Annotated in this window: 37 protein-coding genes, 2 pseudogenes and 1 riboswitch (1 of these 40 running past the window's edge); of the genes and pseudogenes, 18 read left to right on the top strand and 21 right to left on the bottom strand. The window is 52.4% G+C overall.

The features are described from left to right. The first annotated feature begins 11 nt into the window (after positions 1-11). Positions 12-395, top strand: coding sequence for a bifunctional dihydroneopterin aldolase/7,8-dihydroneopterin epimerase (gene folB / locus QVF11_RS09035; RefSeq protein ID WP_112213690.1), 384 nt, complete (start codon positions 12-14; stop codon positions 393-395). Between the two features lie 203 nt (positions 396-598). Next, the gene (gene bacA, locus QVF11_RS09030; RefSeq protein ID WP_142514363.1) at positions 599-1,420 is read left to right on the top strand and encodes an undecaprenyl-diphosphate phosphatase; all 822 of its coding nucleotides are present in this window, start codon (positions 599-601) and stop codon (positions 1,418-1,420) included. Between the two features lie 13 nt (positions 1,421-1,433). Here the strand turns inward: bacA and QVF11_RS09025 are convergent, their stop codons facing one another. Beyond that, positions 1,434-2,675: a multifunctional CCA addition/repair protein gene (locus QVF11_RS09025; RefSeq protein WP_142514364.1), complete on the bottom strand. Its 1,242-nt coding sequence runs from the start codon at positions 2,673-2,675 to the stop codon at positions 1,434-1,436. Positions 2,676-2,735: 60 nt separating this feature from the next. Further along, positions 2,736-3,356, bottom strand: a complete 621-nt coding sequence (locus QVF11_RS09020) for a TIGR04211 family SH3 domain-containing protein (RefSeq protein ID WP_112213692.1) — start codon at positions 3,354-3,356, stop codon at positions 2,736-2,738. A 214-nt stretch (positions 3,357-3,570) separates the two neighbouring features. On the opposite strand from QVF11_RS09020, the gene QVF11_RS09015 reads away from it, so the two are divergent. From QVF11_RS09015 to hldE, 3 genes are read left to right on the top strand one after another with little or no spacing between them, the layout of a single operon-like run. After that, complete coding sequence (locus tag QVF11_RS09015; protein WP_287856425.1) at positions 3,571-4,869, top strand: CYTH domain-containing protein; 1,299 nt, start codon at positions 3,571-3,573, stop codon at positions 4,867-4,869. A gap of 23 nt (positions 4,870-4,892) precedes the next feature. Further along, entirely contained in the window at positions 4,893-7,727 is a 2,835-nt protein-coding gene (gene glnE / locus QVF11_RS09010) for a bifunctional [glutamate--ammonia ligase]-adenylyl-L-tyrosine phosphorylase/[glutamate--ammonia-ligase] adenylyltransferase (RefSeq protein WP_287856423.1), read from the top strand. A 58-nt stretch (positions 7,728-7,785) separates the two neighbouring features. Continuing rightward, entirely contained in the window at positions 7,786-9,219 is a 1,434-nt protein-coding gene (gene hldE, locus QVF11_RS09005; RefSeq protein WP_110273016.1) for a bifunctional D-glycero-beta-D-manno-heptose-7-phosphate kinase/D-glycero-beta-D-manno-heptose 1-phosphate adenylyltransferase HldE, read from the top strand. Between the two features lie 85 nt (positions 9,220-9,304). On the opposite strand, the gene QVF11_RS09000 is transcribed toward hldE, so the two are convergent. Together QVF11_RS09000 and QVF11_RS08995 are read right to left on the bottom strand one after the other, a co-directional pair. Beyond that, a complete protein-coding gene (locus tag QVF11_RS09000; protein WP_112213696.1) occupies positions 9,305-11,005 on the bottom strand; it encodes a flotillin family protein in 1,701 nt (566 codons plus the stop codon). 30 nt (positions 11,006-11,035) lie between these two features. After that, positions 11,036-11,665: an OB-fold-containig protein gene (locus QVF11_RS08995; RefSeq protein ID WP_142514368.1), complete on the bottom strand. Its 630-nt coding sequence runs from the start codon at positions 11,663-11,665 to the stop codon at positions 11,036-11,038. 352 nt (positions 11,666-12,017) lie between these two features. Between QVF11_RS08995 and glgS the strand changes: the two genes are divergently transcribed. Continuing rightward, positions 12,018-12,227, top strand: a complete 210-nt coding sequence (gene glgS / locus QVF11_RS08990; protein ID WP_142514369.1) for a cell surface composition regulator GlgS — start codon at positions 12,018-12,020, stop codon at positions 12,225-12,227. Positions 12,228-12,261: 34 nt separating this feature from the next. On the opposite strand, the gene ubiK is transcribed toward glgS, so the two are convergent. Then, on the bottom strand, positions 12,262-12,543 hold the full coding sequence (ubiK, locus tag QVF11_RS08985) for a ubiquinone biosynthesis accessory factor UbiK (protein ID WP_112213699.1): 282 nt from the start codon (positions 12,541-12,543) through the stop codon (positions 12,262-12,264). 120 nt (positions 12,544-12,663) lie between these two features. Further along, positions 12,664-12,815: riboswitch (FMN riboswitch) on the top strand. A gap of 105 nt (positions 12,816-12,920) precedes the next feature. Here ubiK and ribB point away from each other — a divergent pair. Beyond that, positions 12,921-13,574 (top strand): 3,4-dihydroxy-2-butanone-4-phosphate synthase, encoded by a 654-nt coding sequence (ribB, locus tag QVF11_RS08980; RefSeq protein ID WP_112213700.1) that lies wholly within the window; start codon positions 12,921-12,923, stop codon positions 13,572-13,574. A gap of 51 nt (positions 13,575-13,625) precedes the next feature. Here the strand turns inward: ribB and QVF11_RS08975 are convergent, their stop codons facing one another. The 8 genes and pseudogenes from QVF11_RS08975 to zupT form a co-directional block, all read right to left on the bottom strand. Further along, positions 13,626-14,249 carry a hypothetical protein gene (locus tag QVF11_RS08975; RefSeq protein WP_462660434.1) on the bottom strand — a complete coding sequence of 208 codons (624 nt, stop codon included), beginning with the start codon at positions 14,247-14,249 and terminating at the stop codon, positions 13,626-13,628. An 18-nt stretch (positions 14,250-14,267) separates the two neighbouring features. Continuing rightward, positions 14,268-14,465 (bottom strand): annotated as a pseudogene (locus QVF11_RS28685) (fimbrial biogenesis chaperone); the annotation flags it as partial. Positions 14,466-14,611: 146 nt separating this feature from the next. Then, positions 14,612-14,788, bottom strand: a pseudogene (locus tag QVF11_RS08965) (fimbria/pilus outer membrane usher protein); the annotation flags it as partial. Between the two features lie 211 nt (positions 14,789-14,999). Further along, the gene (locus QVF11_RS08960) at positions 15,000-16,052 is read right to left on the bottom strand and encodes a pilus assembly protein (protein WP_287856433.1); all 1,053 of its coding nucleotides are present in this window, start codon (positions 16,050-16,052) and stop codon (positions 15,000-15,002) included. A 2-nt stretch (positions 16,053-16,054) separates the two neighbouring features. Then, positions 16,055-16,789, bottom strand: coding sequence for a fimbrial biogenesis chaperone (locus tag QVF11_RS08955; RefSeq protein ID WP_287856416.1), 735 nt, complete (start codon positions 16,787-16,789; stop codon positions 16,055-16,057). 15 nt (positions 16,790-16,804) lie between these two features. Continuing rightward, positions 16,805-19,333: a fimbria/pilus outer membrane usher protein gene (locus tag QVF11_RS08950; RefSeq protein ID WP_287856414.1), complete on the bottom strand. Its 2,529-nt coding sequence runs from the start codon at positions 19,331-19,333 to the stop codon at positions 16,805-16,807. 85 nt (positions 19,334-19,418) lie between these two features. Continuing rightward, positions 19,419-19,994, bottom strand: coding sequence for a fimbrial-like protein (locus QVF11_RS08945; RefSeq protein WP_287856412.1), 576 nt, complete (start codon positions 19,992-19,994; stop codon positions 19,419-19,421). 461 nt (positions 19,995-20,455) lie between these two features. After that, complete coding sequence (gene zupT, locus QVF11_RS08940) at positions 20,456-21,226, bottom strand: zinc transporter ZupT (protein WP_112213705.1); 771 nt, start codon at positions 21,224-21,226, stop codon at positions 20,456-20,458. Between the two features lie 195 nt (positions 21,227-21,421). Between zupT and ygiD the strand changes: the two genes are divergently transcribed. Then, positions 21,422-22,213, top strand: coding sequence for a 4,5-DOPA-extradiol-dioxygenase (gene ygiD, locus QVF11_RS08935; RefSeq protein WP_110273027.1), 792 nt, complete (start codon positions 21,422-21,424; stop codon positions 22,211-22,213). A 43-nt stretch (positions 22,214-22,256) separates the two neighbouring features. On the opposite strand, the gene QVF11_RS08930 is transcribed toward ygiD, so the two are convergent. The 3 genes from QVF11_RS08930 to tolC all read right to left on the bottom strand — a co-directional run bounded on the left by QVF11_RS08930 (position 22,257) and on the right by tolC (position 25,716). After that, a complete protein-coding gene (locus tag QVF11_RS08930; RefSeq protein ID WP_287856409.1) occupies positions 22,257-23,417 on the bottom strand; it encodes a glutathionylspermidine synthase family protein in 1,161 nt (386 codons plus the stop codon). A 5-nt stretch (positions 23,418-23,422) separates the two neighbouring features. After that, a complete protein-coding gene (locus QVF11_RS08925) occupies positions 23,423-24,091 on the bottom strand; it encodes a DUF1190 family protein (RefSeq protein ID WP_112213707.1) in 669 nt (222 codons plus the stop codon). A 170-nt stretch (positions 24,092-24,261) separates the two neighbouring features. Continuing rightward, on the bottom strand, positions 24,262-25,716 hold the full coding sequence (tolC, locus tag QVF11_RS08920) for an outer membrane channel protein TolC (protein WP_112213708.1): 1,455 nt from the start codon (positions 25,714-25,716) through the stop codon (positions 24,262-24,264). Between the two features lie 195 nt (positions 25,717-25,911). Here tolC and nudF point away from each other — a divergent pair, with 195 nt between their 5' ends. The 5 genes from nudF to parE are packed head-to-tail and all read left to right on the top strand — an operon-like array spanning position 25,912 to position 30,316. Continuing rightward, positions 25,912-26,544, top strand: coding sequence for an ADP-ribose diphosphatase (gene nudF / locus QVF11_RS08915; protein ID WP_287856405.1), 633 nt, complete (start codon positions 25,912-25,914; stop codon positions 26,542-26,544). After that, positions 26,541-26,963: a DUF1249 family protein gene (locus QVF11_RS08910; protein WP_110273032.1), complete on the top strand. Its 423-nt coding sequence runs from the start codon at positions 26,541-26,543 to the stop codon at positions 26,961-26,963. Before nudF ends, QVF11_RS08910 begins: the two co-directional genes overlap by 4 nt. Positions 26,964-26,987: 24 nt before the next feature. Then, on the top strand, positions 26,988-27,815 hold the full coding sequence (gene cpdA, locus QVF11_RS08905) for a 3',5'-cyclic-AMP phosphodiesterase (RefSeq protein ID WP_181484838.1): 828 nt from the start codon (positions 26,988-26,990) through the stop codon (positions 27,813-27,815). Next, positions 27,815-28,390 (top strand): esterase YqiA, encoded by a 576-nt coding sequence (gene yqiA, locus QVF11_RS08900; protein WP_287856400.1) that lies wholly within the window; start codon positions 27,815-27,817, stop codon positions 28,388-28,390. The genes cpdA and yqiA overlap by 1 nt, the downstream gene beginning before the upstream one ends. Before the next feature lie 30 nt (positions 28,391-28,420). Further along, positions 28,421-30,316: a DNA topoisomerase IV subunit B gene (parE, locus tag QVF11_RS08895; protein WP_112213711.1), complete on the top strand. Its 1,896-nt coding sequence runs from the start codon at positions 28,421-28,423 to the stop codon at positions 30,314-30,316. 44 nt (positions 30,317-30,360) lie between these two features. On the opposite strand, the gene QVF11_RS08890 is transcribed toward parE, so the two are convergent. The 4 genes from QVF11_RS08890 to qseB form a co-directional block, all read right to left on the bottom strand. Then, positions 30,361-30,675, bottom strand: coding sequence for a putative quinol monooxygenase (locus tag QVF11_RS08890; RefSeq protein WP_110273036.1), 315 nt, complete (start codon positions 30,673-30,675; stop codon positions 30,361-30,363). A 99-nt stretch (positions 30,676-30,774) separates the two neighbouring features. After that, a complete protein-coding gene (locus tag QVF11_RS08885; protein ID WP_110273037.1) occupies positions 30,775-31,356 on the bottom strand; it encodes an NAD(P)H-dependent oxidoreductase in 582 nt (193 codons plus the stop codon). Between the two features lie 106 nt (positions 31,357-31,462). Further along, on the bottom strand, positions 31,463-32,812 hold the full coding sequence (qseC, locus tag QVF11_RS08880; protein WP_287856397.1) for a quorum sensing histidine kinase QseC: 1,350 nt from the start codon (positions 32,810-32,812) through the stop codon (positions 31,463-31,465). Then, positions 32,809-33,468, bottom strand: coding sequence for a quorum sensing response regulator transcription factor QseB (qseB, locus tag QVF11_RS08875; RefSeq protein WP_112213714.1), 660 nt, complete (start codon positions 33,466-33,468; stop codon positions 32,809-32,811). Before qseB ends, qseC begins: the two co-directional genes overlap by 4 nt. Positions 33,469-33,619: 151 nt before the next feature. Between qseB and QVF11_RS08870 the strand changes: the two genes are divergently transcribed. From QVF11_RS08870 to ftsP, 5 genes are all read left to right on the top strand, one after another. After that, complete coding sequence (locus QVF11_RS08870) at positions 33,620-34,027, top strand: YgiW/YdeI family stress tolerance OB fold protein (protein ID WP_287856431.1); 408 nt, start codon at positions 33,620-33,622, stop codon at positions 34,025-34,027. A gap of 77 nt (positions 34,028-34,104) precedes the next feature. Then, a complete protein-coding gene (locus QVF11_RS08865; protein ID WP_142514374.1) occupies positions 34,105-34,974 on the top strand; it encodes an AraC family transcriptional regulator in 870 nt (289 codons plus the stop codon). A gap of 122 nt (positions 34,975-35,096) precedes the next feature. Next, positions 35,097-37,355, top strand: a complete 2,259-nt coding sequence (gene parC / locus QVF11_RS08860) for a DNA topoisomerase IV subunit A (RefSeq protein WP_287856395.1) — start codon at positions 35,097-35,099, stop codon at positions 37,353-37,355. 196 nt (positions 37,356-37,551) lie between these two features. Next, complete coding sequence (plsC, locus tag QVF11_RS08855; protein ID WP_112213717.1) at positions 37,552-38,289, top strand: 1-acylglycerol-3-phosphate O-acyltransferase; 738 nt, start codon at positions 37,552-37,554, stop codon at positions 38,287-38,289. Positions 38,290-38,373: 84 nt separating this feature from the next. Beyond that, a complete protein-coding gene (gene ftsP, locus QVF11_RS08850; RefSeq protein WP_287856393.1) occupies positions 38,374-39,786 on the top strand; it encodes a cell division protein FtsP in 1,413 nt (470 codons plus the stop codon). 48 nt (positions 39,787-39,834) lie between these two features. Here the strand turns inward: ftsP and QVF11_RS08845 are convergent, their stop codons facing one another. After that, a protein-coding gene (locus tag QVF11_RS08845; RefSeq protein ID WP_142514377.1) for a TRAP transporter large permease crosses the window boundary here: on the bottom strand, positions 39,835-40,491 show its 3' portion. Its footprint extends 651 nt past the window's final position; 657 of the gene's 1,308 nt are visible here — the last part of the coding sequence; the start codon falls outside the window, past its right edge; it ends in the stop codon at positions 39,835-39,837.

Raw genomic sequence — 40,491 nt, 5'->3', positions numbered from 1 at the left:
GGCAGGTCGTGATGGATATTGTATTTATAGAGCAACTTTCGGTAATCACCACTATCGGTGTTTACGACTGGGAACAAACCATCGAGCAGAAGCTGGTGTTCGATATCGAAATGGCGTGGGACAACCGCAAAGCCGCGGCCAGTGATGATGTCAGCGATTGTCTCAGCTATGCTGATATCAGCGAGCTGGTGATTAACCACGTTGAGGGCGCGCGTTTTGCGCTGGTGGAGCGCGTGGCGGAAGAAATTGCCGACCTGTTGCTGGAAAATTTCCAATCTCCATGGGTACGTATTAAAGTCAGCAAGCCTGGCGCAGTAGCCCGGGCGGCCAACGTTGGCGTCATTATTGAACGTGGCCTTAATCTGAAACAAAACTTTTCAGGTCATACTCGTTAAACAAATTGCGTTTATACCGGTCATAGAATCCGGTCATCAGGCTATTTTATTTACCGTTTTGTCCCTGGGCAGTGCTCGAAATCGTCGCGTACAACCTGTACGCTCCGGTTTCTGCGCGCGGTCTTTGGATGAATAATGATGCCTGGTAGCTCGGTTCTTCGTTCCTGGTTTTTTTCATTTTACTTTTTAAAGGGTTTAATTGGATGAGCGATATACACTCGCTGCTGGTGGCGGCAATATTGGGTGTGGTTGAAGGTTTAACAGAATTTTTACCTGTTTCCAGTACGGGTCATATGATTATTGTCGGTCATCTTCTGGGTTTTGAAGGCGATACCGCGAATACTTTTGAAGTAGTGATTCAGCTAGGTTCGATTCTTGCGGTTGTTGTGATGTTCTGGCGTCGTCTGTTCGGTCTTATCGGTATCCATTTCGGTAAACCACCGGAGCATGAAGGCCAGGGAAGTGGTCGTTTATCGCTTATTCATATTCTTCTTGGGATGATCCCGGCGGTGGTACTGGGGCTGATTTTCCATGATTCCATTAAGTCTCTTTTCAATCCGATTAACGTGATGTACGCGCTGATTGTCGGCGGCGTGCTGCTGATCGCGGCGGAAGTGCTGAAGCCAAAACAGCCGCGCGCAGTAGGCATTGACGATATGACCTATCGTCAGGCGTTCGTGATCGGTTGCTTCCAGTGTCTGGCTCTTTGGCCGGGCTTCTCGCGTTCCGGGGCGACCATTTCTGGCGGGATGCTGATGGGCGTAAGCCGCTATGCGGCTTCTGAGTTCTCGTTCCTGCTGGCGGTGCCGATGATGATGGGCGCAACCGTGCTGGATATGTACAAGAGCATCGGTTTCCTGAGCGTTAGCGATATTCCGATGTTTGCCGTCGGTTTTGTCACCGCGTTTATCGTCGCGCTGATTGCGATTAAAACCTTCCTGCAGCTGATTAAACGTATCTCGTTTATTCCGTTCGCTATCTACCGTTTTGTCGTGGCGGCAGCGGTCTACGTGGTCTTCTTCTGATAAGACCAGGCCCTCAGTCTTGCTGCTGAGGGCAACGTTTTTCTTTCCACTGTGCTACGGCTTTAATCCGCCGACGCGTCAGCTCTTCGCGAATCTCAATCCCCTGAAAACCTTCCGCGACCACTTCTTTGGTTGAGACCGATCGGGCGACTTCCCAGGCCTCCAGCAGCAGGCGTCCCTGAGGGTAATCGCAGGCTTCAAAACCGGCGCGCCCGCGCACGTCGGCTTCGCTGGTTAAGGCGATTTGCTTGACCCGCTGTGGCTTGCGCCAGGCGTCGATATTATCGAACAGTTTGACCAGCGTTTTCGGCTGTAGCATCGGCAGGGTATGAATCAGATCGTGAAATTCGGCGACCAGTTTTGCCAGATCGCGGATTTCATTGGGTACCCGCAGACGAACACAAAGCTGCTCGACCAGCTTAACGCCTGCTGGGCCGTGACCATGATGGCGTGGCCAGAGCTCTTTCGGCGTCAGCCCTTTCCCGAGATCGTGACACAGGGTAGCGAAACGCACGTCCACTTCAGGAGAGAGCATTGCCGCCATCGTGACGGTCATCAAGGTATGCAGACCCGTGTCGATTTCCGGATGCCATTTAGCAGGTGCCGGTACTCCGTAGAGGGCGTCGACTTCCGGGAACAACACCTTGAGCGCACGACAGTCGCGTAAGGTCTGAAAGAAAACCTGGGGATTACGGGTGGTGAGGGCGCTCTCCGTTTCTTTCCACACCCGCTCGGGCGTGAGGTGTGCAAGTTCACCGGCATCGGCCATCGTGCGCATCAGCGCCATAGTTTCCTCAGCGATGCGAAAGCCCAGATGCGCATAGCGGGCGGCAAAACGCGCCACGCGCAGAACGCGCAGCGGATCTTCGCTAAATGCAGGCGAGACGTGGCGCAGCAGGCGCAGGCGCAAATCATCCTGGCCGCCATAAGGGTCGATAATCTGGCCGTCAGCATCCTGGGCCAGCGCATTAATCGTTAGATCGCGGCGCTGCAGGTCTTGCTCAAGGGTAACGTCAGCGGCAGCATAGCAGGTAAAGCCGGTATAACCGGAACCGGATTTCCGCTCGGTACGCGCCAGAGCATATTCTTCACGGCTTTGCGGATGAAGGAACACGGGAAAATCGCGGCCTACCTGCTGGTAGCCCGCGTCGAGTAATTGCTGAGGCGTAGTGCCAACTACGACCCAATCTCTGTCTTTAACCGGTAGCTTTAATAACGCATCCCGCACTGCACCACCGACCAGATAAACCTTCACGCCTTACTCTCCCGTATTCGTTTTCTCACGATGATACGTAAGTCTGGCAGAGAAGACGAATTAGTTCATCCAGCGGTCTTTGCGTTTGCGGCTCGGCACCAGGTGCGGCAATACCAGACCGAGGAGCAGGCCGACGCCGAGCACGCCGCCGCCATACATAAACCACTGCATGATAATGGTGCGCTGTTTGTCATCTAATTGCAGATTGGCGGCGCTCACCTTCTTCTGCGCGACAACCAGCTCGTTTTTCAGCTTTTGGTTCTCTTCTTTCAGGCCGTTGATAACGGCATCGCTACCGGCGACTTTCTTTTGCATGTCCGCCGTACGCTGGTTCCAGGTGGTATCGATGTTGTTCAGCTTATCGGTCAGGGTTTTGACCTGGTTTTCCAGGTCCGGCACGCGGATGCGGATGCTGGGCTCATTGCTCAGCTCTTTTAGTGGGATCCAGGCGGTACGACCGCTGCTGTCGCGCACTTGTGCATAACTGGTGCTGTCATTAGTTTGCAGCACCGCGACTTCTTCCCCGGCGTTGATGGTGCCCACGAGACGATAATTATCGCCCGGACCGCTGCGAACCCAGGTATTCAGTTCATCAGAAACGTAACGCTTTTCTTCCGCGTGAACCGCCGTGGCGGCGCTAAGCGCCAGCAAGGTAAATGTAATAAGGCGTAATTTTGGCATCAGGTCATCGTTTGATCATAAAAAGTTGAACGATAGTAGTGGCATCACCGTAGCGACGCAAAGTTTTCCGCCACAATCGGAATCATCCAACAGGTGGCCCGGCAAAATGCGCATTGCATGGCGATTCGCCGCAAAATACTATTTACTGACAAGAAATATCGTCGTTAGTTCGCCGCATTTTCCCGGCACAGCACATAAGCGGAAGAATTCAGCCATGGCTCAAGAAATCGAATTAAAGTTTATCGTCGCCCACAATGGTGTAGACGTACTGCGTCAGCACCTTAGCGCGTTAGAAGCTAAACACACGCCCGCAGCTCAACTGCTGAATATTTACTACGAAACGGCGGACAATTGGCTGCGTCGCCACGATATGGGGCTGCGCATTCGCGGTGACCAGGGGCGTTATGAAATGACGCTGAAAATCGCCGGTCGCGTGGTGGGTGGGCTACATCAGCGCCCGGAATACAATATTGCGCTGGAAAAGCCAGAACTGGCGCTGGAGAGGCTTCCTGCCGAAGTCTGGCCACAGGGCGAGCTGCCGGCCGAACTTGCGCAGAACGTACAGCCGCTTTTTAGTACCGATTTCGAACGTGAAAGATGGGTAGTGAAAGAAGGCAGTAGCGAGATTGAAATTGCCCTCGATCGAGGGGAAGTCAAAGCTGGTGAGCATCAGGAGCCTATCTGCGAGCTGGAACTGGAGCTGTTGTCTGGCGATCCGCAGGATATTCTGACCCTTGCCCATCGCCTGCTGGATATCGGCGTGCTGCGACAGGGCAGCCTGAGCAAAGCGGCGCGCGGCTATCATCTGGCGCAGGGCAATGAAGAGCGTCCGCTAACCGCATTATCTGTTTTGCGTGTGATGCCGAAGGCCAGCGTGGAGCAGGCGCTGGAGGCGGCGCTGGAAAATGCGCTGGCGCACTGGCTCTATCATGATGAACTCCTCAATCGTGGCAATTCAAAAGCGAAAGCCGAGATTTTGCATGCGATTGCCCGCGTTCGGCATACGCTGGTGTTGTTTGGCGGCATTGTCCCTCGTAAGGCAACGACCCAACTTCGTGAGCGCTTGAACGAAGCTGAAGCTGCGTTGTTGGAGGAAAAGAACGCCCAGGCGGCGCTGTTTAATGTTGCCTGTGTTGGCGCTAAGTTGGCGCTTACCGAGTGGCTGGTGAATCGCGGCTGGCGTCCCTTTATGAACGCTGCCGGTGAACAGAAAATCACCGGCTCTTTCAAACGTTTTGCTGATATTCAGCTCTCCCGTGCGGCAGCTGAGCTGAAAAACTCGATTGCGCAGCCGTCAGCCGATGAGTATGTCGGTCAGCTTCCGCGCCTGGCGCGCGAAATCGACAGCGTTCAGCTTCTGGCTGGTGCGTATGCAGATGTTGCCGCGCCGTGGTTGGAAAGCTGGCAAGAAATCCACCGGGCGATTGAGCATAATGACAGCAGCGTCCTCGAATATTTCCGTCGCCAGGCGCTGGCAGCAGAGCCGTTCTGGCTGCATAGTGGAAAACGATAATTTCAGGCCAGGGAGCCCCTAAGATGCCGCTTTCTTCGCAATTACAGCAGCACTGGCAGACGGTCACAGACCGGCTACCGGCGGATTTTCCAGTATCCACATTAAGTGAGCAGGCGCAGTCGGTGATGGCATTCAGCGATTTCGTCGAGCACAGTCTGGTCGCCCAACCGCAATGGCTGGCGGAGCTTGAAAGCTCGCCGCCTGAGGCGCAGGAGTGGCGTCATTATGCCGACTGGCTACAGATGCGTCTTGCAGAGGTGAATGATGAAGCCACGTTGATGCGCGAGCTGCGCCAGTTTCGCCGCTGGATAATGGTGCGTATCGCCTGGGCCCAGTCGTTATCGCTGGTCAGCGAAGAGAGCAGTTTGCAGCAACTGAGCGTGCTGGCGGAGACGCTGATTGTCGCCGCTCGCGACTGGCTTTACGTTGCCTGTTGCCGCGAATGGGGGACTCCGTGCAATGCTGAAGGTTCGCCGCAGCCGCTGTTGATTTTGGGGATGGGTAAACTTGGCGGCGGCGAGCTTAACTTCTCCTCCGACATCGACCTGATTTTTGCCTGGCCAGAGCACGGCTCCACGCAAGGTGGGCGTCGGGAGTTGGATAACGCGCAGTTTTTTACCCGTCTTGGACAACGTTTAATCAAGGTCTTGGATCAACCCACTCAGGATGGTTTCGTTTATCGCGTCGACATGCGCCTGCGCCCGTTTGGCGATAGCGGCCCACTGGTGTTGAGCTTCGCCGCGCTGGAGGATTATTACCAGGAGCAGGGGCGCGACTGGGAGCGATACGCGATGGTGAAAGCTCGGATTATGGGCGATAACGATGGCATTTATGCCAGCGAGTTGCGCGCCATGCTGCGACCGTTCGTCTTCCGTCGCTACATCGATTTCAGCGTTATTCAATCCCTGCGCAACATGAAGGGGATGATTGCCCGTGAAGTTCGTCGCCGAGGGTTAAAGGACAATATCAAGCTCGGCGCGGGCGGTATCCGCGAGATTGAATTTATCGTCCAGGTCTTTCAGCTGATTCGCGGCGGGCGCGAGCCGATGCTGCAACAGCGTGCTTTGTTGCCGACGCTGGCCGCTATCGAAGAGCTTCATCTGTTACCTGAAGGCGATGCGCCAAGGCTGCGAGATGCCTATCTGTTTTTACGTCGCCTGGAAAACTTACTGCAAAGCATCAACGACGAGCAGACGCAAACCCTGCCGCAGGATGAGCTTAATCGCGCCCGGCTGGCGTGGGGGATGGGCGCTGCCGACTGGGATGCCCTTAGCGCGCGGCTGGCCGAGCAGATGGCCAATGTGCGACAGGTTTTTAATGAATTGATTGGCGACGATGAAGCGCAGTCGCCGGATGAACAGCTCGCAGAGTACTGGCGAGAACTGTGGCAGGACGCGCTTGAAGAGGACGATACCAGCCCGGCGCTGGCGCATCTTGCGGATAACGATCGCCGCAGCGTGCTGGCGCTGATCGCCGATTTCCGTAAAGAACTGGACCGACGCACGATTGGTCCGCGCGGTCGTCAGGTGCTTGATCAGCTCATGCCGCATCTGCTTAGCGAAATTTGTTCACGTGCGGATGCTCCGGTACCGTTGGCGCGCATTACGCCGCTACTGACCGGGATCGTTACCCGTACCACTTATCTTGAACTACTGAGCGAATTCCCCGGCGCGTTAAAGCATCTGATTAGCCTGTGCGCCGCTTCGCCGATGGTCGCCAGCCAGCTGGCGCGACACCCGCTGCTGCTGGACGAACTGCTGGATCCGAATACCCTCTATCAGCCAACGGCCACTGACGCATATCGTGATGAGTTGCGCCAGTATCTGCTGCGCGTGCCGGAAGAGGATGAAGAGCAGCAACTGGAAGCATTGCGCCAGTTCAAACAGGCTCAGTTGTTACACATTGCTGCCGCCGATATAGCCGGGACGCTGCCGGTGATGAAAGTGAGCGATCACTTAACCTGGCTGGCTGAGGCGATGATTGACGCGGTGGTCCAGCAGGCATGGCTGCAAATGGTCGCCCGCTATGGTCAGCCAACGCATCTGCATGACCGCCAGGGGCGCGGCTTTGCGGTGGTTGGCTACGGCAAACTGGGGGGCTGGGAACTGGGCTACAGTTCTGACCTCGATCTGGTGTTCCTGCATGACTGCCCGATGGAAGTGATGACCGACGGCGATCGCGAAATTGATGGCCGCCAGTTTTATCTGCGCCTGGCGCAGCGCATCATGCATCTTTTCAGCACCCGAACGCCTTCGGGCATTCTGTACGAAGTGGATGCTCGCTTACGTCCTTCTGGCGCGGCGGGTATGCTGGTCACCACCACCGATTCCTTTGCTGATTATCAGCAAAACGAAGCCTGGACCTGGGAACATCAGGCGCTGGTTCGCGCTCGCGTTGTTTATGGCGACCCTGAGCTACAGGCGCGTTTTGACGTGATTCGTCGGGATATTCTTACCACTGCGCGCGAAGGCGAAAAACTGCAAACTGAAGTGCGGGAAATGCGTGAAAAAATGCGCGCTCACCTCGGCAATAAGCACCATGATCGCTTTGATATTAAAGCTGATGCTGGCGGGATCACGGATATTGAATTTATTACCCAGTATCTGGTCCTACGCTATGCCAGTGATAAGCCTAAGCTCACGCGTTGGTCTGATAACGTGCGCATTCTGGAACTGTTGGCGCAGAACGATATTATGGACGATGCAGAGGCGAGGGCATTGACCCATGCCTACACCACGTTACGCGATGCGTTGCATCACCTGGCCCTGCAGGAGCTGCCGGGGAACGTGGCGCCTGACGCGTTTAGTCAGGAACGTGAACAGGTCAGCGCCAGCTGGCAGAAGTGGTTGATGGCTTAACTAAAAAAACGGGTGTGCTATTATCGCGCGCAAAGTTTGCGTCTCGCAGGAGAAAGTAATGAAAGTAACGCTGCCAGAGTTTGAACGTGCAGAAGTGTTGGTGGTTGGCGATGTGATGCTGGACCGCTACTGGTATGGCCCTACTAGCCGAATTTCGCCGGAAGCGCCGGTGCCGGTGGTGAAAGTAGAAAATATCGAAGAACGTCCTGGTGGTGCGGCAAACGTAGCGATGAACATTGCGTCGCTCGGTGCGACTTCTCGCCTGGTTGGCCTGACCGGGATTGACGATGCTGCCCGTGCGTTAAGCAAGGCGCTGGCCGATGTTAATGTGAAGTGCGACTTTGTTTCCCTGCCGACGCATCCAACAATCACCAAGCTACGCGTGCTTTCGCGCAACCAGCAGCTGATTCGTCTTGATTTCGAAGAAGGTTTCTCTGGTGTCGATCCGCAGCCGATGCACGAGCGTATTCAGCAGGCGCTGAGCTCTATTGGTGCGCTGGTGCTGTCTGACTACGCCAAAGGCGCGCTGACCAGCGTGCAGACCATGATTAAGCTCGCTCGTGACGCGGGCGTTCCGGTGTTGATCGACCCGAAAGGCACTGATTTTGAACGCTATCGTGGTGCTACGCTGCTGACGCCGAACCTATCCGAGTTTGAAGCGGTAGCGGGGAAATGTCAGAACGAAGCGGAAATCGTTGAGCGTGGGATGAAAATCATCACTGATTTTGAGCTGTCTGCGCTGCTGGTCACTCGCTCCGAGCAGGGTATGACGCTGCTGCAACCGGGCCGACCGGCTCTGCATATGCCGACTCAGGCGCAGGAGGTTTATGACGTTACCGGCGCGGGCGATACGGTGATTGGCGTGCTGGCCGCGACGCTGGCTTCCGGTAATTCGCTGGAAGAAGCCTGCTACTTCGCCAACGCGGCGGCAGGCGTGGTGGTGGGCAAACTCGGTACCTCTACCGTTTCGCCTATCGAGCTGGAAAATGCGGTTCGCGGGCGTTCAGAAACGGGCTTTGGCGTGATGAACGAAGAAGAGCTGAAGCTGGCAGTGGCCGCGGCGCGTAAACGCGGCGAGAAAGTCGTGATGACCAACGGCGTGTTCGACATTCTGCACGCGGGCCACGTCTCCTATCTGGCGAATGCGCGCAAGCTGGGTGACCGCCTGATTGTTGCCGTTAACAGCGACGCATCGACCAAACGTCTGAAAGGCGAGTCTCGCCCGGTGAACCCGCTGGATCAGCGAATGATCGTGCTGGGCGCGCTGGAAGCTGTCGACTGGGTGGTCTCTTTTGAAGAAGATACGCCACAGCGGCTGATTGCAGGCATTCTGCCGGACCTGTTGGTGAAAGGCGGCGACTACAAGCCGGAGCAGATTGCCGGTAGTGAAGAAGTGTGGGCAAACGGCGGCGAGGTGCTGGTGCTCAACTTTGAAGATGGTTGTTCGACAACCAATATCATTAAGAAGATCCAGAAAGATAGCGAAAAATAAGCGTTTTTCTGATGATAGACAAAACCCGGCGCGATTAAATTGCCGGGTTTTTTATTGAATGCCCCCCTTGTCAGGAGGGCGTTTTTTATTCGGCGGTGGTTGTTTTTACGTGAATGTCTTCACTCGCCGTGGTGGTGCCAGGAATTGACGTTGTTAGCGGCGCAGCCAGAGAAGCCAGAGATCCACCGGAGAGGCCAATTTCATTTAACAGTGAATCAATCAGCGGTGCTTGGGTACGATAGGAAAGGGCTGCGGACAACGCCTGCTCCGCCAGATTGCTGCCGCCTGCGCTGACGGTTGTATTTTCCGTGCCGCCAGCGCCGCCGCCCCGGTTAAGGCCGTCAACCTGAATAATCTTGATGCCTTCAATGGACTTCATCGGCTCAACGGATTTCTCGATAACCGCCGGTAGTGATTGCAGCAGTGCCAGTTTGAATTTCAGACTGGTCTGCTGATCGGAAAGCACGTTGATAGCATCGTTGAGTGCGCGCTGGGCTTCCGCTTCCGCGAGGCCCTTTTTCTTTGTGGCTTCTGCCAGTTCCACGATTGCCGCTGCTTGAAGCTCAGCGGCTTCTTTTTCTGCTTTTGCTCGAACCGTCAACTCGACCGCCTGGGTTTCCGCATCCTGAGAAGCGGCGATTAACGCAACCTGTTTCGCACGATCGGCTTCCGCCGTTTGGCGCGTGGTTTCAACGTTTTGCTGTGCGCGGACGGATTCGGCCAGCGCGTCGTTTGCACGAGCTTCTGCCTGAGACTGCTGCTCGGATTTTGCGGCGATAGCGATAGATTTTGTCTGATTCGCAATTTCTGTCGCCTGCTGTTGCTCGATCTCTTTGATGCGAATTTCCCGCTCCGCTTCGACCTTTTTAGTCCGCACAATCTGCTCGCGTTCGATTTCACTTTCCTGAATCTGTCGTTCAGCCTGGATACGTGTTTGTTCCGCTTCGCGATGGCGTTCCGCTTCAAAAGCGGCGATTTTCGCGTTTTGCTCGGCGGTGCGGGTTTTCACCTGCTGCTCCTGCTCAAGCGTCATAAAGGCTTCTTGCTGCGCGATTTCGAGCTTGCGCGACAGAGCATCGCGGTTTTTTTCCCGCACGGCGACTTCAACGTCCTGTTCGACTTCATTACGTTCGCGACGACGGCGCTCCGTCTCCTGGGTGAGCTTAGTCAAACCTTCGGCGTCAAAGGCGTTGTTGGGGTTGAAGTGTTCTTTCGAAGTCTGGTTGAAGTTTGTCAACGAGACGCTTTCCAGCTCCAGGCCGTTTTTGGATAAATCTTCAGCAACGGTATTTTGTACGCCCTGCACGAAATTCTCGCGTGTATCCTGCAGCTCATGCATGGTCATCTGTGCCGCGGTGGCGCGCAGGGCATCCACGAACTTATCTTCGACCAGCATGCGCAGATCTTCCGGCGATAATGTGCGTTGGCCGAGGGTTTGCGCTGCGGTAGCAATACCTTCGACAGACGGTTTGACCCTGACGAAAAAGGCCACAACGACGTCAACGCGCATACGATCTTTGGTGATCAGGCTGTCGGCCGTGGAGCGGCTAACTTCAAGCTTCAGGGTATTCATGTTGATCGGGATGATTTCGTGGAAAATGGGCATGGAGATAGCCCCACCGCTCATGACCACCTTTTGTCCGCCAAGACCTGTACGGACAAAAGCCTGTTCCGCTGAAGCCCGGCGATAGAGTCTGGCGAAAATAATGCCAATAACCAATAGAACAATGACGGCGACGCCCGCCGTAAACATCCATGAGGGGAATAAGCCAGTAATGCCATCCATTATGTAACCTCCTTATTTATGAGAAACAAACTATAAAACGTGTGGCCAGGGGTTAAGCTCAGCTAAATAACGTGTTGAGGTAAGTCTGAGGATAATTAGAACCCGATCCCCTCTTTTAAACTCTTTACCCTCTTCCGGCTCAATTAATAAATAATGTGTTTGACCAAATTTATCCGTGAACTTTCCTTCGCACGGACGGCCTGACTCGGCAAAATGGCCGGTAATAAGAGCCATACTGCCAATAAAATCGTCTTCGGTAATCGCCGTGGTTTCATCCAGCGGCAGCCATGGTGCAATGGCTTTTCCCGTGTAGTGTACCGCGATGCCAGAGATCACCAGACAGACCGGTGCTAACAGGAAATTGTTCAATGGCGATGACATAAGGCTTACCCAGGCATGCTGAATGATGATACCGAGAAACCCAAAATAGCCTCCCAGCAGACAGAGTACGATAAGTGCAGGGATTCGCCCGATATTCAGATAATGAAGAACCTGACCGATGTTACCGGAAGTTAAAGAGTCAAAATGATTTAAATGTGCGTCAATAATGCCGGAAAGCAGATGTCCGAAAATAAGCGCAATAACTTCCAGAAGACCAATAAGGAGTACGAATGATAGTGCAAAAAGATAAGGGTTGTTGTATTCGGAAAATAGATGCATGAATCTCCTTATTCGTGAAAGATCTTATAAAGATTTTACCCGGATACTGGTGGTTAGTTTAACAATAATACGAGCAATAGAATAGGTAATATCGCTATTCCTTTTGTTTTTTAATGCGCTCAGATGGAGCTTAAACCGTGCAGTATCCAGGGGGGCCTGCAGACAAAGAGGAGATAGGTTCAGCGTTGTGAGATCACACTTTAAAACCTAATGATGAGAATTATGATTCAGCGCAATAAATAGCCACTTTGAGCGCATTTTTCGCCCAAAAAAAGTTAAGGTAAGGGTAAATACTGAAGTGAGTAAAAAGCATATGACCAATCAGAATACCAACGGCTGAAGGAGTATGCGGATGAATAATAAAGACATGTATTTGATGAAGAATTTTGATTTTCTGGCTCAGAGTTTCGCCAGAATGTACGCACAAGGTCAGCCCGTCGATCTTCAGGCCATTGTCGGTAACATGGATGAAGCGCATCGCGAATGGTTTTGTCAACGATATGAGTTTTACCGCCAGCAGGTGAGTAAGGCCATGATCCCAGAGGCGGAGCTGGAACACTGAGACTACAACGGGCCCGAAAGGCCCGTTGCTTGTTTTACAGCTTCTCTTCTGCGTCCGGAGTCACCGACACGCTCGCCGAGCGGCTTTCTAGTTCGCTCAGGCGTTGTTCCAGCAAAGCCAGTTTTTCACGTGTACGCAGTAGCACCTGCGTCTGCACATCAAACTCTTCGCGGCTTACCAGATCCAGACGAGTTAATTGCGACTGGAGCACCTGACGAATTTTTTTCTCCACATCTTCTCCAAGGTCACGAAGGCCTTTTGGCATTGACTCATGGACCTGACGGGCGATCTGTTCAATTTTTTTCGGGTCAATCATGGTGGTTTCCTGATCTGGTCGGTTTGCCGCTCATTGTAGTGCGATCGTCGGTACCGATAAACCATAAATGTTTGAAGCTTATGCATTGCCGACGATAGTCAATAGCGTTATAGTTGCTGTGCTTATTCTCAGGGCGGGGCGAAATTCCCCACCGGCGGTAAATCAACCATAGCGTTGAAAGCCCGCGAGCGCTTTCTGCGAAAGCAGAAAGGTCAGCAGATCCGGTGTGATTCCGGGGCCGACGGTTAGAGTCCGGATGGGAGAGAGTAACGGCTCAGTCGGGTTTCGATCCGCTTGCGTTGACTTTTGCCGCTAAACCGGCGCTCCTAAGACTGCCCTGATTCTGGTAACCATAATTTTAATGAGGTTTTTTTACCATGAATCAGACGCTCCTTTCTTCTTTTGGTACCGCTTTTGAACGTGTGGAACACGCTTTAAATGCACTGCGCGAAGGCCGTGGTGTGATGGTGCTTGACGATGAAGACCGTGAAAACGAAGGCGATATGATTTTCGCCGCTGAAACCATGACCGTTGAGCAGATGGCGCTGACCATTCGTCACGGCAGTGGTATTGTCTGCCTGTGCCTGACTGAAGATCGTCGCAAACAGCTCGACCTGCCAATGATGGTTGAAAACAACACCAGCGCTTACGGCACCGGTTTTACCGTGACCATTGAAGCTGCTGAAGGTGTCACCACCGGCGTTTCTGCCGCTGACCGTGTGACTACCGTGCGTGCGGCGATTGCCGATGGCGCAAAACCTTCAGACCTGAACCGTCCTGGCCACGTCTTCCCGCTGCGTGCGCAGCCGGGCGGCGTCCTGACCCGTGGTGGTCATACTGAAGCAACTATCGATCTGGTGACTCTGGCGGGTTTCAAACCGGCAGGCGTACTGTGCGAACTGACTAATGACGATGGCTCCATGGCCCGTGCGCCGCAGTGCATCGAGTTTGCTCAGCAACATAATATGGCCGTAGTGACTATCGAAGATTTATCAGCTTATCGTCGTGAGCACGAACGTAAAGCTGGCTGATCGCTGACGTCAACGCCAAAAAAAAGCCGGGTTATCCCGGCTTTGTCGTTTCTAGTTGTAGTTAATTTTAAACAACACGACGGATTCGAAATGCCCGGTTTTAACATTTTGACCGGAGAATTTAGATAGCTCGGCTTGATAATCCTGTTTAACGGTGAGTAACGAGCCGGTGAAGTCAGCGTATTCGGCATACTGCTTAAAGGTGTAGAGGCTGTTTTCTGTCGGGTTGCGAATCTTCAGCTGTAGTCCATTACCTGGCAGCAGCGCGGTATCATCATCGGCCAACGTGCTTTGATAATCATGCGGCGGCATGGATTTGATTTTTACATACAGCCGCATACGGGCAATGAACGTCCGTGAGTAGTGCGTATCTTCAGCATTTTTAGAACAGAGGCGATCCTCCCAGTTGGAGGCAATAATTTGTGCTGGCGTAAATTTCTGATAGTCGATGTTATCAATACAAGTGTTGGTATCAATGCCAACAGCGCCCTGGGTTGAATCATAATCCACTCCTGAGTAGGTCACGCCTGGCGGGTAATAAGGATCATCAGCAGATGAATAAGGGTTAACCCATACGTAGACATTCTCGCTGGTTTTACCATTGGCATCGCTTTTATCACCTGGTTTTTTCTTCAGCGCGGCCGGACGCCAGAACATTTTGATTCGGGATTGCATGGCGACCTGCACGATTGCGTGATTATCCGCTGCATCAGGAGTCGGAGGAATTTCGCGCACGTTGTAGTAAAACAGATATTCACGATCTTTCGGTAGCGTACTGCCGCTGCCCTATTTGACGATGCGAACCTGAGTGATGGCTCCTGGTTCGAGGCGCTGCATTGTGGGGAGTACGGCAAAAAACGTATCGCTCTTGTTCCCTTTTTCATCCTCAATACACGAGTAGGCGAGGTAGGGAAGGTCTTTGCTGGCGTTCTCGCCGCTTTGCTGCTGTCATTAAAAATGACCCGTGTGCGGTCGGGGGCAATTGCTGCCTGAGTAGTGAGAGGGTTCACAACGATGGTGGTCGGCTGATAGCTGGAGAGCATCGGTACGACGGTATAACCAAATATGTTCGTTTTGTTTGCATCCTCTTGCAGCGGAATATCGGCAATACCATCGGTGCTGACCATCAGACGCGGCTCCTTACTGACGCTATGGTGATGGAATGCGGCACCGTGACAAGTTGCAGTGAAAGAGCCATCCCAGCTGGCAGAGGTGTAATCGCTGGCGACGTAGCTACCAGAAAGCTGGAGATCGCCAACGGGGGCTGGTGCTGATAGTCGGTGTGGAACTGCGCGCCGTTATTCAGCCTTTCGCTGGCGGCTCCAGCGGATACACCCCAGGTATTACGAGGGTCGGATTTACATATTGTTTTGTAATACACATGCGCCTGTAAATTGTACAGGCGTGTTTAAGTCTACATAGACATTACTGATAGTTTATTTTGATAATAACGTCTTTACTAAATGGACCTTCCACCAGTTTCTTAGTGGGATGAGTGGTTAGCTCAGCCGTATAGTTATGTGTGACTGTTGATGGGGCACTTGGGATGTAGGTTGTAAAAGTCATATACTGGTTAAATAAAACCGCTGTGTTGAGCGTGTTGTCGAAAACGTTCAAGAGCAAACCGTTCCCTAGATCCAGATGCGTATCGTTATAAGGTGCATCGCTGGTATAGAAGCTGGTCGTAATATCAAACTGCTCCGTACACCCTGCAGTTTGATCCCTGACGGTAGAGATGCTAAAAGTCTTTTGAGTATCCGTATGGTTAGCAAGGTTGATGTTAGTGATGGTTTTAAAATCAACAACCTGACTTTCAGGTAAGATTTTAATTGATGCGCTGCAACTTAAATAGTGAATGTTATCTAGTCCATCAATGTAAAAACGCAAGTTTTTAGCATTTTTAGCCAGGTTTGCACCTCCTTCGCCATCAAACTGTAGAACGTTAATTTTGCCAAAATTATAAACCGTTGTACTGTCTGGTGGGATTGCTTTGACCTTAACGTATAAACGAAAACGAGCATTAAAGGTTATGTTTTTTTGTAGCGTTGAACCGTTACACACTGGGTCGTGGTATATACCATCGTAATACTGCTCGAATTTATCCAGGCAAGCTCCGGTATCGATTCCCTGGTCGTTCCCTTCATAATCGGCACCATTGTAGGTAACGCCAAAAGTAAAGTAGGGGTTATTCAGGACCTCGGTGCTGTTAAATGCCGAGAGTTTTATCCATGCATAGAGATCTTCCGTTTGATTTGATTTACTCCAGCCTGTTGCATTATCGCAGTAGACGGTCATAGTAATATCCGGGCTTTCCCATACCTTCTGGTTAAGTGTGATATCGCTTGGGATGGTAAATGAGGGGAGCTCGATCTTAGCTTCAGTCAGGCCCCCTTTGCTATTCTGATAGCAGTCAACTGCCCAGGAGGGTAACGAAAACAGGCAGGTTAATAATGCTAAAAAGCTAAATAATCTTTTCATCATTATCCCTTTTTCACTGGTTCAGACTGACATATGGTCTGCACCGAGTTGCAGCTAATTTTAAACATATGCAGGCCGCCGTAATCGCCAATAAAGCCAATCTGGAAATTTGCTGGCAGGTTTTTAATTTCTTGTGACGCCTGGCCAAAGGGGTCGGCCATCATGCTTGACGTTTTTGGCAACAGCGTTTTGCCATTGGTGCCAATATAGCCAACGGTCACAAAATAGGGGGATTTATTCTTTAGCACTAATCCGCTGCCGGTGCGGCTAACATCGAATTTTCCGATCAGGCTCGACTGCCCATTTTTAACTTCTATGGCCTTTGGCCGCCAGAAAATTTTAATACGGCTCTGCATAGCGATTTGCATGACGTTTTTCTGTTCTGAGCGCGGCGGGATTTCACGAATATTGTAGTAAAACAGCGATTCTCTATCGGCGGGAAGCTGTGCCAGCGTTGGCTGAGGCATTAGACGGACCTGGACCTGTTCACCAGCTTCCAGACGCACCATCGGTGGAACGGCGGTTATATAGTTGCGGGATTTTTTATTATCCTTGTCCTCAATCCATGATTGGGCAAGGAAGGGGGCAGTTGTGCTTTGGTTGGTCAAGCGCACGGAAACGCTTTTATCCGACTGGTTAAAAATGATGCGGGTTCTGTCGGGCGACACCGCGGCATTGACCGCAAAGCTGGTGCCCAGCAGGCATAATAATCCTTTCGCAAGCGTGTTAATTTTCATTATCTTCATCCTGAATTAATGTGCGGGTTTACACGGTAAAATAACGGCCTGACCATCGGTATTGCTGTGGTTAGGCGGTGTAATATCACAAACTTTGTCGTTCCATTTTAGCGTCAGCATGCTATTTTCCTGGACGCCGCTCAGATACACAAAGCCGTCATCGGCGACTAAACCCATATCGCGACCGGTTGCTTTATCCGTGACGGTCACGCCCAGCGGTGGGAATTGTCCATTTTCCAGCCGGATGACGCCGATAATCTGATAGCCTTTGGTGGCGCTAAGCGGCATATAACCAATGGCCCCTTCGGTCAGCGTGGTGCGGATAACCGAGTTGGTCACATCCACGCCATCAGGCAGGTTATTGTTGTTCACCATCACCGTGGCAGTTGTGTAGTTACCCACTGAAGGAACCACGGAAATGCCGAACATATTGGTCATGCTACGGTTATTATTTACTTCCACGCCGGATATGCCATCCGCATCAACCATCACGCGAGAGCTGTTGCCCGCGTTATAGTCATGAAGCGCCGCGCCGTGACGAGTCGCAGTAAATGAGCCGTTCCAGCCCGCGCTGAACGAGCGGTAATTGCTGGGTTGCACGGTGCCGTTCACGTTCAGGCGGCCATAAGGTGAATAGTGCTGGTAGTAGCCACGCATGGCCGCTTCGCCATCACCAAACTCTTTATCAGTGCCGGAAACGGACAGATTCCACGGGTTGTTGCGGTCAGAACCATCGTACCAGGTCGCCGTTTGCGTCGCTGAGTCATCGCCATAGCGCTGCAGGCTATACATAATATTACGGTTATTTTCCAGCGGCAGGCTAATCGAGAAGTAGTATTGATTCTCTTCTTCGTCATCCCAACTCACGCGGCTCATCGCCAGAGAGGCGGAAATATTTTTAAAGTCACCAATATCAAAATTACGGCTGATGGAGAATGAATAGTTGGTGTTTGTTTCACTGTTCCAGTAGGTATTACGTGTGACGCTTAAATACGTATTGACTGCCAGTGGTGCGACGTACTGGTTAAAGGAGAGGACATAGCTCTCTTTTTCATTGCTGCTGGAGTCGTCACCGTTGCGTGAATTGATATATTCATTCATCGTGACGTACTCTTTATCCGAGAAACGGTATCCAGCGAAGGTTATCTGGCTACCGGTTTCCTCAAAGCGCTTGGCGTAGTTAGCACGATAGCTGAAGCCGCGCTGCTTGCCCTCATTATCATCACGTAAATTGGCTTCTGCACGGGTGACGTCGAAGGAGAGCGAGCCAAAGCTGTTGAGGTTAAAGCCGACCCCACCGGTTGCCGCCTGATAATCATCGGCGGTGACGATAGCGCCGCCGTACAGGGACACATCGTTCAACCAGCCCCATGAGGCTTCACCAGTCCAGAAAAGCGGGTTATTCACATCGTTATGGGTCGTTGATGTCGGTTTACCTACTGAGCTTTTATACCGAACCTGTCCCTTGCGTGTCAGAAACGGGATTGATGCTGAACTCACTTGAAACGTACTCTTACGCCCATCTTCCTCTTCGATAGTAACGTCCAACTGCCCCTGCAGGGTGGTGCCCAGATCGCTGATAGTGAATGGTCCTGGGGAGACGGTTGTCTGATAGAGCATACGACCATTCTGCATCACGGTTACTTTGGCGTTAGTCTGAGCGATGCCGGTTATCTGCGGAGCATAGCCGCGCAAATCTGGCGGCAGCATTTGTTCATCACTTTCCAGCGAAGCTCCGGTAAAATGAAACGTATCGTAGAGATCTGAACTAAGATCGTATTGGCCCATGGTAAATTTCGATGCCAGAGACGGAATCGGCCGAAACAGATAAGTGCGCGGCAGGCTGCTGTTGGTGCCAGTGGATTTACGCTCAACAAATGACTGATCGTATTGGTAATCGCTGCGCAAGCGCCAGGCACCAAGGTTGAACCCCAAGGTACCATATGAGTTAAAGCTCTGGTTGCTGTCGCCCTGGTTCGGCGTGTACTGGCTGGAGTAAAGGTTATAGTCCAGCATAAGACCAGCAATACCATCGTCCCAATATTCCGGCGGAGTCCAGTTTTTAGCCTGATATTTCATCCATGCCTGGGGTACGGTTAACGTCAGCTCCATATTCGCTTTATCCAGACGAATAATCAGCTCTGGTTTATGGCTGAAATCAAGGCAACTTTGCTGATCTAATGTTTGCAGAGGTTCAATAAACGAATTGGCAAAGCCAAATTCTGTCAGACGATCTTTAGTCAAACAGAGCTGAGAACCGCTTTCGTTTTCGGCTTTAATCCACTCCAGGCTATAGACATTGGGTAGCCTATTTTTGTTGATTTTTACGTGGACCAAATAGGTGCCAACTGGAATGTATCCTTTTTTTTCAAACTGTGAGAGGTCTATATTCTGCCGGTCCTCGGCATCGATCATATCGGTATTGAATTCAATAGCATAAAGCGGTGCGGATAGGGATGCGGTAACACATGCTGAATAGAGGGTGTGCTTTATTAAAAGGGATATTTTTTTTGGCGTTAGACCGGAGTGAATAATAGTACGCATAAAATCCGTTTCTTTTAATAAAATAGACCTGGAAAGCCGGTGAATCCCCACCGGCTTGAATCGATAAAATTAATCGATTATGTGATTATTTATAAGCCAGGACGTAGTTCGCCTGAGCGTAAACATCGCCCTCGGTAGCATTTTTAGCCAAAGATTCCATGCGAGCGTGGAAGTCCAGGTTCTGAGTTGGGTTGTTGACGTCGGTAAATGTTACCGGCAGTGCTACGCCCAGGTCGAAGGTGTTATAGCCAGCGTCCAGAATACGTACGCCAACGCCAGTCGCACCGCCGTAGTTGTTTTCTTTAGTGTTAGCCATCAGGCTGGTGTCAGTAGTATCTACGTTAGCAGAAGTGAAGGTCACATTGACTTTATCAATAGTGGTTTTTACCCCCTCAGTATCAGTGCTGGTCAGAACGCAGTCCTGCAGTTTAATAGTGAAGTCTGCAGACTGTGAATACTGGCCACCGTTCAGTACGGTATCAGCAACCTGACCCAGATCTACGTCAATCTGAGAGCTTTCCGGTGCAACAGAGCAAGGTGCAGTAATTACAGTACCAGAGAAAGTGACAATACCGTGGCCCTGATCGTCAGCGCTTGCATTAAAAGCAGTAGCAGAAAAAAGAGCGGTAGTGACAACAGCAAGCAGCGTTTTTTTAAACATGGAATATAATCCTTTATAAAGAACTCATTTAGAACGGATATAAATAACTTTCTGGAGTTAAATATTAAAGTTTCATGAAAGCAATATTAACTCACGACGCGGAAATTATCACGTAACCATCTGTTACACTTGTTACTTATAGTTAATTAAATTGTAAGGCGTGCTTAAAAAATTCTCTAAAATGTATGTATTTTAAGACTTTCCTTGTTTTTATAATGATTTTTTGTGTAAGTTATCGAAAAATAATCCATTTTGTGAATTTTATGATCTTTTTTTGACCGTGGGAGCTATCCTGTTTTAATATTAAAAAACAAGTGGAAATATTATTAAATAATATATATAAATAAGTTCAATTTCCTTGGGGTTAAACAGGATATTGTTTTTTTATTTATCATTTACCATGAATTCACATGGTGAATTGACAAGCGAAATATAATACCCCAGATATTTGGAGCATTAATTTAGCCAATCCCCATTGTTTGCAGTATAACCAGACTTAATCCCATCACTGACATTCCGCACAATACCCCATAACTGGGATTGCTCTGAGGATCTATCTCTTTTGCCAGCGGCATGAGTTCATCAACCGAGAGCGCGATCATTATCCCGGCGACAGCGGCCATAATTGCCCCCATTACTACCGGAGATACCAGACTGCCGAGGATAAGCCAGGCCAGCAGGCCACCGAGGATTTCCGCCATACCGGAAATGCCAGCCCAGAACACGGCTTTACTTCTGGAACCGGTGGCGGCGTATACCGGACCGGCGACCGCCAGTCCTTCAGGAATATTGTGTAGCGCGACTGCTAATGCGACCCCCATACCTAACTCAAGGTTATTGCTGGCCGTCACGAAGGTGGCGATTCCCTCCGGAAAGTTATGCAGGCTGATGCCTAACGTCAGGAGCATTGCCGTACGCCGCAAATTACGCGGGCGCGAGATGCCTGGGATCATCAGATCCTGCGGGTGGGCGTGCGGTAGCAGGCGGTCAAGAGCAAAGTAGCCCAGCAGGCCGATAATAAACATACCGTAGCCAAGCAATGGTGACATGCCTTCGGTTCTCAGCGCGGCGGGCAACATCTCCATCAGTGAGATCAGCAGCATAATCCCGGCAGCGAAACCCAGGGAAAATCCCAATAAGCGATTGGACGGCTTCTGCCCGATAACGCCGAAAATGGCACCGATAAAGGTGGCACTACCTGCTAACAGGGTCAATATAACTGGTGATGACATTATTCACCTCCTTATGATAATGATTATCATTAATAATATCTGTATTAATTGCCGACCGCGAGAGGAAGAATGAACTCTTTACCACCTCTTACATTCAAATTTTCTGACGATCATCATCATGCTTATCAGAGTTTATCCTGCAGCAAAAGCGCGTAATGTGAATACATCAAATTCATCTGAATTAAGGATATCATCATGTCCCGTACCCGTATGCCCGCGCTATTTTTAGGTCATGGCAGCCCAATGAACGTGCTGGAAGATAACATCTATACTCGCGCCTGGCACCATCTGGGTGAAGCGCTACCGCGACCAAAAGCGATTGTAGTGATTTCTGCGCACTGGTTCACGCGCGGTACGGGAGTGACCGCGATGGAAGCGCCGAAAACCATTCATGATTTTGGTGGCTTCCCGCAGGCGCTATACGATACGCATTACCCGGCACCGGGTTCTCCTCAACTGGCACAGCGCTTGGTTGAGTTACTGGCGCCAGTGCCTGTGACGCTGGATAAAGAAGCTTGGGGTTTTGACCATGGTTCGTGGGGGGTGTTGATTAAGATGTACCCCGATGCGGATATTCCTATGGTGCAACTGAGCATTGATAGCACTAAACCTGCTGCCTGGCATCTGGAAATGGGGCGCAAGCTGGCGCAACTTCGTGATGAGGGCATTATGCTGGTGGCAAGCGGCAACGTGGTACATAACCTGCGTACCGCGCGTTGGCATGGTGAAAGCACGCCATATCCCTGGGCTGAGTCGTTTAATGATTACGTGAAAGCGAACCTGGCCTGGAAAGGTGCGGTTGCTGAACATCCGTTAGTGAACTATCTGGCGCATGAAGGCGGATCGCTATCCAACCCGACCGCAGACCACTTCCTGCCTCTGCTTTATGTCCTGGGGGCGTGGGATGGTGAAGAACCCATTACTATTCCTGTCGAAGGGATCGAAATGGGGTCGCTCAGCATGCTGTCAGTGGTGATTGGTGCTTAAAGAAGTGATAACCCCGGCAGAGTAATGCTGTCGGGGTTAGGTATTACTCAGTGAAAACGTGCGGATAGAAACGCGACAGATCCTGGGTAATCAATGCCCGGTCTTCGCGAATACCGATCCCCGCAGGTTGATCGTTAATCAGCCAGCTACCGATGAGCGTGTAGCTATCGCCAAACTTTGGCAGCGTGTAAAACTCCTGCACGATGGTGCCTTCTTCACCGTACGGACCTTCTACTGCTTCTACTACTTTGCCGTTTTCCACGATAGATACGTTAGCCCCTTCGCGGGAGAAGATCGGCTTAATGACGTACTTCTCCATCTCCGGGTGAGCATCTTCGCTGAAGTAAGCCGCCAGCAGATTGGGATGATTCGGGAACATCTCCCACAGCAACGGCAGCAATGCTTTGTTGGAAATGATGCCCTTCCATGCCGGTTCCAGCCAGCGAACGCCAGCATCTTCCAGTTTGGTAGAGAACACTTCGCGCAGCATATACTCCCACGGGTAGAGTTTGAACAGGTTGCCTATTACTTGGTCCTGTTGGTCGGTAAACTGACCTTTTTCGCCCAAACCAATTTCTTCGATATAGAGGAATTCGGTCGCTACACCCGCTTCTGCGGCACAGTCCTGCAGATACTGCACGGTGCCGCGATCTTCAACGGTATCGCGACAACAGGCCATATGCAGATACTGGAAACCGAACTGTTCGCGCAGCTCGCTGAATCGCTCAATGAGCTTCTCCTGCAGACTGTTGAACTGGTCGCTGCCTGGCGGCAGCAAGCCGGCATTCTGCTGGTCTTCCATCCAGATCCACTGGAAGAAAGCGGCTTCGTATAGAGACGTTGGCGTATCGGCGTTATTCTCCAGCAGCTTCGGTTCACCTACGCCATCCCAGGCTAGATCGAGACGTGAATACAGAGAAGGCTGATTGGTTTTCCACGACTGGCGCACGAATCCCCAGGTATGTTTGGGGATGCGAAACTTGGTCATGAGGTCATCGCTGGCGATAACCTTCTCCACCGCCTGCAAGCACATCTGATGTAGCTCAGCGGTAACGTCTTCGAGCTTGTCAACCTGCGCCAGCGTCAGTTTGTAATAGGCCTCTTCGCTCCAGTACGGCTCACCGTACATAGTGTGAAAGTTAAAGCCATATTCTGTCGCCTTTTCACGCCAGTCCGGGCGCTCGGTAATGCTGATTCTTTCCATGTTGCTTAGCCGCCCATTGAGCGCGAAGAAGAAGAGCTTGCTGAGCTGCGCTGCATCGTTGATTGCTTAGCGACTGAGTCGCCGAAGCCGCCACGCGTCACGGTATTGGTGGTGGCCGGTTTCGGTGCCATCGCGGTTTTCGGGACGTTCATGGTACGGCCTGGCTGCGCTGCGCCGTAGCTCTTACCGCCTGCGTCGGTATATTTACCGTAGGCTGGGCTGGCCGGGTTTTTCGAGCTGAACAGCGGCTGCTGAGCGCCCATTCCGCCGCCCATCATTCGGCCCATCATGTAACCTGCCATCAGCGGCATCCAGAAGCTGCCACTGCTTTGCGCCTGCGCCTGGTTTTCCGGAGCCATACCCGCCTGAGCGGGGGTCTGCTGACACTGACCTTCACCGAATTCGGCTACGCAGTCTTCACGAGTGGCATATTTCGGCGCGGTACGTTCAGCTTCTTTAATCGCGTTGTTGTAAGCGGTGGTGCACTCTGCTGATTTGCTCGGGTTGGCAGCAGAGCAATCATCGGCGTTTTGATACAGAGAAACCGTTTCATCACTTTGTTCACAGCCGGCGAGCATAAATACGGCGGTGACGGCGAGTGCGACGGGAGTTAAATGGCGCGCGCTCCAGCTTTTGCGGAAGGAGGCGTGATTAATATTTTTTGTCCGTTTCATGTTTGTCTTCCTGGACCCAGTGGTATGCGTTTTGTTAACGCTCAGGATAGAGGATGAGTGGTGGAAAATGAAGCGAAGAGGGGCGGAAAGCAGGGGATCTTTACGTTGCCTTACGTTTAACGCTTCGCTTACCCGGCTGGATAAGCGAAGCGCGTACTACGCAAGACCGATTACTGGCGGAACGGATTGCTGCCGCTGGTACTGGTGGTGCGTGCTGATGCAGGTTTTGCTGCGGCAGTATTGCTATAGCCGTCAGCGCTGGCATCCTGCTGCGGGTTTTCCGGCGCGACGCTATCTGGCGAAGTCGGAATAGGTTTGCCCAACGTATTGTTCAGCGCAACCAGATCCTGCTCGTTAAGCGTACCGAGTGCAGATTTGATATTCAGTTGGTTGATCAGGTAGTTATAGCGTGCGTTGGAAAGCTGCTGTTTAGCGTTATACAGCGTAGTCGTCGCATCCAGCACATCAACGATGGTACGGGTACCAACCGAATAACCGGCTTCCATCGCATCTAATGAGCTCTGCGCGGAAACCACGGCCTGTTTGTAGGCGTTAATGCTGCTGATAGAGGCGTTAACGTTGTTAAATGAAGAACGAACGGTCTGCACGACGCTACGGTGGGCGCTTTCCAATTGCTCGCTGGCGCCAACAAAGTTGTACTGCGCTTGTTTAACCTGGGAGTTAACCATTCCGCCCTGATACAGCGGCAGATTGAAGCTCAGGCCGATTTGGTTCTGCCCGATGTCCCTGTCCGGCGTTGTGCTCTTAGAACCGCTGTAGCTGCTATTCGATACGCTACTGGATGCGTTTAAATTCAGGGTCGGCATATGGCCGTCCTGCGCCTGGCGAATCTGCTCGCGTGCCAGATCCTGGCTCAGGCGAGCCTGCAGCAGCGACAGGTTACGGTTCTCCGCTTCTTTCAGCAGCGCATTTACTGCCGACGGTTTGTTGGTTTTAAAACCATCAACGTTCAGCGAGGCCAGCTCCGGGTAGTAGTTGCCGGTGACCTGACGCAGTTCTTCTACGGCATTATCAAGTTCGTTGCGCGCGGTAACTTCATTCGCTAATACAGCATCGTACTGTGAACGGGCGTTTTGTACGTCAGTAATAGCCACCAGGCCAACGTTAAAGCGTTGGGTGGTCTGATCCAACTGGCGGTAAATTGCCTGTTTCTGCGCTTCGGTATAGGAGAGCGTATCAATAGCGGCCAGGACTTTAAAATAGGCCGTCGCGGTGTTCAGGATTAGCGTTTGCTGATCCGTCTGATAAGTAACGTCCTGAATACCGGCGGTTTTTTCCTGCAGCGTCAGCGCATGCCATTTCGACATATCGAACAGAACCTGCGTTAGCTGCAGAGCGCCGCTGGTGACGTTGGAATTCTGGTCTTTAGAATCACGGAAGCCGCTGGTATAGGTATAATCCGCACCCAGACCGAGCTGTGGTAGTAATGGGCTACGCGCTTCGTTGATCTTCTCGAATGCGGCATCACGATCGGCTGCTGATTTACGCAGATCAGGGTTACTGATACGCGCCTGCTGATAAACCTGCATCAGGTTTTCTGCCTGGCTCATGGCGCTGAAGCCAGTCAGGCCCAGGCCGATAAGGATGGGAAAGAGTTTCTTCATTTGCATTCCTTGTTGTGAAGCATTTAGCGCTACTCAAATTCTAAAAATAATCACTGATTGTATCGAGTCTGTTACCGTAAAAAGTTGGCGTTATGTGCCATGGGGCGGTAATTTGCACCAATCTAACATACGAGCAATAAAACGGTAGCCACACCGCCAATAAATTCATAACTTCATATTCTACAGGATATCTAAATGCGTGACGTCAATCAGCAGGGGATTACCTTCTCTAAAAACGATGTAGAAATTATTGCACGCGAAACGCTTTATCGCGGTTTTTTTTCGCTCGATTTATACCGTTTTCGCCATCGCTTGTTTAATGGTGGCATGAGCGGTGAAGTGACCCGCGAAATTTTTGAGCGCGGGCACGCCGCAGTCTTGCTACCCTTTGACCCGGTGCGTGATGAAGTCGTGCTTGTCGAGCAGATCCGCATTGCCGCGTATGATACTAGCGAGAGCCCATGGTTGCTTGAGATGGTCGCCGGTATGATAGAAGAAGGAGAGTCTGCTGAAGATGTCGCCCGCCGTGAAGCGGTTGAAGAGGCGGGACTTGATGTTGGGCGAGTAAAACCGGTCCTGAGCTATCTGGCGAGTCCCGGCGGCACCAGCGAAAGGCTATCCATCCTGGTCGGTGAAGTGGATGCGACGACGGCAAAAGGAATTCATGGACTGGCCGACGAAAATGAGGATATTCGGGTACATGTGGTGAGCCGGGAGCAGGCTTACCGGTGGGTGGAAGAGGGGAAGATTGACAACGCGGCCTCTGTCATCGCGCTGCAATGGCTGCAATTGCATTATCACAATTTACGAAATGAGTGGACAAAATGAAGCGTTATACACCTGACTTCCCTGAAATGATGCGACTGTGTGAAACCAATTTTGCCCAGTTGCGCCGCTTGCTGCCTCGAACGGATGCGGTGGGTGAGATGGCGAGTTATCAGGTGGGCAATGCGCAATACCGATTAACGATCGTCGAGTCGACCCGCTACACTACATTAGTGGCGATTGAGCAGACGGCGCCGTCGGTGAGTTACTGGAGCCTGCCATCAATGACGGTACGACTCTATCACGACGCGATGGTCGCTGAAGTGTGTTCAAGTCAGCAGATCTTTCGCTTTAAAGCGCGGTATGATTATCCTAATAAAAAGTTGCATCAACGCGACGAAAAGCATCAAATTAATCAGTTTCTGGCCGACTGGCTGCGTTACTGTTTAGCACATGGAGCGATGGCGATTCCGGTTTGTTAGCGTCGTGAAACCTAAGGACACCATTTGGAAAGCCTGTTAAACCTACCTTTGGCTGGTGAGGCCAGAGTCAGGATCTTACAAATTACTGATACTCACCTGTTTGCTGAAAAACACGAAACGCTGTTAGGCATCAACACCTGGGAAAGCTACCAGGCCGTGCTGGATGCCATCCACGCCTCACAGCGTGAGTGCGACTTGATTGTTGCAACGGGCGATCTGGCGCAAGATCACTCTTCCGCGGCTTATCAGCATTTTGCTGAAGGCATCGCGAGTTTTGCTGCACCCTGCGTCTGGCTGCCGGGTAATCATGACTTCCAGCCAGCGATGTATAGCACGTTACAGGAATCCGGAATCTCCCCAGCTAAACGCGTATTACTGGGCGACCATTGGCAAATATTGCTGATGGACAGCCAGGTTTTCGGTGTCCCGCATGGCGAGCTGAGTGATTTTCAACTGGAGTGGCTTGAGCACAAGTTAGCCGAGGTGCCTGAGCGGTACACTTTACTACTGTTACACCACCATCCTGTGCCGTCGGGCTGTGGCTGGCTGGATCAACATAGTCTACGTAACGCCGGGGCGCTTGATTGCGCGTTGGCCGCTTTTCCTCGCGTTAAGCATCTGCTGTGCGGTCATATTCATCAGGAACTGGATCTAGACTGGAACGGGCGGCGAATGATGGCAACGCCATCGACCTGTGTGCAGTTTAAGCCGCATAGCGCTAACTTCATGCTGGATATCGTCTCCCCAGGCTGGCGCTGGCTGGAATTACATCCTGACGGCACGTTGACCACTGAAGTTTGTCGCCTTGAGGGCGTGAAATTTCACCCGGATATCGCTTCAGAAGGATACTGATGTCTACGCTTCTCTATCTGCACGGTTTTAATAGCTCACCGCGGTCGGCAAAAGCGACGGCGTTGAAGAATTGGCTGATGCAGACTTATCCTGATATCTCCATGGTGATACCGGAACTGCCCGTTTACCCCGCACAGGCTGCGGAGCATCTGGAAGCTCTGGTGCTGGAAAACGGGGGAGAGCCGCTGGGCGTTGTCGGATCATCTTTGGGTGGGTATTACGCAACCTGGCTATCGCAGTGTTTTATGCTGCCAGCGGTGGTGGTGAACCCTGCGATACGACCGTTTGAGCTACTGAACAATTTCCTCGGTCCCAATGAGAATCCGTACACAGGGCAGCAATATGTGCTAGAGTCTCGCCATATTTACGATCTTAAAGTCATGCAAATTGACCCGCTGGAAGCACCGGATTTAATCTGGTTATTACAGCAAACGGGTGATGAAGTGCTTGATTACCGCCAGGCCGTTGATTATTTCGCCTCCTGCCGTCAAACGGTAGAGGAGGGCGGTAATCACGCATTTGTTGGCTTTGAAGATCATTTCACTCAGATTATCGATTTTCTGGGCCTGCGTTAAGCGGTTCAGAGCGACCTACGAATACACACCATGACGCAATCTTCTTATAACGCTGATGCCATTGAGGTACTCACCGGGCTAGAGCCGGTTCGCCGCCGCCCTGGGATGTACACCGACACGACACGCCCTAACCATATGGGTCAGGAAGTTATTGATAACAGTGTGGATGAAGCACTGGCTGGTTACGCGAAACGCGTGGAGGTCATTCTTCATGCCGATCAATCGCTGGAGGTTATCGATGACGGACGCGGAATGCCGGTGGATATCCACCCTGAAGAAGGAGTTCCGGCTGTTGAGCTGATTCTTTGCCGTCTGCACGCGGGCGGTAAATTTTCTAATAAGAATTACCAGTTCTCTGGTGGTTTACACGGGGTCGGTATTTCGGTCGTCAACGCCTTGTCGAAACGCGTTGAGGTTAACGTGCGCCGTGACGGTCAAATCTACAGCATCGCTTTTGAAAACGGCGATAAAGTGGAAGACTTGCACGTTTCCGGTACCGTCGGCAAACGCAACACCGGGACCAGCGTGCACTTCTGGCCGGACGAAAGCTTTTTTGATAGCCCACGTTTTTCCGTCTCGCGTCTATCACATTTGTTAAAGGCCAAAGCAGTTCTGTGTCCTGGGGTCGAAATTGTCTTTCGTGACAAGGTCAATGATAGCGAGCAGCGTTGGTGCTATGCCGATGGCCTGACTGACTATCTTTGTGAAGCCGTGAACGGTCTGCCGTTGCTGCCGGAAAAACCGTTCGTCGGCAATTTTTCTGGCGATACTGAAGCGGTAGACTGGGCGCTGTTGTGGCTGCCGGAAGGCGGTGAGCTGCTAACCGAAAGCTACGTCAACCTGATCCCGACCATGCAGGGCGGTACCCACGTTAACGGCCTGCGTCAGGGGTTGTTGGACGCGATGCGCGAGTTTTGTGAATACCGCAATATTCTGCCGCGTGGCGTGAAGTTATCGGCAGAAGATATCTGGGAGCGCTGCGCTTACGTCCTCTCAGTGAAGATGCAGGACCCGCAGTTTGCCGGGCAGACCAAAGAGCGTCTTTCTTCGCGTCAGTGTGCGGCGTTTGTTTCTGGGGTGGTTAAAGATGCTTTCAGCCTGTGGCTAAACCAGAACGTACAGTCGGCGGAGCTACTGGCGGAGATGGCTATCTCCAGTGCCCAGCGTCGTCTGCGTGCGGCGAAAAAAGTCGTACGTAAAAAGCTGACCAGCGGCCCGGCGCTACCCGGCAAGCTGGCGGATTGCACCGCGCAGGATCTGAATCGAACTGAACTGTTCCTTGTGGAAGGTGACTCCGCAGGCGGTTCCGCCAAGCAAGCACGCGATCGCGAATATCAGGCGATCATGCCGCTGAAAGGTAAAATTCTGAATACCTGGGAAGTCTCTTCTGATGAAGTTCTGGCGTCTCAGGAAGTGCATGATATTTCGGTCGCCATCGGTATCGATCCGGACAGCGACGACTTAAGCCAACTGCGCTACGGCAAGATTTGTATTCTGGCGGATGCGGACTCCGATGGTTTACACATCGCGACGTTGCTTTGCGCGCTGTTTGTCAGACACTTCCGCACGCTGGTGAAACACGGTCACGTTTACGTGGCGCTGCCGCCTCTGTATCGTATCGATCTGGGTAAAGAGGTTTACTACGCGCTGACGGAAGAAGAGAAAGCGGGCGTGCTGGAGCAACTTAAGCGCAAGAAAGGTAAACCGAACGTGCAGCGCTTTAAAGGGCTGGGCGAGATGAACCCGTTACAGCTGCGTGAGACCACGTTGGATCCGAATACCCGTCGCCTGGTGCAGTTGATTATCAGCGATGAGGACGAGCAGCAGACTACCGCTATGATGGATATGCTGTTGGCCAAGAAGCGCTCCGAAGATCGGCGTAACTGGCTACAAGAAAAAGGCGATCTAGCCGAGTTGGATGGGTAATAAACAGTAAAATGGCCGGTATAACCGGCCGATTTTTTGATGACTTAAATGCCCGATTCCAGAATACGAATATTCATTTCCAGAACGTCGCCTTTAACGGCTTCACCGTAAGCCTTCATGTGCGGAGTTTGCAGATGCGCTTCAAGATGTGCGACGCTTTCCCACTGCTCAACCATCACGATTGAATCCGGTGATGTTGTTTGAAAACTGACGCCTGCGGCATGATCCACCAGCGGCGCATAGCCGTGGCAGCCTTCTTCCTGCAGAACAACCGGGGTAATCTTCGCAAACTGATCCAGTACCGCCTGACGATGGTGTTGGCCCGGACGAGTGCGAATTTCAGCGATTACTGTCAACATGGTTAACTCAACTCCTTCTGTGTGTATTCTCATCGTACTTCGGGTCGCCGATTTTTTGACTGCTCAGCAAGCCGAATGACTTAGAAAGTAAGCGTCTAGTTAACCAAAAATTTCTGCCAGATGCTTGCGATATTCTGCGGTATAACGCGGAACATCAGGCATTTTGATCACATCGTTAGCGATGAAGGTCGGCAGGGCGCTCATCCCAAGGAACTGGTTGGCTTTGTGGAACGGCAGGTAAACGCCGTCGACGCCAACGCCGTGGAAGAACTGATCTTCATCGGTGAAAGCGTCCATTGGCGCGTTCCAGGTCAGGGATAACATGTACTTTTTGCCCTGAATCAGGCCGCCGGAACCATATTTCTTGCTGGCATCGGAGCGGGTACGACCATCGCTGGCGTACAGGGCACCATGGCCTTCGGTAAACACGTCGTCGATGTACTTTTTCACCGTCCACGGCGCGCCCATCCACCAGCCAGGCATCTGCCAGATAACCACATCGGCCCAGAGAAAATTCTGCACTTCTTCTTTAATATCGTATTCGCTCTCGGCGCGGACGACCTTAACATCATGCCCGGCGTCGCGCAGAAAACCATCCGCGACCTCGGTCAGGGTGTCATTCAACTGGCCATTAGAGTGGGCGAATTTTTTCGCGCCGTTGATAATCAGAATGTTGCTCATTTTTTATCCTCAAGTTTGCAATTTTGTCGCTGATTTTACCCCGCGGGGCGGAGCGGTAAAATGAGCAAAATGTGCAAAGTCTTTTGCTTTTTTAGCAATAATTCCGCTACCAGCGAATGCGTGCCTCGAAGCCACCGCCTCGGGCATTAGCAAAACTGGCCGTCATGCTGTGCAGCGCGGCGATGCGTTGGACAATGGACAATCCCAGACCGCTACCCGGTTGGTCCTGACCGGGAGGGCGATAAAAGCGCTCGCCAATACGCGCCAGCGCTTCGGCGCTGATGCCGGGGCCGTTGTCGCGCACGCAAAATTCACGTGCATTCAGCGTGATATCGACCTGGCTGCCTGCGGGGCTATAGCGCACGGCGTTATCCAGAAGGTTACGCACCAGCAGGCTCAGTAACAGCGGCTGGCCGGTTCGCATGATGTTGGTGGCGCTCAAATGCAGACGCAGCTCGATGCCGGCCTGCTGCGCGCTGTGGTACATCTCCATAACCGCCGATTGAAGCAGTTCATCGATAGCGATCGTCTGGACATCATCAAGCTGCGCCAGCGAATCCAGGCGTGATAAGGTCAGGAGCTGATCGACCAGCCGGGTTGCGCGGTCAATACCCTGGTGAAGCTGCGTCAGCGCTTTATCCATGCCCTGAGCATCGTCTATGGAGAGCTGGGCGACTTCGGTCTGGACCTTCAGCGCCGCCAGCGGGCTGCGCAGTTCGTGGGCGGCATCGGAAGTGAAGCGTCGCTCACGAGTCATGGTGTCATGCGTGCGCATAAAGAGTTGATTCAGCGCGTCGACCAGCGGGCGAACTTCACTGGGAACATGATCGGTATTGAGCGTTTCGGCGGAGTCCGGCGCGCGGGCACGTAGCGTGTTGGCCAATTTTTTTAGCGGGGCCAGCTCGCGACTCAGCAGCACAATCAGCAGCAGGAACATCAGCGGTAGCGCAACCAGCCAGGGCGTGAGCTGAGAGGTAACGATATCCAGCGCCATCTCACGGCGATAATCCCACTCCTGGCCGACGACGATGCGATGGCGACCGTCGCGGGTAGTGAGCCACAGGAAGCGCCACTCATCGTCATCGTTACGTAAATAGCCGTCGCTGAATCCCTCACGATTCACGCCCCAGAGGATATCCTGACCGTTTTCACCATCGTTGAGCACCATCTTGCCGTCAGTGGTAAAGATAGCGAAAGCCAGCGCATCGTCGTCGAGATGCCCATGCTTAACCTTCTTTTTTGCCCGCACCTGAGGAGTGAAAGTATGTAGCTCATCGAAATTCATTGCGCTAAGACGACGAGCGAACAGGAGTTGCTGGGTATCGAACAGCTTATCCAGTTTATCGGTGGTTTGTTGCCAGGCGATAAAACTGGCAATTCCCCAGGCGGCGCTGGTCAGCAGCAGAAAAAGGAACGTCAGACGGACGCGCAAACTCAATCGGCCCAGTCGCTTCATACATCACCCAGGGTATAGCCGATACCGTGGACGGTGCGGATAAATTCGCTGCCGAGCTTGCGGCGTAGATGATGAACGTGCACTTCTATCGCGTTGCTGGAGACATCGTCATCCCAGTTATAGAGTTTTTCCTCGATAAGTTTGCGTGGAAGCACGCGCCCGGCATTGCGCATTAACAGTTCCAGTAAAGCGAACTCTTTCGGCTTGAGCGGTAGATTTTCGCCATTCAGCGTGGTGGTGAGTCGGGTTGGGTCGAGGACAACATTACCGTGTCGCAGTTCGCTGCTGCTTTGGCCGTGGGCGCGGCGTATCAGCGCTTCGAGACGTGCAGCGACTTCAATTAACGCAAAAGGTTTGCAAAGATAGTCATCGGCGCCGAGCCGTAAGCCTTCGACCCGCTGGCTGAGCGCGTCGCGGGCGGTGAGGATCAGTACCGGTTCATGGCGGCCTTTGTCGCGCCATTCGCGCAGGATATCCAGGCCGTCGATGCCGGGAAGCGTCAGGTCCAGAATAATGGCGTCATAAGGGGCGTTGTACAACGCGGCTTTCCCCTCTTCACCGCGGGTAAACCAGTCAATGCTGAAGCCCATTTTTGTCAGCCCGACTTTAATGCCGTCACCAATCAGTTTGTCGTCTTCCACCACTAAAATGCGCATTAGCCTGCTCCTGTGGCCCACTGAGATGAAAGCAGTAAAGCGCGTTGTCACGCGCGCTGTACAGCAATAAAATTTCTTTTTTCCACTTAAGAAGTTGTTAAGTTTTGCCTTGTGTAATAGTGACGGTATAAACACAAAGGGAGAAAACATGATGAAAAAGTTCGCCGCAATGACCGCTATTATCGCCTTAGTTTCTATGCCAGTCCTGGCTGCTGAACAGGGGGGCTTTTCCGGCCCAGGCTCCACGCAAACCAGCCAGACGACCATGCAAAACGGCGGGTTTATCGGCCCAAACGGTAGCGTCACGACGGTGGCTAATGCCAAATCTCTGCGTGATGACACCTGGGTGACCCTGCGCGGTAAAATCGTCGAGCGTATTTCCGACGACCTGTATAAATTTCAGGACAGCTCCGGCACAGTCAACGTGGATATCGACCATAAACGCTGGAATGGCGTGACCGTGACTCCGCAGGATACGGTAGAGATTCAGGGCGAAGTCGATAAAGACTGGAACTCGGTAGAAATCGACGTGAAGCAGATTCGTAAAGTCACGCCATAATTTCCAGAATACATTCAGCAAGATCGGTCAGGAACCGCACACCTCGCTCTGTCAGAGTATGTTTCCGGGAGGATGCGATGAACGATACTCATGTAAGCCCGGCCTATGCCGGGCGTTTTCAGCAAGTGTGCTTGTATATTGAACGTCATCTGGACAAGCCTCTATCGCTGGAGACGCTCAGTGCGATAGCCCACAGCTCGCCTTATCATTTTCACCGGCAATTCAGTGCATATAGCGGGGTACCGCTATATCGCTATATCCAGTGGCTACGACTGCGTCGCGCCTGTTGGCGGCTGGCGTTTAATCCACAGGAAAAAATCATCGATATTGCCCTTGATGCGGGGTTTCAAAACCCGGAGTCGTTCAGCCGCGCCTTCCGCAGCGCGTTCGCGCAAAGCCCCAGCCAGTTTCGCCAACAGCCGGACTGGCGGGAATGGCATCGACGTGTGCCGAAACATACGCTACAGGAGCAATACCCGATGGATGTTAACATAATCCAGCTACCCACCACTCAGGTCGCGATGCTGCGGCACCGCGGCAGCCCTGATTTAGTCAATGAGACTGCCGGGAAGTTTATCGCCTGGCGTAAGGTGAGCGGCTTGTCCCCGGTCGCCAGCTGCGAGACCTGGGGAGTTTCATGGGATGACCCCGCCGCGACACCGGCTGAAGATTTTCGTTTCGATATTTGCGGTACGGTCAATCAGCCGGTACCGGAAAACGCTTTTGGCGTGGTGAACGGAGAAATTCCCGGCGGACGCTGCGCGGTTGTGCGTCATCACGGCTCGCTGGATACGCTCGCGCAGAGTATTTGGTTTCTTTATCGCGATTGGTTGCCCGCTTCGGGTGAGTCGCTACGTGATTTTCCGGTTTTCTTTCGCTACCTCAATTTTGTGCATGAGGTGGGGGAGCATGAGCTGCAGACGGACGTTTATCTGCCGCTGAACTGAAGGATGATCGCTGAATTCCTCAACTGGCCTAACGCCCTGTGACTCAGGGCGTTAGATAAGGTATTATCGCCGGTAGTTTTGCCGTCCGAACGGCCGGTATGCAGATTGAGGATCCACGATTAATGAGCGATATGGCAGAGCGCCTTGCGCTGCATGAATTTACGGAAAACGCTTACCTGAACTATTCCATGTACGTCATCATGGACAGGGCGTTACCGTTTATTGGCGATGGCCTGAAACCGGTCCAGCGTCGCATCGTCTATGCGATGTCTGAACTGGGGCTGAACGCCAGCGCAAAGTTTAAAAAGTCCGCCCGTACCGTCGGCGACGTGCTGGGTAAATATCATCCGCACGGCGATAGCGCATGCTATGAAGCGATGGTGCTGATGGCTCAGCCGTTCTCTTACCGCTACCCGCTAGTAGACGGCCAAGGGAACTGGGGCGCGCCGGACGATCCGAAATCCTTCGCCGCGATGCGTTATACCGAATCCCGTTTGTCGAAGTATGCTGAATTGCTACTGAGCGAACTGGGGCAGGGCACCGTTGACTGGGTACCAAACTTCGACGGCACCATGCAGGAGCCGAAAATGCTGCCTGCGCGTTTGCCGAACATTCTGCTGAACGGCACGACCGGCATTGCCGTCGGGATGGCGACGGATATTCCGCCGCATAACCTGCGCGAAGTGGCCAGGGCGGCGATCACCCTGATTGAAAAACCGCAGACCTCGCTGGATGAGCTGCTGGATATTGTGCAGGGCCCGGATTACCCGACCGAAGCGGAAATCATTACTCCGCGTGCCGAGATCCGTAAAATCTACCAGAACGGCCGTGGTTCTGTGCGCATGCGTGCGGTGTGGACCAAAGAGGACGGCGCTGTGGTGATTAGCGCCCTGCCGCACCAGGTCTCTGGCGCAAAAGTGCTGGAGCAAATCGCCGCCCAGATGCGCAATAAGAAGCTGCCGATGGTCGATGACCTGCGCGACGAATCGGATCATGAAAACCCGACCCGTCTGGTGATCGTCCCGCGCTCCAACCGCGTAGATATGGAGCAGGTAATGAATCACCTGTTCGCGACGACCGATCTGGAAAAGAGCTATCGTATCAACCTGAATATGATAGGCCTGGATAACCGTCCGGCGGTGAAAAACCTGCTGGAAATCCTTTCTGAATGGCTGACCTTCCGTCGCGATACTGTGCGGCGTCGTCTGAGCTACCGTCTGGAGAAAGTCCTCAAGCGCCTGCATATCCTTGAAGGTTTGCTGGTAGCGTTCCTGAATATCGATGAAGTTATCGAAATTATCCGCCATGAAGATGAACCAAAGCCGGCCCTGATGTCGCGCTTCGGCATTAGCGAAACTCAGGCGGAAGCGATTCTGGAGTTAAAACTGCGTCATCTCGCCAAGCTGGAAGAGATGAAGATTCGCGGTGAGCAGAACGAGCTGGAAAAAGAACGCGACCACCTGCAGTCTATTCTGGCCTCTGAACGTAAGATGAATAACCTGCTGAAGAAAGAGCTGCAGGCCGATGCCGACGCCTTTGGCGACGAGCGTCGCTCGCCGCTACGCGAGCGTGAAGAAGCGAAGGCGATGAGCGAGCATGACATGCTGCCATCAGAGCCAGTGACTATCGTACTGTCGCAGAGCGGTTGGGTGCGTAGCGCCAAAGGTCATGATATCGACGCGCCGGGGCTGAACTATAAAGCCGGTGATAGCTTTAAATCGGCAGTGAAAGGCAAAAGTAATCAACCAGTGGTGTTTATTGATACCACCGGGCGCAGCTATGCAGTTGACCCTATCACCTTGCCATCCGCACGTGGTCAGGGTGAGCCGCTCACCGGCAAGCTGACGCTGCCGCCGGGCGCGACGGTTGAACATATGCTGATGGAGTCCGATGAGCAGAAGCTGCTGATGGCTTCCGATGCAGGCTACGGTTTCATTTGTACCTTTAACGACCTGGTCGCCCGCAACCGCGTCGGTAAGACGTTGATTAGCCTTCCGGATAACGCACGCGTGATGCCGCCGCTGGTTATTGAGGATGAATCCGATATGCTGCTGGCCATCACTGCTGCCGGGCGTATGCTGATGTTCCCGGTCAGCGATTTGCCGCAGTTGTCGAAAGGTAAAGGTAACAAGATTATCAATATTCCGTCGGCAGAAGCGGCTTCCGGTCAGGATAGCCTGGCGCATCTGTTTGTTCTGCCGCCGCAAAGTACGCTGACTATTCATGTCGGTAAGCGGAAAATTAAACTGCGTCCGGAAGAACTGCAGAAAGTTACCGGCGAGCGCGGTCGTCGCGGTTCTCTGATGCGCGGACTGCAGAAAATTGACCGGGTGGACATTGATTCACCGCGTCGCCCTTCAACAGGCGACAGCGAAGAGTAGAGTAAAGTGAGCCTTCCTCGCGGTTAAGTGAGGAAGGCGAATATTTGCCGCAAAATCGTTGTTTATTCAGGCATTGCGATTAACAATATCCACAAAATCATTCAAGATGCTCAATGCGCTTTGCCATGATTTCCGGTGCCTGCAATCTGCGAAACAGCGAGTATAATTCTAAGCGGTTTGGGTTTTAGAGGTAGCTATGCTATTTATTTTTCGACTAATTATCGTTGTCATCTATTGTCTTCTGGTCTCCATATTCGGCTGTATTTACTGTCTGTTCAGTCCGCGTAATCCTAAACATGTTGCGACCTTCGGCCATCTGTTTGGCAAGCTATCGCCGGTGTTCGGCCTGAAGGTAGAGCTGCGTAAGCCTGCGGATGCGGAAAGCTACGGCAAGGCCATCTATATCGCTAACCACCAGAACAATTATGATATGGTGACGGCATCGAAAATCGTGCAGCCGCCGACGGTAACCGTGGGTAAAAAGAGCCTGGCTTGGATCCCGTTTTTCGGTCAGCTCTACTGGCTGACGGGGAATCTGCTGATTGACCGTAACAACCGCGCGAAAGCGCACGGCACCATCGCGGAAGTCGTGAACGCGTTTAAAGAACGTAACGTCTCTTTCTGGATGTTCCCGGAAGGGACCCGCAGCCGTGGTCGTGGCCTGCTGCCTTTTAAAACCGGTGCCTTTCATGCGGCGATTGCTGCTGGTGTGCCGATTATTCCAGTGTGCGTGTCCAATACATCGAATAAGATTAACCTCAATCGCCTGAACAATGGTCTGGTGATTGTAGAAATGCTGCCGCCGGTTGATACCAGCCAGTACGGGAAAGATGGCGTTCGCGCGCTGGCGACGCACTGTCGCGAGCTGATGGCCGCCAAAATTGCCGAGCTGGACAAAGAAGTTGCTGAGCGCGAAGCAGCAGGAAAGAAATAACACAGGAAACGCCGCGAATAGCAGGCGTATTGCTGGCGGGAAACGAATTCCCTTATTGATTAGTCAGTATCTCACGGAGTTAATATGTCACTCAGTCGGCGTCAGTTTATTAAGGCTTCAGGCGTTGCGCTGTGCGCAGGCGCTGCGCCACTGAAGGCACAGGCCGCTGGCCAACAGCCTGCGTTGCCGATCCCTCCGCTGCTGGAGTCCCGGCGCGGTCAGCCGCTGTTTTTGACTCTCCAACGTGCGCACTGGTCGTTCACACCCGGCACCCGTGCGTCGGTATGGGGAATCAACGGTCGCTATATGGGGCCGACCATTCGCGTCTGGAATGGCGACGACGTGAAACTGATTTACAGCAACCGGTTAACGGAAAACGTCGCGATGACGATCCGTGGCCTGCAGGTTCCAGGACCGCTAATTGGTGGCGCGGCGCGCATGATGTCTGCCAACGCCGACTGGGCTCCGGTACTGCCGATCCGCCAAAGCGCGGCGACGCTGTGGTATCAAGCCAACACGCCAAATCATATGGCGAAACAGGTCTACAACGGCCTCGCCGGGATGTGGCTGGTGGAAGATGACGTCAGTAAAAACCTGCCGATCCCTAATCACTATGGCGTTGATGATTTCCCGGTGATTATCCAGGACAAGCGTCTGGATAACTTTGGTACGCCGGAATACAGTGAACCCGGCAGCGGCGGCTTTGTCGGCGATACGCTGTTGGTAAACGGCGTGCAAGGTCCGTTTGTTGAGGTATCGCGCGGCTGGGTACGGTTGCGCTTGCTGAATGCTTCCAACTCTCGCCGTTATCAGCTACAGATGAGCGACGGCCGTTTGCTGCACGTTATCTCTGGCGATCAGGGGCTGCTCCCCGCACCGGTTTCGCTCAAGCAGCTGTCGCTGGCTCCCGGCGAGCGGCGAGAAATTCTGGTCGATATGACCAACGGCGATGAAGTGTCGATTACCTGTGGTGAAGCGGCAAGCATCGTTGATCGTATTCGCGGCTTCTTCGAGCCGTCGAGTATCCTGATTTCTACACTTATCCTGACCCTGCGCCCGACAGGCCTGCTGCCGCTGGTGACCGATAGTTTGCCGGTGCGTTTGCTACCAACGGAAATTCTGGCCGGTGCGCCGAGTCGCAGCCGAGACATTAGCCTGGGCGACGATCCGGGCATTAACGGCCAGCTGTGGGATCCGCAGCGTATCGATATTACCGCGCAGCAGGGAACCTGGGAGCGCTGGACGGTCCGTGCCGACCGCCCGCAGTCGTTCCATATTGAAGGCGTGATGTTCCAGGTGCGTAACGTCAACGGCTCTGCGCCGTTCCCGGAAGATCGCGGCTGGAAAGATACCGTTTGGGTCGATGGGCAGGTTGAGTTGTTGGTCTATTACAATCAGCCTTCCTGGCCACACTTCCCGTTCCAGTACTTAAGCCAGACGCTGGAGTTAGCCGACCGCGGCTCAATTGGCCAGATTCTGGTGAATCCGGCGCCTTAAAATATCACATCGAAACGGGCCTGATACGATCGGGCCCGGATACGGTTATTAAGACGGTGCAAACAGAGTGGGCAGCATTAAGCTCACCTGCGGGAAGTAACAGATAATAGCCATAACAACAAATAGCGCCAGAAACATGGGCAGCAGTGGCTTTATCACCCGATCAATGCTCACTTTTCCGATACTGCACCCGACAAACAGAATGGTGCCTACCGGTGGAGTACAAAGCCCAATCGTTAAGTTAAATACCATGATGATGCCAAAGTGAATTGGATCTATCCCCAGGTGTTGTGCTATGGGTAAGAATATTGGAGTAAATATCAATATCGCTGGCGTTATATCCATAAAAGTACCGACGAAGAGTAAAATTATATTAATAATAAATAATATTACCCATTTATTCTCTGACATACTGGTAATCATTTCATTAATGAACTCAGGAATGTCAGCATTCGTCATTGCCCACGACATTCCCATCGAACAACCAACCAGCAACAACACAATGGAACTGGTAACAACAGAATCCAGAAGTATGCTGTGAATTTTTTTGAAATTAATTTCTTTATATATTATTGCTAATGCCAAACTATAGATAACCGCTACTGCTGAAGCTTCAGTTGGCGTAAATACGCCAAAAATGATACCGCCAATAATAATGAAAATGAGAAGTAAGCTGGGTATTGAATCGCGGAACACGGTCAAGAA

The organism is Klebsiella sp. (assembly GCF_027492335.1).
Classification (GTDB): domain Bacteria; phylum Pseudomonadota; class Gammaproteobacteria; order Enterobacterales; family Enterobacteriaceae; genus Klebsiella; species Klebsiella huaxiensis.
This window is presented reverse-complemented; position numbering and strand designations above follow the sequence as displayed.

Excerpts from the sequence above, each read along its gene's own strand:
- QVF11_RS08995 (WP_142514368.1), bottom strand. The coding sequence starts at position 11,665 with ATGCATCTATTTTCCGAATACAACAACCCTTATCTTTTTGCACTATCA.
- QVF11_RS08960 (WP_287856433.1), bottom strand. The coding sequence starts at position 16,052 with ATGAAAAGATTATTTAGCTTTTTAGCATTATTAACCTGCCTGTTTTCG.
- QVF11_RS08950 (WP_287856414.1), bottom strand. The coding sequence starts at position 19,333 with ATGCGTACTATTATTCACTCCGGTCTAACGCCAAAAAAAATATCCCTT.
- ubiK (WP_112213699.1), bottom strand. The coding sequence starts at position 12,543 with ATGATTGACCCGAAAAAAATTGAACAGATCGCCCGTCAGGTCCATGAG.
- QVF11_RS08910 (WP_110273032.1), top strand. The coding sequence starts at position 26,541 with ATGAAGCGTTATACACCTGACTTCCCTGAAATGATGCGACTGTGTGAA.
- QVF11_RS09020 (WP_112213692.1), bottom strand. The coding sequence starts at position 3,356 with ATGCCAAAATTACGCCTTATTACATTTACCTTGCTGGCGCTTAGCGCC.
- QVF11_RS08945 (WP_287856412.1), bottom strand. The coding sequence starts at position 19,994 with ATGTTTAAAAAAACGCTGCTTGCTGTTGTCACTACCGCTCTTTTTTCT.
- tolC (WP_112213708.1), bottom strand. The coding sequence starts at position 25,716 with ATGAAGAAACTCTTTCCCATCCTTATCGGCCTGGGCCTGACTGGCTTC.
- QVF11_RS08955 (WP_287856416.1), bottom strand. The coding sequence starts at position 16,789 with ATGAAAATTAACACGCTTGCGAAAGGATTATTATGCCTGCTGGGCACC.
- zupT (WP_112213705.1), bottom strand. The coding sequence starts at position 21,226 with ATGTCATCACCAGTTATATTGACCCTGTTAGCAGGTAGTGCCACCTTT.
- ftsP (WP_287856393.1), top strand. The coding sequence starts at position 38,374 with ATGTCACTCAGTCGGCGTCAGTTTATTAAGGCTTCAGGCGTTGCGCTG.
- qseC (WP_287856397.1), bottom strand. The coding sequence starts at position 32,812 with ATGAAGCGACTGGGCCGATTGAGTTTGCGCGTCCGTCTGACGTTCCTT.
- QVF11_RS08975 (WP_462660434.1), bottom strand. The coding sequence starts at position 14,249 with ATGCAATCCCGAATCAAAATGTTCTGGCGTCCGGCCGCGCTGAAGAAA.
- folB (WP_112213690.1), top strand. The coding sequence starts at position 12 with ATGGATATTGTATTTATAGAGCAACTTTCGGTAATCACCACTATCGGT.
- qseB (WP_112213714.1), bottom strand. The coding sequence starts at position 33,468 with ATGCGCATTTTAGTGGTGGAAGACGACAAACTGATTGGTGACGGCATT.
- yqiA (WP_287856400.1), top strand. The coding sequence starts at position 27,815 with ATGTCTACGCTTCTCTATCTGCACGGTTTTAATAGCTCACCGCGGTCG.
- plsC (WP_112213717.1), top strand. The coding sequence starts at position 37,552 with ATGCTATTTATTTTTCGACTAATTATCGTTGTCATCTATTGTCTTCTG.
- parC (WP_287856395.1), top strand. The coding sequence starts at position 35,097 with ATGAGCGATATGGCAGAGCGCCTTGCGCTGCATGAATTTACGGAAAAC.
- QVF11_RS09000 (WP_112213696.1), bottom strand. The coding sequence starts at position 11,005 with ATGGATGGCATTACTGGCTTATTCCCCTCATGGATGTTTACGGCGGGC.
- bacA (WP_142514363.1), top strand. The coding sequence starts at position 599 with ATGAGCGATATACACTCGCTGCTGGTGGCGGCAATATTGGGTGTGGTT.
- parE (WP_112213711.1), top strand. The coding sequence starts at position 28,421 with ATGACGCAATCTTCTTATAACGCTGATGCCATTGAGGTACTCACCGGG.
- glgS (WP_142514369.1), top strand. The coding sequence starts at position 12,018 with ATGAATAATAAAGACATGTATTTGATGAAGAATTTTGATTTTCTGGCT.
- ribB (WP_112213700.1), top strand. The coding sequence starts at position 12,921 with ATGAATCAGACGCTCCTTTCTTCTTTTGGTACCGCTTTTGAACGTGTG.
- QVF11_RS08870 (WP_287856431.1), top strand. The coding sequence starts at position 33,620 with ATGAAAAAGTTCGCCGCAATGACCGCTATTATCGCCTTAGTTTCTATG.
- QVF11_RS08885 (WP_110273037.1), bottom strand. The coding sequence starts at position 31,356 with ATGAGCAACATTCTGATTATCAACGGCGCGAAAAAATTCGCCCACTCT.
- QVF11_RS08930 (WP_287856409.1), bottom strand. The coding sequence starts at position 23,417 with ATGGAAAGAATCAGCATTACCGAGCGCCCGGACTGGCGTGAAAAGGCG.
- QVF11_RS08925 (WP_112213707.1), bottom strand. The coding sequence starts at position 24,091 with ATGAAACGGACAAAAAATATTAATCACGCCTCCTTCCGCAAAAGCTGG.
- glnE (WP_287856423.1), top strand. The coding sequence starts at position 4,893 with ATGCCGCTTTCTTCGCAATTACAGCAGCACTGGCAGACGGTCACAGAC.
- QVF11_RS08890 (WP_110273036.1), bottom strand. The coding sequence starts at position 30,675 with ATGTTGACAGTAATCGCTGAAATTCGCACTCGTCCGGGCCAACACCAT.
- QVF11_RS09015 (WP_287856425.1), top strand. The coding sequence starts at position 3,571 with ATGGCTCAAGAAATCGAATTAAAGTTTATCGTCGCCCACAATGGTGTA.
- QVF11_RS08865 (WP_142514374.1), top strand. The coding sequence starts at position 34,105 with ATGAACGATACTCATGTAAGCCCGGCCTATGCCGGGCGTTTTCAGCAA.
- ygiD (WP_110273027.1), top strand. The coding sequence starts at position 21,422 with ATGTCCCGTACCCGTATGCCCGCGCTATTTTTAGGTCATGGCAGCCCA.
- hldE (WP_110273016.1), top strand. The coding sequence starts at position 7,786 with ATGAAAGTAACGCTGCCAGAGTTTGAACGTGCAGAAGTGTTGGTGGTT.
- nudF (WP_287856405.1), top strand. The coding sequence starts at position 25,912 with ATGCGTGACGTCAATCAGCAGGGGATTACCTTCTCTAAAAACGATGTA.